We start from the raw sequence: 57,671 nt of genomic DNA, 5'->3' as shown, positions 1-57,671 counted from the left end.
CGTACCGGGCCAGCGCCTGCTCGTGGTCGGCCCGCCGGACGGCCTCGCCTGGCGCCTCGGTCAGGCTGCGGGCGAAGTAGGCGAGCAGGGCACCGACCCCGCCGATGATCCAGACCACGCCGAGCGACTTCTCCTCGGCCATCCAGCCGGTCAGCCGGTCCTTGCCCTCGGTGAGCACCTTCCAGGTGCGCAGCGCCGCGAGCAGCGAGCAGATCGCGACGGCGCCGACCAGCAGGGCGTTGAGGAAGCCGCCGTTCTCGGAGAGCCGGATGCCGTCGACGGCGAGGCGCAGCACGAAGGCGGCGGCCGCCGCGGCGAGCAGGGCGCCCACCGGCACCAGGACCCGGCGGACCCGGTAGCCGCCGTCGTGGTCGACCCAGCTGGTGCCGAACCAGCGGATCGGCTCCGGTTCGGGGGCACCGGCGGGCGTGCGGTCGCCGGCGGGCTGGGGGGCGGGGGCGGATTCCTCGGTCACACGGCCGATTATCACCCGGCGCCCCGGAACGGCGGAGGAGCCGTCCCGGCGACGGGACGGCTCCTCGTGGTGCGCGGGCCGCGCGGGTGCCGCGGCCGTGCGGCGTGCGGGTGGCACGCGGGTGGCGTCAGCCGAGCTTGCTGACGTCCCGGACGGCGCCCTTGTCGGCGGAGGTGGCCATCGCGGCGTACGCCCGCAGGGCCTGGCTGACCTGGCGGTCGCGGTTCTTCGGCTTGTAGCCGCCCCCGGCCTCCAGCTTCGCGCGGCGCTCCTGCAGCACCTCCGGGGCGACCTCCAGGGAGATCGTCCGGCCGGGGATGTCGATGGCGATGACGTCGCCGTCCTCGACCAGCGCGATCGTGCCGCCGGACGCCGCCTCCGGGGAGGCGTGGCCGATCGACAGGCCGGAGGTGCCGCCGGAGAAGCGCCCGTCGGTGACCAGCGCGCAGGCCTTGCCGAGGCCGCGGCCCTTCAGGAAGGAGGTCGGGTAGAGCATCTCCTGCATGCCCGGACCGCCCTTGGGGCCCTCGTACCGGATGACGACGACGTCGCCCTCCTTGATCCGCTTGGCGAGGATCGCCTCGACCGCGTCCTCCTGGGACTCGACGACGACGGCCGGGCCGCTGAAGGTCCAGATCGACTCGTCGACGCCGGCGGTCTTCACGATGCAGCCGTCCTCGGCGAGGTTGCCGTACAGCACGGCGAGGCCGCCCTCGACGGAGTAGGCGTGCTCGACGCTGCGGATGCAGCCCCCGGCGGCGTCGGTGTCCAGGCTCTCCCAGCGCTCGGACTGGGAGAAGGCCTCGGCGGAGCGGACGCAGCCCGGGGCGGCGTGCCACAGCTCGACGGCCTCGGCGGACGGCGAGCCGCCGCGCACGTCCCAGGTCTTGAGCCACTCGTCGAGCGAGTCGGAGTGGACGGTGTGGACGTCCTCGTTGAGGAGTCCGCCGCGGTAGAGCTCACCGAGGATGGCGGGGATGCCGCCGGCCCGGTGGACGTCCTCCATGTAGTACGAGCCGTTGGGCGCGACCTTGGAGAGGCAGGGCACCCTGCGGGAGACCGCGTCGATGGCCCGCATGTCGAAGTCCAGCTCGGCCTCCTGGGCGGCGGCGAGCAGGTGCAGGATGGTGTTGGTGGAGCCGCCCATGGCGATGTCGAGGGCCATGGCGTTCTCGAACGCGGCGCGGGTGGCGATGGCGCGCGGCAGGAGCGAGAGGTCGTCCTGCTGGTAGTGCCGGTTGGTGATGTCGACGACGGTGCGGCCGGCCGCCTCGTAGAGGGCGCGGCGGGCGGTGTGGGTGGCGAGGACGGAACCGTTGCCCGGCAGCGAGAGGCCGATCGCCTCGGTCAGGCAGTTCATCGAGTTGGCGGTGAACATGCCCGAGCAGGAGCCGCAGGTCGGGCAGGCGTTCTCCTCGATGATCGCGATGTCCTCGTCGGACACGTTCTCGTTGACCGCCTGGGAGATGGCGTCGACCAGGTCGAGCTTGCGCACCGTGCCGTCGACCAGGGTGGCCTTGCCGGCCTCCATCGGGCCGCCGGAGACGAAGACGGTCGGGATGTTCAGGCGCAGCGCGGCCATCAGCATGCCCGGGGTGATCTTGTCGCAGTTGGAGATGCAGATCAGCGCGTCGGCGCAGTGCGCGTTGACCATGTACTCGACCGAGTCGGCGATCAGGTCGCGCGAGGGCAGCGAGTAGAGCATGCCGCCGTGGCCCATCGCGATGCCGTCGTCCACCGCGATGGTGTTGAACTCGCGCGGGATGCCGCCCGCCTGCTTGATCGCCTCGGAGACGATCCGGCCGACCGGCTGCAGGTGGGTGTGGCCGGGGACGAACTCGGTGAAGGAGTTGGCGACCGCGATGATCGGCTTGCCGAAGTCCTCGCGGGCTACGCCGGCCGCCCGGAGAAGCGCCCGGGCGCCTGCCATGTTGCGACCGTGGGTGACCGTACGGGACCTCAGCTCGGGCACTGTGCTCCACTCCTTCGGAGGCTGACTCGCGGCCCCGCTCGGTAGGAGGGTGCGGGGCCACTGTGTCTGTCGAGCCTACGCCCGCCGTCCGGGCAGCGGACATCGCGTCCGCGATGCGGTCAGCGGGCGCCCGTCCGGCCGACCCCCGCGGACGCCCGCCGGCGCGGACGCCGGGCCCCGGCGCGGTCAGCCCGGGGTGACCGCCACCGTCAGGTCCAGCACGTACGGCTCGACCACCCAGCCGTCCGGGAACTCGGCCAGCAGGGCCTCGCGCTCGACGGCCAGCAGCGGCGCCCGCTGCTCGGGGGTGAGGGAGGCGAAGTAGGAGCGCGAGGTGAGGTCGGTGATCACGTGGTCGACGGTGACCCGGCGCTCCCAGCGCAGCGTGGCGGAGCCGACCCGCAGGTCGTGGGGGGCGAGGTGGCCGGCGATCTCGTTGACGGCGCCGTAACCGTGGTAGCTCTCGTTCAGCGCGGCGGAGAGCCGCTCGCCCAGCGCGCGGACCCACGCGACGCTGCTGTCCTTCACGTTCCACCAGGTGGCCAGGGCGCCGCCCGGCCGCAGCACCCGGATCGCCTCGGGGACGGACCGCTCGGGGCGCGTCCAGTGGAAGGCCTGCGCGTACGTGACGAAGTCCGCGGAGTCGTCGTGGAAGGGCAGCTCGTCACCGGTGCCCCTGACCAGCGGCAGGCCGGGGCTGCCGGCCAGGAACTGGGCGGCCATGCCGTCGCTGGGTTCGACCGCGACCACGTCCGCGCCCCGCCCGGCCAGCAGCCGGGTGGCGATGCCCGTGCCGGCCCCGACGTCCAGCACCCGGGCGCCCTTCAGGCTCCGTCCGGACAGCCGCTCCAGCTCGTCGAACAGCCCGTCCGGGTACGACGGCCGCGCGCGGTCGTACTCCGCCGCCACCCCGCCGAAGGAGGTGGCGAGCTCCCGGAATTCCTTCTTGACCGTCATGTCTCCCCCTGCACAAGGCCGTTCGTGTGCTCAGCGTACGCGCGCGGGGGTGGCCAGGTGCAAGCGGGTGAAGGCCAGCGCCTCGGCGAGATCGGCCTCCCGTTCGGCGGGCGACGCCGACCGCCGGGTGTTGACCTCCAGCACCACGTGACCGTCGAAGCCCGTCCGGGCGAGGTGTTCGAGCAGCTCGGCGCAGGGCTGCTTGCCCCGGCCCGGGATCAGGTGCTCGTCCTTGCCGGAGCCGGAGCCGTCCGCGAGGTGGATGTGCGCGAGCCGGTCGCCCATCCGCTCGACCATGGCGAGCGCGTCGATCCGGGAGGTGGCGGCGTGCGACAGGTCGATGGTGAAGTGCCGGTACTCCTCCTCGGTGACGTCCCAGCCGGGCGCGTACGCCAGCATCTCCCGGTCGCGGTACCGCCACGGGTACATGTTCTCGACGGCGAACCGGACGTCCGTCTCCCCCGCCATCCGGTCGATGCCCTCGACGAACTCGCGCGCGTACTGCCGCTGCCAGCGGAACGGCGGGTGGACGACGACCGCGCTCGCGCCGAGCTTCTCGGCCGCGGCGCGGGCCCGGACCAGCTTGGTCCACGGGTCCGTGGTCCAGACCCGCTGGGTGATCAGCAGGCACGGCGCGTGCACGGCGAGGATCGGCATGTTGTGGGCGTCGGAGAGCCGGCGCAGCGCCTCGATGTCCTGGCTGACCGGGTCGTTCCAGACCATCACCTCGACGCCGTCGTAGCCGAGCCGCGCGGCCAGCTCGAAGCCGATGGCGGTGTTGGCCGGGTAGACCGAGGCGGTGGAGAGGGCGACCTTGGTGTCCGGGATGTGCAGGGTCGGGTGCGGGGGCAGCACCAGGCGGTCGGTGGTGCGCAGCAGCGGCGGGCGGGCGGCGGCCTGCCGGGCGGCCTTGACCGACTTCACCGACTGGACGGCGGCCTTGGCGGCACCGGCGGCCCGGGCGGCGCGGGTGCTGCGGGCGGGCTCGGCGGCCTCACCGGGCAGGGCCTTGCCGGGCAGGGCCTTGCCGGGACCCGCCTTGCCGGGCAGGGCCTTGCCGGGACCGGCCTCGGTGCCCGGGGGGCGGGTGGCGGGAGCGGTGGCCTCCGTGTGCTGCGCTTCCTGCGCTTCCTGCGTGCCCCTCATGCCCTTCGCAGCCTTCGCGACCTTCGCAGCCTTCGCGGCGGACCTCGCCGCCGCCCTTCCGCCGGCCTTCTGCCTGGCGGTCGCCCTGGCCGCGGGCTCGGCACCGAGCTTGGCCGCTGCCCGTGCGGTGGTCCCGGTCGCGGACTCGGCTCCGGGCTCGGCGGCGGCTTCCGGGGTGGGCCCGCCCTCCGGCCCGGCTCCGGGCTCGCCCCCGGCCCCGGCCCTCCGCCGGACGGACCGCCCGGCCGTCTTGCCCGCGGTCTGCTTCGCGGCCTTCCGGGCCGCCTTCTCGGCGACTCCTCCGGCGGCCTCCTTGGCGGCCCGGACGCCCTTCACCGCCTTGCCCAGCTTGCGGGAGCGGGCGGGAGCAGGTGCGGGCGCGGGCGCGGGGGTGTCGGGGCTTCCGGCGGTGTCCCGGCCCGCCGGGGCGTCCGGGGCCGCCACGGTGTCCGCGGGGCGGGCGGTGTCCGGGGCGGCGGTGCCGACGGGGTCCGGGGCGGCGCCCGGTCCGTCCGGCCCCGGGCCGGACCGGCGGCGGGCGCGGCGCGGGGCGTCCGACCGCGACTGCCCGTCCTCGGGAGCGCGGCCCTCCCGCGTACCGTCCTCGCCCGCTGGTTGCGCCACGGGAGACAGCGTAAGCGGACCGCGCCCCGAACGGGGAGCCGATCGGCGGGCGCGCGGGCGGGCCGCGCGCCGGGCCGTCCGGGTGGGGGAACCGGCTGTTCGGGGCGGGAACGGCCCGTCAGGGGGTGAGGGCGGGCCGCCGACGGTCGGCGGGGCTGTCCATGGCGTCCAGGCGGCGCAGGATGATCCCCTCGCGCAGCGCCCACGGACAGACGTCCAGCTCCTCCAGTCCGAACAGGTCCATCGCGGCGTCCGCCACCAGTGCTCCGGCCAGCAGCTGCTTGGCGCGTCCCTCGGAGACCCCCGGGATCTGCGCCCGTTCGGTGGCGGTCATCGCGGAGAGCCGGGGCAGCCAGGCAGAAAGGTTGCTGCGGGTGAGCCTGCGGTCCGCGTACGGGCCGGCGTCGGCCGGGGCGGCGCCGGTCATGCGGGCGAGCTGCTTGAAGGTCTTGGAGGTGGCGACGGCGTGGTCGGGGGCCCCGAGCCGGGAGATCTCGCCGACGACGGTCGCGATCTCGGCCCGGATGTGGCGTCTGAGGTCGCGCAGCTCCTCCGGGTCGGCGACGTCGCCGGGCAGCCAACGGCCGGTCAGCCGGCCGGCGCCGAGCGGCAGCGAACAGGCCACGTCGGGCTGCTCGTCCAGGCCGCAGGCGATCTCCAGCGAGCCGCCGCCGATGTCGAGGTTGAGCAGGCGCCCGGAGGACCAGCCGAACCAGCGACGGACGGCCAGGAAGGTGAGCCGGGCCTCGTCCTGACCGGACAGCACCCGCAGTTCGACGCCGGTCTCCTCGGCGACCCGGCGCAGCACCTCCTCGCCGTTGACGGCCTCGCGGACGGCGGAGGTGGCGAACGGCAGTATGTCGACGACGCCCTTGTCCTCGGCGACCCGCAGCGAGGAGGCGACCATGCCGATCAGCTTGTCCACGCCGGGTTCGCTGATCGCGCCCTGCTCGTCGAGGAGTTCGGCGAGCCGCAGCTCGGCCTTGTGGGAGTAGGCGGGCAGCGGGGCGGCGCCCGGATGGGCGTCCACCACGAGGAAGTGGACCGTGTTGGAACCTACGTCGAGAACACCGAGTCGCATAACTCTCCACGCTACGCGATCCGGGGGCCGGGGAGACCGGCCGCGTCGGTATTCGTGCTGGTCCGGCGGGTGCCGCTCGGAATCGGTGCGGGTCAGGGGTGGTGCGGCCATCAACGGCGGTGCCGGCCGGGGGTGGTGCGGGTCACGGGCGGTGCCGGCCGGGGACGGCCGGGGCGGTCCGGGGCAGGGGCGGTCCGGGGGTCCGGGGGTCCGGGGCAGGGGCCGCTCAGCCGGTGGACGCCGCCCGGTCGCCGGAGCGGCAGTCGGCGTCGGCCCAGCCGCGGGCCCGGCCGGGGGCGTCCGTGATCAGCCCGCCGGCACCCCGCCCGGCCATCAGCCGCCAGGACTCCTCGTCGTCCAGGACCCAGACGTACACCTCGCGGCCGCTCCGGCGCTCGGCGGCGATCCGGTCGGCGGTGGCCAGCGTGCCGTCCAGGGCGATGCCGTGCAGCGGGAGGTCCGCCGGGTCCTCCGCCAGCCCGGCGCCCTGGATCAGCACCACCGGCAGTCCGGGCGCGACGGCGTGCGCCCGCCGCAGGTGCTCGGCGGAGAACGAGTACAGGTGGACCCGGGCCCCGCTTCCGGCCGCCAGCCGGGCGATCCGCTCGACGTCCTCGGCACGCTGCCACTTGATCTCCATCAGCAGCGTGACGCCGCTGCCGGAGAGCCTCCGGAGCAGTTCCTCCAGGGTGGGCACCGGCTCGGCCCGGTCGGGGCCGACGGTCACCCGCAGTCCCGCGAGCTGAGCGGCGGTCAGGTCGGCCACCGTGCCCGTGCCGTCGGTGGTCCGGTCGACCGTGTCGTCGTGCATGAGCACCGGCACGCCGTCCCGCGTGGTCCGGACGTCGGTCTCCAGCCAGTCGGCGCCCTGGCGGAGGGCCGCCTCGAAGGAGGCCATGGTGTTCTCGGGAGCGTCGAGCGGCGCGCCCCGGTGGCCGATCACCAGCGGCGCGCCGCAGCCCGTCCGGGCGACGGCCGCCGGACGGGCCCGCAGGCCGGCGGTGGGAGCGGCGGCGGGAGCGGTGGCCGCGGGTGCGGCGGCGGTGCAGCCGGAGACCGAGCCGGCGAGCAGCGCGAGGGCGGGGAGGACCGCCCGGAAGGACGTCCGGCCGGGGCGGAGGACCGTCCGGGCGGGGTGGGGCGGGGTGGTCACCACTCGGGGCTCCAACTGCTCTGTCGCTCTGCCGCGTCTCTACTGCTCGACTGCTCCGCCACCGCGGTGCCGCTGCCCCGCGGATGCCGCTCGACGACCGCTCCGACGCCGCGGACCGGCGGACCGGCGACCCGGAGGACCGGCGGAGACGGTGCTCAGCATGCCGCAACATCACCGCGCCGCCGCACGACGCCCGGCGCTCCCAGGGCGTCCGCGGCTCGCGCCGCCACGTCACGGCGGACCGCCCCGGACCCGAACGCGGCCGGCCGCCCCGTGCACCTCCCCGTGGCGGGCGGGCGCCGTCCCGGGGAGGTGCACCCGCCCCGGCCGGGTGGCGCCGGTGGCCTCTCCGCCCCGCCCTCACCACCGCGGACCCGGGCGGAGAACCGGTCCACCCGGCCACGGGCCGGTGAAATCACCGCAAATGCCCCGGGCACAGGCGGTTCGGACCTCCGGGAAGGCTCTACCCTTGCCGGGTGGCAGCAGCAGAGACGTCCAAGAAGAAGACCAAGCCCAGGGCCGGCGGTCCGACCACCGTCGACCTCGCGATGCCGACCCTCCGCTCCGAAGCCGGCTCCGACGCGGGCACCGACCCCGGTGCCCTGCCCCGTCCCGAGGTCGCGCTGGACTTCCCGCGCGCCTGGGTCGAGTTCGCCGACCCGGACGACGAGGAGCAGGTCTTCCGCTGCGACCTGACCTGGCTGACCTCGCGCTGGACGTGCATCTTCGGCAAGGGCTGCCAGGGCATCCGCGAGGGCCGCGGCGAGTCCGACGGCTGCTGCACCCTGGGCGCGCACTACTCGGACAAGGACGACGAGAAGCGCGTCGCCGGCCACGCCGCCCGGCTGACCCCGGAGATCTGGGAGAACTTCGAGCACGGCACCGACGCCAAGGGCCGGATCCGGCTCGACGGCGGCATCACCATGTTCGACGAGGACGGCGACCGGCAGACCCGTCGGATCAACGGCGCCTGCCTCTTCCTCAACAGCCCCGGGTTCCCGGGCGGCGCCGGCTGCGCGCTGCACACCCTTGCGCTCAAGGAGGGCCGCGAGCCGCTGGAGACCAAGCCGGACGTCTGCTGGCAGCTGCCGGTCCGCCGCACCTACGACTGGATCGACCGCCCGGACGACACCCGCTACCTGCAGGTCACCATCGGCGAGTACGACCGGCGCGGCTGGGGCCCGGGCGGCCACGACCTGCACTGGTGGTGCACCGGCAGCCCCGACGCGCACCAGGGGCCCGACCCGGTGTACGTCAGCTACCGGCCCGAGCTGACCGAGTTGATGGGCCCCGCGGCGTACGGGGTGCTGGCCGGGCTGTGCGAGCAGCGGATCGCCACCAAGGGCGACCGCAAGGTGGCCCCGCACCCGGCCGACCCGGCGAAGAAGGCGAAGAAGTAGCGGGCCCCGGAAGCAGCGGGCCCCGACGAGCGGACGGGCGGGCGGACGGGCGAGCGGACGTCGCCCCCGTCCGCTCGTCGGAGCCCGCTGCGGCGAGGGCCTACTTGTCGATGTCCCCGACCACGAAGAACATCGACCCCAGGATCGCCACCATGTCCGCGACCAGCGTCCCGGGCAGCAGCTCCGTCAGCGCCTGGATGTTGTTGAACGACGCCGAGCGCAGCTTCAGCCGCCACGGCGTCTTGTCGCCGCGCGAGACGAGGTAGTAGCCGTTGACGCCGAGCGGGTTCTCCGTCCAGGCGTAGGTGGTGCCCTCGGGGGCCTTGAGCACCTTGGGCAGCCGCAGGTTGACCGGGCCGGGTGCCAGCAGGGCCAGCTTGTCGAGGCAGGCGTCGGCGAGGTCCAGCGCGTTGACGGTCTGCTCCAGCAGGCACTCGAAGCGGGCCAGGCAGTCGCCCTCCTCGCGGGTGACCACGGTCAGCACCTGCCGCAGCTCCTCGGAGCCGTAGGCGAGGTAGGGCTCGTCGCGGCGCAGGTCGAGGTCGAGGCCGCTGGCCCGGGCGATCGGTCCGCTGACGCCGTACGCCTCGGCCTGGGCCTTGGTGAGCACGCCGACCCCGGCGGTGCGGGCGCGGAAGATCTCGTTGCCCAGCACCAGGTCCTCGAAGACCGGCAGCTGGGAGCGGACGACGGCGACGGCGGCCCGGACCCGGCCCAGCCAGCCGGCCGGCAGGTCCTCCTTGAGGCCGCCGACCCGGTTGAACATGTAGTGCATGCGCCCGCCGGAGGCCTCCTCCAGCACGTGCTGGAGGTCCTCGCGGCCGGTGAAGGCGTGGAAGATCGGGGTGATGCCGCCGAGTTCCAGCGGGTAGGACCCGAGGAACATCAGGTGGTTGAGGACACGGTTGAGCTCGGCGAGCAGGGTGCGGATCCAGACCGCGCGCTCGGGCACCTCCATGCCGAGCATCCGCTCGACGCCGAGCACCACGCCCAGTTCGTTGGAGAAGGCGGAGAGCCAGTCGTGCCGGTTGGCCAGCATGATGATCTGCCGGTAGTCCCGGGCCTCGAAGAGCTTCTCCGCACCGCGGTGCATGTAGCCGATGACCGGCTCGGCGGTGACGATGCGCTCGCCGTCCAGCACCAGCTTCAGGCGCAGCACGCCGTGGGTCGCGGGGTGCTGCGGGCCGATGTTGAGCACCATGTCGGTGCTGCCCGCCTCGCCCGTGAAGTTCTCGGCTCCCGCCCCGATGCCGACCGTGGTCTCCCTCATGGGGTCAGAGTCTGCCATCCCGGCAGCGGCTCCAGGCTCCGCGGTACCGGCATGCGGACGGTCTGCGAGAGCCAGCCGAACGCGCCGAGGCCGGCCGGGTCGGTCAGTTCCGCGCCCTCGCCGGCGCCGCCGAGTGCCCGCAGGTAGGCGACCGGGTCGGTGGAGGCCAGTGCCAGCGCGGGCCGGGCGCCGCTGACGCCGAGCGCCCGGAGCGCGTCGCGCTGCGTCGTCCACAGGCTGTGGAGACCGGGAGCGGCGACCGAGTCCAGCGCGACGTGCGCGGTGACGTCGCAGGATCCGTCCGGCACCGGCGGCACCTCGCGGCCGGCCCGGAAGCCGGTGCGGGTGGCGAGCGGCGGACGGCTCCCGGCGGTGTGCGCGTAGTCGACGGCGACGGCCAGCCCGCGGTCCAGTCCGGCCACGGCGTGCGCCCAGGCGGCGTCCCTCGGGCCGCCGAACTCCACGAGGTCCCCGGGGTGTTCCGCCGGCCACCAGCGGGCGGCCCAGGCGGCGTCCGCGGCGGAGACCGGGCCGCCGAGGCGCTCCCCGCCCGTGGACGTCTCCACCTCGACGTAGCGGAGCACCCCGTCCTCGTCGGTCTCGCCGGTGTCCAGCGGCACGTTGTCGAGCCACTCGTTGGCGAACAGCAGGCCGGTGACGCCGCGCGGCACCCGGTCCGTCCACACGACGTCCGCCCACGCCCGCTCCGTCCACAGGCCTGTGGACGGCGGGACGGCGGGACGGTCGGCGAGCTCCACCGCGTACGGGCGCAGCCGGTCACGGACCGCGTCCGGCCCGGTCTCGGGCAGTGCGGCCAGGACGCCCGCGAGCAGCTCGCCCCGCCCCGCCCCGACGTCGACGAAGGCCAGCTCCTCCGGACGGCCGAGGGCCGCGTCCACCTCCAGGAGCAGCCGGGCCACCGCCCGGGCGAACAGCGGCGAGGCGTGGACCGAGGTGCGGAAGTGCCCGGCGGGGCCCTCCGGCCTGCGGTAGAACCCGCCGTCCGGGTCGTACAGGGCCTTTTCCATGGCGGTCGCCCACCGCATCCAGCTCATGCGCCGGGACGCTACACACCCGGCCGGTGCCCACCCAACCGGTACGGCATCGGCACTGCACGCTCTCCGACCTAGGGAGTAGGAGGGATCGCCCTCCCGGCGGACCTGGGCACGCTCCGCGACTGCCTACGCTTGAGTCGTGCATCGACTCAACGCCTGGCTCCGCCGTCACCCCATGGTGGTCGACTCCGCCTGGGCCGCGTTGGTGCTCTTCCTCGGCATCCTGCCGGAGAACGGGAGCGGCAACGACGGCTGGCGGTTCGGCGTCCACTTCGCGATCGCCGTCGTCCTGCCACTGCTGATGGTGGTCCGCCGCCGCTGGCCCGACGCCACGGTGACCGCCGCCGCCGCGATCGGCGTGACCCAGGTGGCGCTCGGCGTCAACCCGGCGATCTCCAGCATCGCCTACCTGGTGTTCGCCTACACGGGTGCCGCGTTCGGCCGGCCCTGGACGTCCCGGCTGGCGCTGACGGCGGGACTGCTGGCCGGACCGCTGGTGTTCTGGGAGCTGGCGCCGAAGCAGACCACGGTCGACGACCTCGGCGAGGTCCACAACGAGTCCTACTCGATCCCCGCGTCGCTGTTCATCGCGGCGCTGATGACCACACCGTTCGTCCTCTGCTGGGCGTGGGGCCGGCTGACCCGGGTGCGGCGCGCCTACCTGGTCGAGCTGGAGGACCGCGCGGCCCGGCTGGAGCGCGAACGCGACGCCCAGGCCAAGGTGGCGGTGGCGGCGGAGCGCGCCCGGATCGCCCGCGAGCTGCACGACGTGGTCGCGCACAACGTCTCGGTGATGATCGTGCAGGCCGACGGCGCCGCCTACGTGCTCGACAACTCGCCGCAGCAGGCCAAGGAGGCGCTGGGGACGATCGCCTCCACCGGCCGCCAGGCCCTCGTCGAGATGCGCCGGCTGCTGGGCGTGCTGCGCACCGCCGACACCAAGGCCGAGGAGTACGTGCCGCAGCCGGGCGTCGAGGAGCTGCCGGACCTGCTGGACCAGTGCCGCACGGCCGGCCTCCAGGTGGACTTCGCCACCTCGGGGGTGCCGCGCGAGCTGCCCCGCGGCGTGGAGCTGACCGTCTACCGGATCGTCCAGGAGGCGCTCACCAACGTCCGCAAGCACGGCGGCCCCGACGTGCACGCCCGGGTCGCGGTCGACTTCGGCGAGCGCGAGCTGGCCGTGCTGGTCGAGGACGACGGCCGGGGCTCCACCGACGAGCAGCTGGCCTCCGGCGGCACGGACGGCCAGGGCCACGGCCTGATCGGCATGCGCGAGCGGGTCGGTATGGTCAGCGGCAGCCTCGATGTGGGGCCGCGCCCCGGCGGCGGTTTCCGGATCCGCGCCATCCTGCCGCTCAAGGCGGCCCACTAGCCCCGCCCGCCCCGACCCCGTCGCCCTCATCGAGGAACTAGGAGCCACCCTTGACCATCCGCGTGATGCTGGTCGACGACCAGGAGCTGCTGCGCACCGGATTCCGGATGATCCTGCAGTCGCAGGGCGACATCGAGATCGCCGCCGAGGCCGGGGACGGCGCCCAGGCGCTTGAGAAGCTCCGGCACACGCAGGTCGACGTGATCCTGATGGACGTCCGGATGCCGCGGCTGGACGGCGTGCAGGCGACCCGCCGGATCTGCCTGGCCGAGGACGGCAGCCCGCTGCCGAACGCCCCGCACGTGCTCATCCTGACCACCTTCGACCTCGACGAGTACGCCTTCGCCGCGCTCAAGGCAGGGGCCAGCGGCTTCCTGCTCAAGGACGTGCCGCCGACCGAGCTGGTGGCGGCGATCCGCGCGGTGCACGGCGGGGACGCGGTGGTCGCCCCGACCACCACCCGCCGGATGATCGACCGGTTCGCCGAGGTGCTGCCGACCCCGCAGAGCGGGCCGGGCAGGGACACCCTGGGGCCGCTCACCGAGCGCGAGCGGGAGGTGTTCCTGCTGGTCGCTCAGGGGCTCTCGAACGGGGAGATCGCGGCCCGGCTGGTCCTCTCGGAGGCCACCGTGAAGACCCACGTCGGCCGGATCCTGGCCAAGCTCGGTCTGCGGGACCGGGTGCAGGCGGTGGTCCTCGCGTACGAGGCGGGCCTGATCCGGGCCGGCGCCACGGACTGACCCGGCACTCCTCCGGCCCCCGCTCCCCCGGCTCCGCCGCCGCCCCGCCGCCCGTAGAATGGGCCGGTACGTCCGGTACCCGAGGAGGACCGGAACGGAGAGTGAGGACCAGGGCCGAGCCGTGAGCACGTCCGACAGCGCCTACCCCGACGAATCCGCCGCGTTCGCGCCCCTCGCCGACGGCTTCGGCGACCCGGCCGACCCCGGCAACCGCCCCGCCCGACTGGCCGTCGGCGTGGTCGGCACCGGCCGGGTCGGCCCCGCGCTCGGCGCCGCCCTGCAGCTCGCCGGCCACAAGGTGGTCGCCGCGTCCGGCGTCTCGGCCGCCTCCCGGCGCCGCGCCGAGGCGCTGCTGCCCGGCGTGCGGATCGTCTCCCCGCCGCAGGTGCTGGCCGCCGCCGACCTCGTCCTGCTCACCGTCCCCGACGACGCGCTGGCCGACCTGGTGGCCGGCCTCGCCTCGACCGGCTCCGTCCGCCCCGGCCAGCTGCTGGTGCACACCTCCGGCGCCCACGGCGTGGCCGTGCTGGAACCGGCCACCCGGGCGGGCGCGCTGCCGCTCGCGCTGCACCCCGCGATGACCTTCACCGGCACCTCCGTCGACCTGGCCCGGCTGGCCGGCTGCCCGTTCGGCGTGACCGCCCCCGAGGAGCTGCGCCCGGTCGCCGAGGCCCTGGTGGTGGAGATGGGCGGCGAGCCCGAGTGGGTGCCGGAGGGCGTCCGTCCGCTCTACCACACGGCCCTCGCGCACGGCGCCAACCACCTGGTCACGCTGGTCGCGCAGGCGCTCGAACTGCTGCGCTCGGCCGGCGTCGCCGAGCCCGGACGGATGCTCGGCCCGCTGCTCGGCGCCGCCCTCGACAACTCCCTGCGCTCCGGCGACGCGGCCCTGACCGGCCCGGTCGCCCGGGGCGACACCGGCACCGTACGGCGCCACCTGGCGCAGCTCAGTACGGTGTCACCGGACATCCCGGCCGCCTACCGGGCGATGGCCCGCGCCACCGCCCAGCGGGCACTCGCGCACGGGACGATCGACGAAGCGTCGGCGGCGTCGCTGCTGGACGTACTGAACGAGGAGAACCAGTAATGGCACGCGGCAAGCAGCCGGGCAAGGTCCAGCGCGCCCCCAAGGTCCACCGGGCCGTGGTCACGCACACCGTCGACGAGTTCGAGGCCGCGTTCTGGCCCGACGAGCAGCCGGTCGACAACGCGGTCGTGATGACCATGGGCGCGCTGCACGAGGGCCACGCCGCGCTCGTCCGCGCCGCCCGCCGGCAGGTCGGCCGGGACGGCCGGGTCGCCGTCACGGTCTTCGTCAACCCGCTGCAGTTCGGCGCCGGCGAGGACCTGGAGCGCTACCCGCGCACCCTGGACGAGGACGTGAAGCTGGCCGAGGCGAACGGCGCCGACGTGGTCTTCGCGCCGTCCGTCGACGAGGTCTACCCGAACGGCGAGCCGCAGGTGCGGCTGACCGCCGGTCCGATGGGCGAGCGCTACGAGGGCGCCACCCGGCCCGGCCACTTCGACGGGATGCTGACCGTCGTCGCCAAGCTGCTGCACATCACCGACCCGGACTTCGCCTTCTTCGGCGAGAAGGACGCCCAGCAGCTGGCGATCGTCCGGCGGATGGTGGCCGACCTGGACTTCGACGTCGAGGTGGTCGGCGTGCCGACCGTCCGCGAGGAGGACGGCCTGGCGCTGTCCTCCCGCAACCGCTTCCTCTCCGCCGAGGAGCGCGAGCACGCGCTCGCCCTCTCCAAGGCGCTGTTCGCCGGCCGGGACGTCGCCGCGCAGGGCCCGAAGGCCGTCCGCGAGGCGGCCTCGGCCGTGCTCGACGCCGCCGAGGGCGTCGAGCTCGACTACCTCGCCCTGCTCGACCCGCACTCCTTCACCGAGGCGCCGGACGACTTCCAGGGCGAGGCGGTGCTGGCCGTCGCCGCGAAGGTGGGCACGACCCGCCTGATCGACAACGTCCACGTCATCTGCCGCTGAGAAACGCCCCGGCCCCGCCCCTGGGCGGATCGGCGACAATCACGCAGAATCGTCCGGCAGCTGCAATCCCTCAGGCATGCACTCACAGGAGGCGTGACCACATGCTCCGCACCATGCTCAAGTCCAAGATCCACCGGGCCACCGTGACCCAGGCCGACCTGCACTACGTCGGCTCGGTCACGGTGGACGAGGACCTGCTCGACGCCGCCGACCTGCTCCCGGGCGAGCTGGTCCACATCGTCGACATCAACAACGGCGCCCGGCTGGAGACGTACACCATCGCCGGCCCGCGCGGCTCCGGCGTGATCGGCATCAACGGCGCCGCCGCCCGGCTGGTCCACCCCGGCGACCTGGTCATCCTGATCGCCTACGGGCAGATGGACACCGCCGAGGCCAAGGGCTACGTCCCCAGGGTCGTCTTCGTCGACGACCGCAACCGGGTCACCGGTCTGGGCGGCGACCCGGCCGAGGCCGGGGAGGGCACCGGGCTGGTCCGCGGTGACCGGGTGGCGGCCCCGTCGGCCGCCGGGGGAGCGTACGGTGACGGCAACAGTGCGGCCCCGACCGCGCGCTGAAGGAGCCACTGAAGCCATGTCCGCCACGCACCGCCTCGCCGCCCCCGCGCCCGGCTGGACCACCACGACCGACGTCGTGGTGGTCGGCTCCGGCGTGGCCGGGCTCACCGTCGCCCTCAACGTCCGCCAGGCCGGCCTGCGGGCCATGGTGGTCACCAAGGCGATGCTCGACGACGGCTCCACCCGCTGGGCCCAGGGCGGCATAGCCGCCGCCCTCGGCGAGGGGGACACCCCCGAACAGCACCTGGACGACACCCTGGTGGCCGGCGCCGGCCTCTGCGACGAGGACACCGTCCGCACGCTGGTCACCGAGGGCCCGGACGCCGTCCGCCGGCTGATCGCGGTCGGCGCCGCGTTCGACCGGGGCGAGGACGGCGAGATCCTGCTCACCCGCGAGGGCGGCCACCACCGGCGCCGGATCGCGCACGCCGGCGGGGACGCCACCGGCGCCGAGATATCGCGCGCCCTGGTCACCGCCGTCCGCGAGGACACCGGCATCGAGCTGATCGAGCACGCCCTCGTCCTCGACCTGCTCACCGACGCCGACGGCCACGCCGCCGGCCTCACCCTGCACGTGATGGGCGAGGGCCAGCGGGACGGCGTCGGCGCCGTCCGGGCCCGTGCGGTGGTGCTCGCCACCGGCGGCATGGGCCAGGTCTTCTCGGCCACCACCAACCCGGCGGTCTCCACCGGCGACGGCGTGGCGCTCGCGCTGCGGGCCGGCGCCGAGGTCACCGACCTGGAGTTCGTCCAGTTCCACCCGACCGTGCTCTGGCTCGGCCCGGACGCCGAGGGCCAGCAGCCGCTGGTCTCGGAGGCGGTCCGCGGCGAGGGCGCCCACCTGGTCGACGGGACCGGCACCCGCTTCATGCTCGGGCAGCACGAGCTGGCCGAGCTGGCCCCGCGCGACATCGTCGCCAAGGCCATCACCCGGCAGATGCAGCTCCACGGCACCGAGCACATGTACCTGGACGGGCGGCACTTCGGCGCCGAGATGTGGGAGCAGCGCTTCCCGACCATCCTGGCGTCCTGCCGGGCGCACGGCATCGACCCGGTCACCGAGCCGATCCCGGTCGCCCCGGCCGCGCACTACGCCTCCGGCGGCATCCGCACCGACGGCCACGGCCGGACCACCGTCCCCGGCCTGTACGCCTGCGGCGAGGTCGCCTGCACCGGTGTGCACGGCGCCAACCGGCTCGCGTCCAACTCGCTGCTGGAGGGCCTGGTCTTCGCCGAGCGGATCGCCGCCGACCTGGCCGCCCGGCACACCGCCGGCGAGCTGACCGAGCGGACGGTGGACGTGGCCGCGGCCCGCGCCGCCCGCCCGGTGCCGCTGCCCGCGCCCGAGGCGCGCGCCGAGATCCAGCGGCTGATGTCGCGCGGCGCGGGCGTGCTGCGCTCGGCCTCGTCGATGGCCGCCACCGCGGCCGGGCTGGCGCTGCTCGCCGAGCAGGCGCTCACGCACGTCGCCGAGGAGAAGCCGGCCGACCCCCGGGTGGAGACCTGGGAAGCCGCCAACCTGCTACTGGTCGCCAGCGCGCTGGTCACCGCCGCCACCCAGCGCGAGGAGACCCGCGGCTGCCACTGGCGCGAGGACTTCCCGGAGCGGGACGACGCGCACTGGCGGCGCCACCTGATCACCACCCTCACCACCTCCGGCGACCTTGTCAGCACCCCCGAGGAGCAGTAACACCATGACCGACGCGACCACCGACGCGACCCACACGCACGAGGAACTCCCGATGGCCGACGGCTGCGGCGACGGCTGCGCCTGCGGGGACGGCGAGGGCTACGAGACCGGCCTGGACCCGCAGCTCGCCGAGATGCTGGAGGAGGCCGGCCTGGACCCGGTCGAGGTCGAGGACATCGCCACCCTCGCGCTGGCCGAGGACCTGGCCGGGGGCGAGGACGTCACCTCGGTGGCCACCGTGCCGGCCGACGCCGTCGCCACCGCCGACTTCACCGCCCGTCAGGCCGGTGTGGTGGCCGGTCTCCGGATCGCCGAGGCGGTCCTCTCGCTGGTCTGCGAGGAGGAGTTCGAGGTCGAGCGGCACGTCCAGGACGGCGACCGGGTCGAGGCCGGCCAGGTGCTGCTCTCGGTCCGCTCCCGCACCCGGGACCTGCTGACCGCCGAGCGCAGCGCGCTCAACCTGCTCTGCCACCTGTCCGGCATCGCGACCGCCACCCGGGCCTGGTCGGACGCCCTGGAGGGCACCGGCGCGGTGGTCCGCGACACCCGCAAGACCACCCCGGGCCTGCGCGCGCTGGAGAAGTTCGCGGTCCGCTGCGGCGGCGGCGCCAACCACCGGATGGCGCTCTCCGACGCGGCCCTGGTCAAGGACAACCACGTGATCGCGGCAGGCGGCGTCGCCGAGGCCTTCCGGGCCGTCCGGGCCGCCTACCCCGAGCTGCCGGTCGAGGTCGAGGTCGACACCCTGGAGCAGATCCCGCCGGTCCTGGACGCCGGGGCGGACCTGATCCTGCTGGACAACTTCACCGTCCCCCAGCTGACCGAGGCCGTCGCACTGGTGGCGGGCCGGGCCAGGCTGGAGGCGTCCGGCGGGCTGACCCTGGCCACCGCGCGCGAGGTCGCCCAGACTGGTGTCGACTACCTCGCGGTGGGGGCGCTCACCCACTCCTCCCCGATCCTGGACATCGGCCTGGACCTGCGCGCCTGACCCGGCCGCCGGTCCGCCCGCCTGCCCGCCCCATGATCTGCTCGGCCCCTGATCCGCCCGTCCGCTGATCCTCGACGCAGAAAGCACCCCATGCTGCTCACCATCGACGTCGGCAACACCCAGACCACCCTCGGCCTGTTCGGCGGCGAGGAAGTGGTCGAGACCTGGCGGATCTCCACCGATCCGCGCCGTTCGGCCGACGAGCTGGCGGTGCTGCTGCACGGCCTGATGGGCTCGCACACGGCGATCGCCGACGCGTCGGTCGAGGGCCTGGCGATCTGCTCGTCCGTCCCCTCCGTGCTCCACGAGTTCCGCGAGGTGACGCGCCGTTACTACGGCGACGTCCCCGCGGTGATCGTGGAGCCGGGGGTGAAGACGGGGGTGCACGTCCTGATGGACAACCCCAAGGAGGTCGGCGCCGACCGGATCGTCAACGCGCTGGCCGCCAACCACCTCTACGGCGGCCCGTGCATCGTGGTCGACTTCGGCACCGCCACCACCTTCGACGCGGTCAACGCCCGCGGCGACTACGTCGGCGGTGCGATCGCCCCCGGCATCGAGATCTCGGTCGAGGCGCTCGGCAACCGCGGCGCCCTGCTCCGCAAGATCGAGCTGACCCGCCCGCGCAACGTGATCGGCAAGAACACCGTCGAAGGCATGCAGTCCGGCATCCTCTACGGCTTCGCCGGCCAGGTCGACGGCCTGGTCGACCGGATGGCCCGCGAGCTCTCCAAGGACCCGGACGACGTCCAGGTGATCGCCACCGGCGGCCTGGCCCCGCTGGTCCTCGGCGAGGCCGGCTCGATCGACGTCCACGAGCCCTGGCTGACCCTGATCGGCCTCCGCCTCGTCTTCGAGCGCAACCGCCCGGCCGCCTGACCCCGCCCGACCGCCCGACCCCGCCCGACCGCCCGACCCCCCGGACGCGTGACGCGGATCGCCCGCCCGCGAACGGGACATTCACCCGTAGTCCCCCCATCGCGACTCCGCATGCCCCCCGCGGCGCCCCGTGCCGGCTTCGACTGCACGGGGCCCCGTGCACCCGCCACCCCCGCCACGGGGCCGGCCGGTACCGAGGGGGAGACACGCGCACGGAACCGCTGCACCCGGCAACGCCGTTCCGGACGACCTCCGCAACTCGGCGGCCGGGATCGGCCCGGTCGAGCGGCCGGCCGGTGCCACCGGGCGGCTGCGTCCGGGAAGCGAGCGGGACGCCGGGCGCCGCCGAGAAGAACGGCAACGGCGGCGACGCCCAGCTCGCCGCGGACCTCAAGGACACCGGCCGGAGCAGTCCTCGGCCGATCCCCGACTGCTCGCCGTCTTCTCCGCCTTCTCCGCCTGGTCCGGCTGCGTGAAGGCCAAGGGCTACGACCACCCGACCCCGATCGCCGCCGCCGACGGCCCTCGGTGGCAGACCCTCGGCGCGGCCTCTGATAGGGCCGGGCCGACCGCCACCGCCACCGCCACCGCCACCTGCAAACACACAACGTGGTCGGCGCCCGGTTCACGGTCGAGTCCGCCCACGAGACGGCCCTGATCGAGCAGAACGCCGAGGCGATGCGCGCCATCAGGCAGGACATCGAGAACAGGATGAAGCCGGCCGCCCGGGCCCTCACCTCGTAGGGCCCGTCATCTCTGCCGAACGCGGCCCTCCCGATCTGCGGCCGGCTCACCGAGGCGGGGCGCCGGGTGCGCCCGCAGGTGGAGCAGCGGCCGGTGGAGCAGAACGCCCAGGTCCTGGAGGAGGCCGCCGACGCCGAGCGGCGCAGCGCCCGGGCGGCGAGCCCGGAAGTGGCCGGGGCGAAGTGGGCGACCTTCCTGACGAACGGTCAGCCGGTCTGTATATCTGGATGGTTGGCGCAGCCGACCGGAGCGAGGGTGGGGCGTGGTGGAGTTCGAAGGGTCGGACGTGACGCCGGGGACGGCGGCCGACGACGTGGTGGCCGGCGACGTGGCGACCGGCGGCCGGGGGATCCGGCGGCGGCGGCGGTTGCTGCTGGTGGTCGTGGCGGCGGCGGTGGCGCTCGCGGGGGGCGGGCTGGCGGCCTCGAAGATGATCAAGTCGCCGGCGCAGGCGGCGGCGGAGAGCGAACCGCCGCCACCGGACGTGCTGACGGCGGCCGTGGAGAAGCGGGTGCTGACCGACTCCGTGGTGATCCGGGGCCAGGTGAGCGCCGGGCAGGCGGTGGACGTGGCGCCGGCCGGGGGCGGCGGCGCCGGCGGCACGAAGCCGGTGGTGACCAAGCTGCCGGTGAAGGTCGGCGACCAGGTGCGGGCCGGCCAGTCGGTGCTGGAGGTGGCGGGGCGCCCGGTGTTCGCGCTGAAGGGCGAGCTGCCGGTGTACCGGGACCTCAAGCCGGGGTCCACCGGGCAGGACGTGAAGCAGCTCCGGCAGGCGCTGAAGGAGCTGGGGTTCGGCTCCGACGGGGACGAGGAGGGCGCGTTCGGCGCGGCCACCAAGGCGGCGGTCCAGGCGTTCTACGCGGCGCGCGGCTACGACCCGGCGCCCGCCTCCGCGGACGGCGACGCCCAGCTGGCCGCCGCCCAGGACGCGGTGACCGGCGGCGAGCGGGCGCTGGCGGACGCCAAGGACGCGCTGAAGGCGGCGCGGAAGCGGTACGACGACGCGCTGGCCGCCCAGGCCCTGGCCCGGCAGCAGGCGCAGCAACAGGCCCAGCAGCAGGCCACCGCGACCCCGTCGGCCGACCCGTCCGCCGCGGGCCCGCCCGCCGCCGCACCGTCCGCCGCGGGCCGACCGGACACCGCCGGCGCCGCGGGCAGCGGCACCGCGGTCGGCGAGACCCCGGTGGACGCGGCCCGGGCCGCCGTCGACACCGCCCAGAAGCAGGTGAACCGGGCCACCGAGGACCTGGCCAAGCTGCGCAGGAAGGTGACGGACGTGAAGGCCGCGACCGGCCCGATGGTCCCGGCCGCCGAACTCCTCTTCCTCTCCGGCTTCCCCGCCCGGGTCGACTCCGTCACCGGCCGGGTCGGCGGCGAGGCGGCCGGGAAGGTGCTGACCGTCTCGGCCGGGGCGCTGGTGGTCAAGGGCGGCCTGAGCATCTCCGACAAGGGCCTGGTCCACCCGGGCCAGGCGGTGGAGATCCTCTCCGAGCCGACCGGCACCAAGGCCGCCGCCAAGGTCGCCGCGGTGGCCGACTCCCCCGGCGCGAGCCTGCCCGCCGGTGCGCCGGCCGGCGGCGCCCCGGGTGCGGCCGGGCAGAACGCGGCCGGCGCCCCGGGCGGCGTTCCGGGCGGTTACGAGCTGGTGGTCCAGCCGGACGCCCCGCTGGATCCGCGGCTGGCCGGCCAGGACGTCCGGCTCACCGTCCAGGCCGCCTCCTCGGCCGGGCCGGTCCTGGTCGTCCCGCTGTCGGCGGTCTCCGCGACGGCGGACGGCAGGACGGTGGTGACGGTGTACGAGAACGGGCAGCGCCGCCGGGTGGAGGTGACGCCGGGCACGGTCGGCGGCGGCAGCGCGGAGGTCCGGCCGCTGACCGAGGGCTCGCTGGAGCCGGGCGCCCGGGTGATCGTCGGCGTCAAGGACGCCACCGGCCGGGCGGGCGCCAGGTGACCGCCCCCGTCATCGAGTTCCGCCGGGTCGGCCTGACCTACCCGGGCCCGCCGCCGGTGGCCGCGTTCAAGCCCTGCGACCTCGTGGTCGACCCCGGCGAGTACGTCACCGTGACCGGCCCGTCCGGCTCCGGCAAGTCGACCTTCCTCAACATCGCCGGCCTGCTGGACTCCCCGACCACCGGCCGGTACCTGCTGGACGGGATCGACACCGGCACGCTCCCGGACGGCGACCGGACCGCACTGCGCGGCCGCCGGATCGGCTTCGTCTTCCAGTCCTTCCACCTGCTGCCGCACCGCTCGGCGGCCGAGAACGTCGCCCTCGCGATGCTCTACACGCCGTCCCGGGGCCGGCGCGGCGCGGCCGAGCGGCGCGAACGGGCCCGGACGGCGCTGGTCCGGGTCGGCCTCGGCCACCGGCTGGACGCGCTGCCGACCAGGCTCTCCGGCGGTGAGCGCCAGCGCGTGGCGATCGCCCGGGCACTGGTCGGCCGGCCCTCCCTGCTGCTCTGCGACGAACCGACCGGCAATCTGGACACCGCCACCGCCGAGTCGATCCTCGCCCTGCTGGACGAACTGCACGGCCAGGGCCTGACCGTCCTGCTGATCACCCACGATCCGCAGGTGGCCGCCCGCGGCCGGCGGACGGTGGCGATCCGGGACGGCGTCCTGCGGGAGGTGGCCGCGGCATGAGGCTGCCCCGTCGCCGTCCCCGCCTGGTCGAGCCGTCCCGGCTGCCGCTGCGCGACCTGCTCGCCGAGGCGCTGGCCGGGGTGCTCCAGCGGCCGGCCCGCTCGGCGCTGACCGGTCTCGGGACCGTCCTCGGGGTGGGCGCCTTCGTGGCCGTCCTCGGGCTGACCGCCACCGCCTCGTCGCAGATCGACTCCCGGTTCAGCGTGCTGAGCGCGACCGAGGTGAGCGTCGAGGACACCGGCGGCACCAGGCCGGAGCTGGTGGGACTCTCCTTCCCGGCCGACGCCGACGCCCGGATCCAGCGGTTGAACGGGGTCGAGGCGGCCGGGGTCTACTGGCCGGTGAGCCGGGCCACCGGCACCGTCCGGGCCGCGCCGGTGGGCCGGCAGGCGGGCGGGGAGCAGGTGGCGGTGGTGGCCGCCTCGGCCGGGGTGCTCGCCGCGGCCGAGCCGCACCTGCTGCAGGGCCGCACCTTCGACAGCTGGCATGACTCCACCGGCCGGCAGGTGGCGGTGATCGGCGCGGCCCTGGCGTCCCGGCTGGGCATCACCACGCTGGACACCCAGCCGGCGGTCTTCCTGGACGACAAGCCGTTCACGGTGATCGGGATCGTGGACGACGTGAAGCGCAAGGCGGACCTGCTGCTCTCGGTCACCGTGCCGCGCGGGGCCGCCGCCCGGCTCTGGGGCGAGCCGGAGCGCGACCGGGCCAAGATGATCATCTCGACCAGGATCGGCGCCGCCCGGCAGATCGCCGAGGAGGTCCCGCTGGCGCTGGACCCGGCCCATCCCGAGTACTTCAGACCCGTCCCACCCCCGGACCCGCGCACGCTCCGCTCCGAGGTGACCTCCGACCTCGACCGGCTCTTCCTGCTGCTGGCCGGCATCTGCCTGGTGATCGGCGCGGTCGGCATCGCCAACACCACCCTGGTCGCCGTCCTGGAGCGGACCGGCGAGATCGGGCTGCGCCGGGCGCTGGGTGCCCGGGGCCGCCACATCACCGGGCAGTTCCTCTCCGAGTCGGCCTCGCTCGGACTGGTCGGCGGCCTGGTCGGCACCTCGCTGGGGGTGCTCACCGTGCTCGGGGTGGCGGTGGCCCGCGACTGGACGCCGGTGGTCGACCCGGTGACGGTGGCGGCCGCGCCCGTGATCGGCCTGCTCACCGGGCTGCTGGCCGGGGTCTACCCGGCCTGGCGGGCCGCCCGGATCCAGCCCGCGGAGGCGCTGCGCCGCTGAACGGACACCCCGTGGACCGGCCGTCGCGGCAGGCGGCCGGCCGCAGGCGGCCGGCCGCAGGCGGCCGGCCGCGGCGGACCGGGCCGTTCGCGGGGCCATCGCGAGACGGTCGCGGGCCAATCGTGGGGGATCGGCGCGACGTTACCGACAAATCGGATATTCCTCACGTAGTGTCAGCCCATGCCTACGCCACACGGATCGCGCGGCGGCATGGCCTTCAGCGCCGACGAAGTCCGCGTGCTGCGCCGCGCCCTCGCCCAAGCCCTGCACCCCGCCGTCCCCGTCCACCTCCAGGGGCCCGACCGGCCGCCGTTCACCGGCGCGGGCGCCGAGCTGTGGGCGGAGGACGTCCAGGACGCGCTGCGCCTGACCGAGGCGATCGACGAGGCCGTCCAGGAGGGCGGCCGGCTGCGCGCCTTCCTCCTCGCCGATCTCGGCCGCTACCGGGCGGCCCTGCCGGGCAGCGCCAGCGGCTACCTGGAACGGCTGGAGGAGGCGGTGACCGACGGGTACCTCCCCGGGCCGGAGGACCTCACCGCGCTCCGCGGGCTCACCCGCCAGCCGTGCGGCCAGCACGAGCGGTCCCGCCGCTCGCGGCTGGCCGGACGCTGTCACGCGCTGGCCGAGGCCGCCGTCCGCGAGCGGCTCGCCCTCACCACCGGCCAGCGCCACCTCGTCGCCGTACCGAGCCCCGCCGCACCCCCGAGCAGTCTCCCCACCCCTGTTGGAGGACGGATCCCGATGAGCAGCACCGAGCCCGCCGCCGAGCAGCCCGCCGCCCCCCGCAAGGGCCCCCAGCGGAGCCCCCAGGGCCAGCAGGCCCCCCGGCCGCACCGGATGCCCACCCCCGCCGAGCTGTTCGGCCGCCGCCCCAAGCCCCCGGCCCACCCGGACCACGCCGCCCCGCCGCCCGCTCCGGAGGACCTGGAGGACCTGGAGCTGGCCACCGGGACCGGCTGACCGACCACCGCCCGCACACCGGGGAGGCCGCCGCTGCGGCCTCCCCGCCGTCGTGTCCGGGGCCGCGACCGGGCCCGCGCCGTGCCGGTCACGGCGGCGGCCCCACCGCGGCCCGGGCCGGCCCGGCGGCGCCCTGCCCGGCAGGGCAATCCCGTGGCGTGGCGCCGGCCCGGGGCTGGCTACCCTGGTGGGGTGAGCGATCAGAGCCCAATCCCCGCGACCGACGACCTTCCGGAGCAGATGCGCGTCCGGCGCGAGAAGCTGGACCGGCTCCGGGCCGCCGGCATCGACCCGTACCCGGTCGGCTTCCCCCGCACCAGCACCATCGCCGACCTCCGCGCCAAGCACCCGGACCTCGCCCCGGACACCGCGACCGGCGAGCGGGCCGGCATCACCGGGCGGGTGATCCTCTCCCGCACCGGCGGCAAGCTCTGCTTCGCCACCCTGCGCGACGGCTCCGGCGACCTCCAGGTGATGCTCTCCCTGGACAAGCTGGGCGAGGAGCGGCTGGCCGCCTGGAAGACCGACATCGACCTCGGCGACCAGGTCGGCGTCGAGGGCGAGGTGATCACCTCCCGACGTGGCGAGCTGTCGGTGATGGTGGACCGCTGGGAGCTCACCGCCAAGTGCCTGCGCCCGCTGCCGGACAAGCACAAGGGCCTGACCGACCCGGAGGCACGGGTCCGCCAGCGGTACGTCGACCTGATCGTCAACCCCGAGGCCCGCGAGATCCTGCACCTGCGGTCCAAGGTGGTCCGCTCGATCCGCCGCACCTACGAGGAGCGCGGCTACATCGAGGTCGAGACCCCGATGCTGCAGCCGGTGCACGGCGGCGCCAACGCGCGTCCGTTCAAGACGCACATCAACGCGTACGACATCGACCTCTACATGCGGATCGCGCCCGAGCTCTACCTCAAGCGGCTGGTGGTCGGCGGCGCGGAGAAGGTCTTCGAGATCAACCGCAACTTCCGCAACGAGGGCGCGGACTCCACCCACAACCCCGAGTTCACCTCGCTGGAGTCGTACGAGGCCTACGGCGACTACGACACCCAGGCCGAGCTCATCCGGGCCACCATCGTCAACGCCGCCCGGGACGCGCTGGGCACCACGGTGATCAGGGGCCTGGACCCGCACGGCGTCGAGCACGAGATCGACCTGGCCGAGCCGTGGGAGGAGGTCGGCGTCTACCCGGGCATCTCCGCCCGGCTCGGCGTCGAGGTCACCCCGGAGACCTCCGTCGAGGAGCTCCGCAAGCTGGCCGCCGAGCACGGCATCCCCTTCGAGAAGGAGTGGGGCCACGGCCAGATCGTGCTGGAGATGGTCGAGCGCCTGCTGGAGGAGAACGCCGTCCGGCCGACCTTCATCAAGGACTACCCGACCGAGGTCTCCCCGCTGACCCGCCAGCACCGCTCGGTGCCGGGCGTGGCCGAGAAGTGGGACCTGGTGATCTTCGGCACCGAGATCGGCACCGCCTACTCCGAGCTGATCGACCCGGTCGAGCAGCGGGCCCGCCTCACCGCGCAGTCCCTGCTCGCGGCCGGCGGCGACGTCGAGGCGATGCAGGTCGACGAGGACTTCCTGCGGGCCCTCGAGTACGCGATGCCGCCGACCGGCGGCCTCGGTCTCGGCGTGGACCGCCTGATCATGCTGCTCACCGGCAAGAACATCCGGGAGACCGTGCTCTTCCCGCTGGTGAAGCCGGAGCCCAAGGCGTCCGCCGCCACCGCGGCGGAGAAGACCGAGGAGGAGTGACCTGATGGACTACGTCAGCGCTATCGTCCCGCCGCTGGTCATGGCGATCGGCTTCGGCTTCCTGGTGCGGGCCATCATCCGCAGCCAGGGCGGGGCCCAGAAGGCCAAGGAGGACGTGGTCGACTGACGCCGGCCGGCCACCGACGGACACCGCGCCGCCATTCCCGTTTCCGGGGGTGGCGGCGCGCCGGTTTGGCGGCACTTCACAAGATTTGCCCCATTCACTCCCTATCCTGGCCGCACTATGGTCCGGCAACTCGGCGAACTTGAGAACGCCATCATGACCCGGGTGTGGCAGTGGAACCGACCGGTCACGGTTCGCGAGGTTCTCCTGGATCTGCGGTCGGAACGCGAAATCGCCTACACCACGGTGATGACCGTCCTGGACAAGCTCCACAGAAAGGGCTGGCTCCGCCGCGAGCGGGCCGGCCGGGCCTATCGATATGAGCCGGTCTCGTCCCGCGAGGCGTACACCGCCGCCCTCATGAACGACGCCTGGGCCACCAGTGACAATCCCGCCGCCGCCCTGGTGCACTTCTTCGGTCTGATGTCACCGGAGCAACGCGAGGCACTCCGCGACGCGTTGCGGGTCGCCGCTCTGTTCCCGCCCGATCCGGTGGCCCCGGATTCCGCCGGTCCCGGCCCCGATACCGGGGAGACCGCACCGGGGCCGGCACGATAACGTCCCGCCCATGGAGGTCACCATCCGCCGGGCACGGACCACGGACGTGCGGGCAGTACGCAGGCTCATCGACGCCTACTCGCGCGACGGCATTCTGCTCGACAAGCCGACCGTCACCCTGTTCGAATCCGTCCAGGAGTTCTGGGTGGCGGAACGCGACGACACCGGGTCGGTGGTGGCCTGCGGCGCCCTGCACGTGATGTGGGAGGACCTCGCCGAGGTCCGCACGCTCGCGGTCGATCCGTCCTGCCGTGGACACGGGGTCGGACACCTCCTGCTGGAGAAGCTCCTGCAGACCGCCCGCTGGCTCGGCGTCCGTCGGATTTTCTGCCTGACGTTCGAGGTTCCCTTCTTCGCGAAACACGGTTTCGTCGAGATCGGCGAGGTCCAGGAAACCGATGATGGTACGACAGACCCGGCGGCGATCGCTACGGATGTCTATGAGGAACTTCTCCGCTCGTACGATGAAGGTGTCGCGGAGTTCCTCGACCTGGAGCGGGTGAAGCCCAACACACTGGGCAACTCGCGCATGCTGCTGCACCTGTGAGCCGCTCCCGGAGGGGTAGGGGTTTGTGTTTTCCGGAGAAAGGCGCTTTCCTTTCCTTAGGCAATGGGTCGTTTAGCGGAAAGGGAAGCCCGTGGCACAGAGGGTGCAGGTCATTCTTGAAGACGATCTCGACGGCGGGTCGGCGGACGAAACGGTCACGTTCGCGCTCGACGGCGTTGCCTACGAGATCGACCTGAAGAGCGCCAACGCGGACAAGCTCCGCGGTCTGCTGGCGCCGTACGTCGAGAAGGGCCGCAAGCAGAGCGGCCGGCTGGCTGCCGCCCGCCGTCCGGGTCGCGGCTCGGCCCCCCGTCCGTCCGGCAGCGTCCCGGACACCGCCAAGATCCGCGCGTGGGCCAAGGAGCAGGGCCTGGACGTCAACGACCGGGGCCGGGTCCCGAGCAACGTGCGCGAGGCCTACGAGAAGGCCAACGCGGCCTGACCCGGGCGACGCCAGGCCGCCCGGACGGGTGCGGGGTCCCGGAGGTCGCGTGAGGCGTCCATGGCACACGCGCGGGGCGCGGAGGGCATCCCTCCGCGCCCCGCGGCGCACACCCCGGCAGCGGCCGGTCCGGTGACGGGCCCGGCGGCGCGCACGGGGGCGGACGCGGGGGCGGCTGCCCGTTCGGGCAGCGCCCCGGGCACCGGCCCCGGCGTCGGCGCGGGCCCCGGCAGGGGCGCGGGCGCGGGCGGCGGAACAATCACGGCCTGTGCAACGCTGTAGGGGCGAAAGCGGTAACGCGGACACCACCGGTATGGCGTACCGGCCCCGGCGGCCGGGGCTGAACCGCCGTCACCACCGGGCGACTTCTCGCCAGGCGAACACCGCCACCGCGGAAACTGCGCGAGAACCGCCCCGATACCGGGTATGAATGCAGGTGGACGGGGTCCACGACCCCGTCCGGGGCAGTACGCGTGACCAGACGGACGCCCGCCGGCTGCGCTGCGGCGGGTGTTGTTCGCCGATGGCGTAGCGGTATCCGGTGCATCCGGCCCGCCTGTGGGAACACCGTCTCCCAACATCAGGTTGGGACTGGTGTCGGCTGGTCGCGCAGCATGTCGCTCCCCTACCAGGGAGCGAATCCGTGGGCCGCGCCGCTGAGCGGGACTAGCATGCGGAAGGACAGGGCGGGGACGGACCCCGAACTGCCCGACCGCTCTGAGGAGCGATAAACGATGTTCGAGAGGTTCACCGACCGCGCGCGGCGGGTTGTCGTCCTGGCTCAGGAAGAAGCCCGGATGCTCAACCACAACTACATCGGCACCGAGCACATCCTCCTGGGTCTGATCCACGAGGGTGAGGGTGTCGCCGCTAAGGCCCTGGAGAGCCTCGGGATTTCTCTTGAGGCCGTTCGCCAGCAGGTCGAGGAGATCATCGGCCAGGGCCAGCAGGCCCCGTCCGGTCACATTCCCTTCACCCCCCGGGCGAAGAAGGTCCTGGAGCTGTCGCTCCGGGAGGCCCTGCAGCTCGGCCACAACTACATCGGCACCGAGCACATCCTGCTCGGCCTGATCCGCGAGGGCGAGGGCGTCGCCGCCCAGGTCCTGGTGAAGCTCGGCGCCGACCTCAACCGGGTGCGCCAGCAGGTCATCCAGCTGCTCTCCGGCTACCAGACCGGCGGCAGCAAGGAGTCGGCCACGGCCGGCGGGCCCGCCGAGGGCACCCCGTCGACCTCCCTGGTCCTGGACCAGTTCGGCCGCAACCTCACCCAGGCCGCCCGCGAGGCCAAGCTCGACCCGGTCATCGGGCGCGAGAAGGAGATCGAGCGGGTCATGCAGGTGCTGTCCCGCCGCACCAAGAACAACCCCGTCCTGATCGGTGAGCCCGGCGTCGGCAAGACCGCCGTGGTCGAGGGCCTGGCCCAGGCGATCGTCAAGGGCGAGGTCCCGGAGACGCTCAAGGACAAGCAGCTCTACACGCTGGACCTCGGCGCCCTGGTCGCCGGCTCCCGCTACCGCGGTGACTTCGAGGAGCGCCTGAAGAAGGTCCTCAAGGAGATCCGCACCCGCGGCGACATCATCCTGTTCATCGACGAGCTGCACACCCTGGTCGGCGCGGGCGCCGCCGAGGGCGCCATCGACGCCGCCTCGATCCTCAAGCCGATGCTGGCGCGGGGCGAGCTGCAGACCATCGGTGCGACCACGCTCGACGAGTACCGCAAGCACCTGGAGAAGGACGCCGCGCTGGAGCGCCGCTTCCAGCCGATCCAGGTCGCCGAGCCGTCGCTGCCGCACACCATCGAGATCCTCAAGGGCCTGCGCGACCGCTACGAGGCCCACCACCGGGTCTCCATCACGGACGCCGCCCTGGTCGCCGCCGCCACCCTGGCCGACCGGTACATCTCGGACCGCTTCCTGCCGGACAAGGCCATCGACCTGATCGACGAGGCCGGCTCCCGGATGCGCATCCGCCGGATGACCGCGCCGCCGGACCTGCGCGAGTTCGACGAGAAGATCGCCGACGTGCGCCGCGAGAAGGAGAGCGCGATCGACGCGCAGGACTTCGAGAAGGCCGCGTCCCTGCGCGACGACGAGAAGCAGCTCCTGCAGGCCAAGGCCAAGCGCGAGAAGGAGTGGAAGGCCGGCGACATGGACGTCGTCGCGGAGGTCGACGAGGAGCTCATCGCCGAGGTCCTGGCCACCGCCACCGGCATCCCGGTCTTCAAGCTGACCGAGGAGGAGTCCTCCCGGCTGCTGCGCATGGAGGACGAGCTGCACAAGCGCGTCATCGGCCAGAAGGACGCCATCAAGGCGCTCTCCCAGGCCATCCGGCGCACCCGTGCGGGCCTCAAGGACCCGAAGCGCCCCGGCGGCTCGTTCATCTTCGCCGGTCCGTCCGGCGTCGGTAAGACCGAGCTGTCCAAGACGCTCGCCGAGTTCCTCTTCGGCGACGAGGACGCGCTGATCTCGCTCGACATGTCCGAGTTCTCGGAGAAGCACACCGTCTCCCGGCTCTTCGGTTCGCCCCCCGGCTACGTGGGCTACGAGGAGGGCGGCCAGCTCACCGAGAAGGTGCGCCGCAAGCCGTTCTCCGTCGTCCTCTTCGACGAGGTCGAGAAGGCCCACCCGGACATCTTCAACTCGCTGCTGCAGATCCTGGAGGACGGTCGCCTGACCGACTCCCAGGGCCGCGTGGTCGACTTCAAGAACACCGTCATCATCATGACGACCAACCTCGGCACCCGGGACATCTCGAAGGGCTTCAACCTGGGCTTCGCGGCCACGGGTGACGCCCAGACCGGGTACGACCGGATGAAGGCCAAGGTCGGCGAGGAGCTCAAGCAGCACTTCCGCCCCGAGTTCCTGAACCGCGTCGACGACATCGTCGTCTTCCACCAGCTGTCCGAGGAAGACATCATCCAGATCGTCGACCTGATGATCGACAAGGTGGACTCGCGGCTCAAGGACAAGGACATGGGCCTGGAGCTCAGCATCGAGGCCAAGAAGCTGCTGGCCAAGCGGGGCTACGACCCGCTGCTCGGTGCCCGTCCGCTGCGCCGCACCATCCAGCGCGAGATCGAGGACCACCTCTCCGAGAAGATCCTCTTCGGCGAGCTGCGGGCCGGTCACATCGTGGTCGTCGGTGTCGAGGGCGAGGGCAAGGAAGCGAAGTTCACCTTCCGCGGCGAGGAGAAGACCGCGGTCGCGGACACTCCGGCCGCCGTCGCCTCGCCGGGTCCCGACCTGACGAAGTAGCAACATTTAACAGATAACAGCAAACGGTTTGGGCCCCCGGCGTTCGCGCCGGGGGCCCAAACCGTTTTCCGCGCCCCCGCCGAAGCTGTGATCCGTCCCACGAACGCCCAGGCGGGAGGCCTGGGCGGGGGCCGGTGCGGGTGCGATCGATCATGCGGTCATCTTTAATGCCAATGCTGTTGACGGTGTGTCAGCTGATACGAAGTTGCGGAGCATAGCGCTGTGGCCATGTCACGGTCAAGGTCTATCTTTTCCGTCCACGCTTGGATCAAATGACCTCCACCTGTCTTTCATTGGTTTACCGGAAGGCCAAGAGCCGGACCGGTTTGGGGAGGACGTCACAACGTTGAAGATGACCAGGAAAGCCGCTGCGGTCGCCTCGGCCGCGGCGGTAATAGCCGCGCTCGGCGCGGGGCTTCTGCCGAGCACGGCCGTCGCCGCCGGCTCCGCCCCCGTGCCGCAGGACCCGGCCGAGGCCGTCCAGACCAGCACTGATCACAACATCCCGGGCCCGCTGACCGAGAAGGTCGAGGCCGAGCAGAAGGCTGCCACCGAGCAGCTCATCGCCGGCACCGCCAAGGTCGAGCAGCACGGTGGTGGCTCCAGCATCAAGCTGGGCAAGGACAAGTACGTCGAGCTCTCGCGCGAGCGGACGGACAAGATCTTCACCATCCTGGTCGAGTTCAGTGACCAGGTGGACAACACCACCAAGACGCCGGACGGCAAGCTGAAGTACGGCGGCACCCCCGGCCCGCAGCGCAACCAGATCGAGAAGCCGGACGCTGCGACCAACAACTCGACCGCCTGGCAGGCTGACTACAACCAGCAGCACTACCAGGACCTGTACTTCAGCAAGACCCAGGACTCGCTGAAGACGTACTACGAGAAGCAGTCCTCGGGCCGCTACTCCGTCGACGGCCAGGTCACCGACTGGGTCAAGGTGCCGTGGAACGAGGCCCGCTACGGGTCCGACTACTGCGGCCAGCACGTCTGCGCCAACGCGCAGGACCTGATCCGCGACGGCATCACCGCCTGGGTCGCCGACCAGAAGGCCAAGGGCCAGACGGACGCTCAGATCCAGGCGACCATCGCGCAGTACGACCAGTGGGACCGGTACGACTTCGACCACGACGGCAACTTCAACGAGCCCGACGGTTACATCGACCACTTCCAGATCGTGCACGCCGGTGAGGACCAGTCGGCGGGCGGCGGCAAGCAGGGCACCGACGCGCTCTGGGCCCACCGCTCGTACGTCTACGGCACCCAGGCGGGCTCGACCGGCCCGAGCAACAACAAGCTCGGCGGTACCCCGGTCGGCGGCACCGGCATCTGGATCGGCGACTACACCATGCAGCCGGAGAACGGCGGCCTCGGTGTCTTCGCCCACGAGTACGGCCACGACCTCGGTCTGCCGGACCTCTACGACACCTCCGGCAGCGGCATCGACAACTCGGTCGGCTTCTGGTCGCTGATGTCCTCCGGCTCCTGGCTGGGCGAGGGCAAGAACTCGATCGGCGACATGCCGAACGACCTCGACGCCTGGAGCAAGCTCCAGCTCGGCTGGCTGAAGGTCGAGAAGGCCAAGGCCGGCGTCGAGTCGACCCACCACATCGGCCCGGCGGAGTACAACACCAAGCTGCCGCAGGCCCTGATCGTCGACCTGCCGAAGAAGGCCGTCACCACCGAGATCAACACCCCGTTCGCGGGTGCCAACGAGTGGTGGAGCGGCAGCGCGGACGACCTCAACGTCTCGCTGACCCGTGACGTCGACCTGACCGGCAAGACCTCGGCCGCCCTGACGGCCAAGGCCTGGTACGACATCGAGCAGGACTTCGACTACGGCTACGCCGAGGTCTCCACCGACGGCGGGGCCAACTGGACGGCCCTGGACGGCACCTTCAACGGTGTCGCCATCCCGAAGAACGCCGCGGAGAAGGCCGGTCTGACCGGCACCTCGGGCAACAAGTGGGGCGACCTTTCCTTCCCGCTGGACGCCTACGCCGGCAAGGCCGTGAAGGTCCGCTTCCACTACACCACCGACGGCGGTCTGCACCTCAAGGGCCTGGCCCTGGACGAGATCGCCATCACCGCCAACGGCACCCCGGTCTTCACCGACGGCGCCGAGAACGGTGACAACGGCTGGGCCGCCAAGGGCTTCTCGCGGATCACCGGCAAGTTCACCAACGAGTACGCCCAGTACTACATCGCCGAGAACCGCCAGTACGTCTCGTACGACCGGACCCTCAAGACCGGCCCGTACAACTTCGGCTTCTCCAACACCAAGCCCGGCTGGGTGGAGCACTACCCCTACCAGCCCGGTCTGCTGATCTGGCTGTGGGACACCTCGCAGTCGGACAACAACGTCACCAACCACCCGGGTTCGGGTCTGGTCCTCCCGATCGACTCGCACCCGACGCCGCTGAAGTGGTCGGACGGCACCCTGCAGCGCCCGCGCGTCCAGGGCTACGACTCGACCTTCGGCTCGCGCCGCGTGGACGGCCTGACCCTCCACAAGGCCGGCGTCGAGACGGTCTACCCGAAGGCCAAGGGCGTCGACGAGTTCAGCGACCTGAAGTCGTACTGGTCGAAGGACAACCCGTACAGCAGCGTCATCGTCCCGAAGACCGGTACCAGCATCGAGGTCGAGAACGAGTCCTCGAACTACCTGGAGACCTGGATCCGCGTCCGCCCGGTCGACAACTGATCCACCGAGCAGTGGTGATCAGCCTCTGACCAGGCGCCGTTGAACCACCCGTCCGGCCCGTCCCCGCACCTGCGGGGGCGGGCCGGATTCTTTGGCTTACGCCCGATTTGTCCGGTTTCAAACCTGGGCCCCGGGTGGTGCTGCTCACAGCCCTCCCCGCCGGTACGAGCGGGGGTAGTAGGACGGCCGGACGGACGGCCGGGAGTGCGGGGCCATGAACCGACCATCCGATCTCATGATCGTTACTCCGTCGGTTTGAATCTCCGGCGCAACACTGACTACACGCCGTAGTACGTCACACCGTTTGGGACTCCGCTCGGTGACGGTTACACCTGAGTGGTCCCCTGCTCAGCCCGCCCGAACGGGCTCAGCGTGCTGCCCCCGTACGTCCGTGAGGTTGAGCTCCGATGCCCCATGTCCCGCCCCTGGGGCCGGCCCTTCGCCGGCTCGCCGCCGCCTCCCCGCTGCTGACCGACCGGAACCGCGTCACCGTCGCCCCGCTGCTGCGGACCGACCGGCACCGCGCCACCACCGCCGCCGCGGCCAGCGCGGTCATACTGGCCGGCGCCCTGCTGGTCGCCTCCCCGGGCAGCGCCTCGGCGCAGACGGTCACCCCCACCACCCCCGGCAGCTCGGCGTTCACCGTCCCGCAGGGCGCGGCACCCACCCCGGCCCTGGTCCAGGTGGCCGGCCCGAGCCGGTACACGCTTCCGCACGACCACGACTCGGCCCAGGAGTTCGTGGCCGTCGCGGCCAACCTACTGCCCGCCGAGCCGGCCGCACCGGCCCCGTCCGCCGACCAGGTGCCGCCGGCCGACCAGGCGCCCGCCACCGAGCCGGCCCCGCAGCCCTCGCCCGAGCCGGCCCCGGCCCCGGCCCCGGCACCCGAGCCCGCACCCGCCCCGGCACCGGAGTGGTCCGCCCCCGTCCCGGGCGCGCCGACCAGCAACCCGTACGGCATCCGCAACCCCGAGTACGCGGCCGGGTACCACACCGGGGTCGACTTCGCGGTCCCCCCGGGCACCCCGCTGCTCGCGGTCGGCAAGGCCACCGTGGTGTCGGCCGGCTGGGACGGCGCGTACGGCAAGGAGGTCGTGCTGCGGCTCGCGGACGGCCGGTACGCCCAGTACGCGCACATGTCGGCGGTCTCGGTCTCGCCGGGCGAGCGCGTCTCGGCCGGCGAGCAGATCGGCCGGTCCGGGAACACCGGCAACTCGACCGGGCCGCACCTGCACTTCGAGATCCGCTCCAGCAACCGCTACGGCGCGGTGGTCAACCCGATCGCCTACCTCGCCGGGCACGGGGTCACCGGGTTCTGAGCCCGCTCGGGCGACGCCGCGGTGCGCCGTCCGGTCGCCCCGGCGGCCCGGCGGCGCACCCGCGACCCGGCGCACCGGCGCACCGCGCCCGACGTACCCGGGCCCGGCTCCGGCACCGCCCCGACGGTCGCTCAGTCCTGCGGCGCGGGGTGGCCGATCGTCCGGCCGATCTCCAGCGCGACGTGCTGCGCGGCCGCCATCGCCTCCTCCGGGGTGGCCTCCCCCACGGCGATCACGCTGCCGGCCCCGGAGGCCCCGGGCCGCCTGTCCTGGTGGAGCAGGAAGAGCGCCGAGTTGATGGTGAACAGCGACATCGCCGCGCGCAGGCGGTCCTCGAAGCTCGCCTCCGGGCCGTGCACCAGCCGGATCAGCGCGATCATCCGCCCCCGGAACTCCTGCCCGGCCGACAGGTCGCGCAGCGCGGGCTGGTTCTCCTGGAAGAAGCGGAGCAGCGGCGCCCGCTCGGACATCCCGGCCGCGAACCGGCGGATCAGCTCGTCCCGCACCTCGGGCGACCACTGCCGCTCCCGGCCCCAGGCGATCAGCTCGTCGATCGGCGCGGCCGTGGTCGCCACGATGCCGTGGACGATGTCCTCCTTGGTCTTGAAGTGGTAGTAGAGGGCCGCCTTGGTGACGCCGAGCCGGTCGGCGATCTCCCGCAGTGAGGTGCGCTCGTAGCCGTGCTCGGAGAAGAGCTCCAGGGCGACCGCGACGATGCGCGCCCGGGTGTCGCTACGGGGGCTGTGCGTCGTGCCCATGGCCTGCCTCTGACTGCGTCGTTGTCCGGTGCTGACGACCCACGGCCGCCGCGGCACTGCCTGCGGCCGCCGCGCACGGCACCCCGCTGCGGCTCATTCTCCCTGTCCGGGGAGCTCGCCGAAAAACTGGCTTGACGACCGGCTAGTACACAACCTACCGTGCCGACGATCCGTAAACTAGCCGGGCGTCAAGTAAGTGGACGTCGAAGAGCCGGGCCGGTCGTCCGACACGCCGGGCTCCCTGCCAGTCACGCCCAGCCCCACCCAGTCCGGGAGACCGCACCCCCATGTCACACCCCAAGGCCGCCACCCCGGCACCGGAACAGAAACCGGCCGAGGACGAACAGCCCCGTTCCCCCCGCGAGATCCGCCTGGTCATGATCGGCCTCGTGGTCACCATGCTGCTAGCCATGCTCGACGGCCTGATCGTCGGCACCGCGATGCCGACCATCGTCGGCGAGCTCGGCGGCGCCGAGCACCTCTCCTGGGTCGTCACCTCGTACACCCTGGCCACCGCCGCCTCCACCCCGATCTGGGGCAAGCTCGGCGACCTGTACGGCCGCAAGGGCACCTTCCTCACCTCGATCGTGATCTTCCTGGCGGGCTCGGCGCTCTCCGGCCTGTCCCAGGACATGACCGAGCTGATCGGCTTCCGCGCCCTCCAGGGCCTCGGCGCCGGCGGCCTGATGGTCGGCGTGATGTCGATCATGGGCGCGCTCGTCCCGCCCCGCGACCGGGGCAAGTACCAGGGCATGTTCGCCGCGGTGATGGCACTCGCCACCATCGGCGGCCCGCTGGTCGGCGGCTTCATCACCGACCACCTGAACTGGCGCTGGACCTTCTACATCAACCTGCCGCTCGGCGCCGTCGCGCTCGCCGTCGTCGTCGTCACGCTGAAGCTGCCGAAGGTCCGCAGCAAGGCCCGGATCGACTACCTCGGCGCCGTGCTGCTCACCACCGGCATCACCGCACTGACCCTGATCACCACCTGGGGCGGGCAGGAGTACGCCTGGGGCTCGAAGCAGATCCTCGGCCTGACCGCGCTCGCCGCCGCCACGCTGATCGGCTTCTGCTACGCCGAGCAGCGGGTCGAGGAGCCGATGCTGCCGCTCTCGCTGTTCCGGAACCTGAACTTCACCCTGGTCTCGGTGATCGGCTTCGTGGTCGGCTTCGTGATGTTCGGCTCGACCGTCTTCCTGCCGCTCTACCAGCAGACCGTCCAGGGCGCCTCGGCCACCAACTCCGGACTGCTGCTGATGCCGATGATGTTCGGCATGCTGGTGGTCTCCCTGGTGGTCGGCCAGGCGGTCACCAAGACCGGCAAGTACCGGATCTACCCGATCATCGGCACGATCGTGATGACCGTCGGCATGGTGCTGCTCTCCACCCTCTCCACCGACACCTCGGGCTTCGCCTCCGCCTGCTGGATGGTGGTGCTCGGTGCCGGCATGGGCTTCCTGATGCAGATCACCATGCTGGTCGCGCAGAACAGCGTCGAGCTCAAGGACATGGGTGTGGCCAGCTCCACCGCCACACTGTTCCGCACCATCGGCGGCTCGTTCGGTGTCGCGCTGTTCGGCGCGCTGTTCAACAACCGGGTCACCGAGACCATGACGGAGCGGCTCGGCTCGGCGGCCGGGGCCGGCGGTGCGCAGGGCGACCCGTCGCAGCTGAGCCCGGCCGCGCTCCGGGCGCTGCCGGAGCCGGTCCAGGACGCCTACCACCACGCGGTGGCCAACGGCATGCACACCGTCTTCCTGTGGGGAGCGGGCGTCGCAGTGATCGCGGTCGCCGCCTCGCTCTTCATGCGCGAGGTCCCGCTGCGCGGCGCCGGCGGGCCGCCGGCCGGGGACGAGGCGGGTGCGGGCTCCGGGAAGGGCGCCCAGCCCAACGCCGAGGCCGTCGCGATCTGACGCTCCCCCGGTCGCCGGAGGCCCCCCGCTCGGCGGAGCGGGGGGCCTCCGGCCTGTCCGGACCGTCCGGGCCCGCCGCGTGCCGTCGGAGCTTCGGGGCCGGCGGGGACGGGTCGGCGGGGCTGTGCCGGCCGGCGGGGCTGTGCCTGCCGGCGGGCTATCGGGGCAGCCGGTAGACGCCCTGCTCGACCGGCTCGACCAGTCCGTCGGCGACCAGCCCGTCCAGGGCGCGGGCCCGCTGCACCGCGTCCGGCCAGACGGCGTCCAGCCGGGCCTGCGGCACCGTGTCGTGCGCGTCCCGCAGCACCGCGAGCAGCTTGCCGCGCACCTGCCGGTCGGTCCCCTCGTACGACTGGCCGCGCCGGGCCGGGCCCTCGTACGGCGGGCGGCCGGCCCGCTGCCAGGCGCAGGCGGTGAACAGCGGGCAGTCGCCGCACTCCGGGCTGCGGGCGGTGCAGACCAGCGCGCCCAGCTCCATCACGCCGACCGCCCAGGTCGCGGCCGTGCCGGCGGCCTCGGGCAGCAGGGCGGTCGCGGTCCGCCGCTCGGCCGCGGTGGTGGCCTGCGCCGGGTACTCCACGCCGGTCACCGCGCGGGCGAACACCCGGCGGACGTTGGTGTCCAGCACCACGTGCCGCTGGCGGAAGGCGAACGAGGCCACCGCCGCCGCCGTGTACTCGCCGACGCCGGGCAGCGAGAGCAGGGTCGCGTGGTCGTCCGGGACCTCACCGCCGTGCTCCGCGGTGATCGCCACCGCGGCCGCGTGCAGGCGCAGGGCGCGGCGCGGGTAGCCGAGCCGGCCCCAGAGCCGGACGGCCTCGCCGGGTGCCTCGGCGGCCAGGTCCGCCGGGGTCGGCCAGCGCTCCAGCCAGGTCTCCCAGACGGGCAGCACGCGCTTCACCGGGGTCTGCTGGAGCATGAACTCGCTGACCATCACCGCCCAGGGCGAGGCGTCCGGGGTCCGCCAGGGGAGGTCGCGGGCGTTGGCCTCGTACCAGTCGAGGACGGTCGTGTGCAGCACGGGCAGCGGCAGGCCGAGCTTCGGCGCTCCGGCGGCGGCCGGGTCCGCGGAGGCGGGGGCGGTCGCGGGGGTGAGGACGCGGACGGGGACGGCGGGGGTGACGGTGTTGGCAGCCATGGCCCTTCGATCCTCCCACGCCCGGGACGGCAGCCGAAGCGGATCACGGGATTCCGGATCGGGCCGCAAAACCCCCCATTCAGCCTCCCCCGAACGGCGCAAATGGCGGATCATGTGAAGGAAGGGGTGACTGTGCGGTGTTGGTGCGTCAGGGGGCACACACTGTCTCGTAGAGTTTGGGCGTGCCCTCTCTGCGTCAACCCGTAGGACCGCTGCCGGCTTCGATCTACTGGCGTCGGCGCGTCGTCGTGCTCGTCGCCGTCGTCGCGGTCGCCGCCCTCGTGCTCTGGCTGATGACCGATCAGGGCGGTGGTGACGACGGCCCGGCGGACAAGGCCGCGCAGGCCGTGCCGACCCAGTCCCAGAGCCCCGCCCAGGCGATCACGCCGGGCGCCTCACCGAGCGGCCCGGCGAACAACTCGCGCCCCGGCAGCGGCGGGAGCGGCGGCACCGCCACGGGCGGCGCGACCGGCGGCGGAGCAGTGGGCGGCGGAGGCGGCGGCGACGTCAGCCTCAGCACCGGCGGCACCAACGGCGGCACCACCCCGGCACCCGCCACCGGCGGCACGGCCGCGGGCGGCGCGGCGGGCGGCGGCGCGGCCGGAGGAGCCGGCGGCAGCGGCGGAACGACCGGCGGCGGCACCGGCGGCGGAGCAGCGGGCGGCACGGGCGGTGGCAGCGGCGGCAACGGCGGCAACGGCGGCACCCCGGTGGTGAACACGCCCGAGGTGATGGCGCTGCCGGTCTGTGCCACCTCGCAGGTGACGCTCGGCCTGGCCAGCGCCCAGAACGCCTACCAGCCCAAGGACAAGCCGCGGCTGACGCTCACCATCAACAACTCCTCGGGCACCAACTGCCGGATCGACGTCGGCCGGACGGCCTCGGCGATCACCGTCACCGCCAGCAACGGCGAGCGCATCTGGTCCTCCGGCGACTGCCCCACCGACCGGGGCGGCAACTGGGTCCAGCTCCCGGCCGGCAACGGCCTGACCGAGACCTTCACCTGGGACCGCGGCCGCAGCAAGCCGCAGTGCGCCACCGCCGACCCGGCACCCGCGCCGGCCGGCAACTACCTGGTGGTCGCCGAGCTCACCGGTCTCTCCGGCGGCCAGGCCTCGGCCCGCTCCTCCATCCGCCTGGAGAGCTGACCGGCGCCCACCCGCCCCGACGACGACACGAAGGAGCCCCGGCCGCGCGCGGCCGGGGCTCCGGTGCGACCGGACCGGTCAGACGTAGCGCTCCAGGATGGACGATTCGGCAAGCCGGGACAGGCCCTCGCGGACCGAGCGGGCCCTCGTCTCGCCGACGCCCTCGACCGTCTGCAGATCGTCGATGCTGGCGGCCAGCAGCTTCTGCAGCCCGCCGAAGTGCTCCACCAGCCGCTCTATCACCGTGTTGGGCAGCCGCGGGATCTTGGCCAGCAGCCGGTAGCCGCGCGGCGAGACCGCCGAGTCCAGCGACTCCGGGGTGCCCGAGTAGCCGAGCGCCTTGGCGACCGTCTGCAGGTCCAGCAGCTCGGCGTGGGTCAGCGCCTCCAGGTCGGCCAGCACCTCGGTGACCGTCCGGCCCTTCTTGGCGGCGCGCTCCGGGAAGTAGTCCCGGGCGACCAGCTCGCGCTCCGGCTCCACGCCCGCGATCAGCTCGTCCAGCTGGAGCGAGAGGAGGCGGCCGTCGATGCCGAGCTCCAGGACGTAGCCCGCGATCTCGGTGGCGATCAGCCGGACCATCTCCAGCCGCTGGGCGACGGCGGTGACGTCCCGGACCGTCACCAGGTCCTCGATCTCCAGCGCGGAGAGCGTGCCGGCCACCTCGTCCAGGCGCAGCTTGTAGCGCTCCAGGGTGGCGAGCGCCTGGTTGGCGCGGGAGAGGACGGTGGTCGAGTCCTCCAGCACCCGACGGGTGCCGTTGACGTACATGGCGATCAGCCGCATCGAGTGCGAGACCGCGACCACCGGGAAGCCGGTCTGCCGGTTGACCCGCTCCGCGGTGCGGTGCCTGGTCCCGGTCTCGTCGGTCGGGATGGTGGAGTCCGGCATCAGGTGCACGCCGGCCCGGACGATCTTGGTGATGTCCTTGTCCAGCACCACCGCGCCGTCGAGCTTGCACAGCTCGCGCAGCCGGGTCGCGGTGAACTCGACGTCCAGCACGAAGCCGCCGGTACAGATCGGCTCGACGGTCTTGTCGAAGCCGAGCACGATCAGGCCACCGGTGTTGGCCCGCAGCACCCGTTCCAGGCCGTCGCGCAGCGCGGTGCCGGGGGCGATCGCGGTCAGGGAGGCCCGCAGCAGGGCCTCCTCGCGGGAGGACTTGTCCGCCCGGTCGCTGGCTGCCACGTGACTCCTCCGGTCGCCCCGTACCGCGCGCCTCGCGCGGTGCGCCGGCCCTGCGGTCTGTTGCTCTGTCGCTTAGTACTGCCTTGTCACCAATGAGACAGGGGAAAGTCTAACTGCGTGCGGCAACGACAGGGCTTGGGTCAGTGCAGTTCGTCGGAGTCGAGCGGTTCCCACCCCTCCATGACCTCCTCCGGGTAGGCCGTCACCCGGGCCGCGCGGGGGGCCGGCGGCGCCGACGGAGCCTCACCCTTCGGCTTGGCGGCGGCCCGGCGGCGGCCCGGGAGGGCCCGCAGCGCCTCGCCGATGTCCGCCACCTCGACGACCTTCATGCCCGGCGGGACCTTGCCCGGGTCCGGCGGGACCAGGGCGTGGGTGAAGCCCAGGCGGTGTGCCTCGGCCAGCCGGCGCTGCACGCCCGTCACCCGCCGGACCTCGCCGGCCAGACCGACCTCGCCGATCGCCACCAGGTTGCTGGGCAGCGGGGTGTCGGAGGAGGAGCTGGCCACCGCGAGGGCGATCGCGAGGTCGGCCGAGGGCTCGGAGAGCTTCACCCCGCCCACGGTGGCGGTGTAGATGTCCTGCTTGCCGAGCTTGACCCCGCCGTGCCGCTCCACCACGGCCAGGATCATCGCGATCCGGGGCGACTCCAGCCCGGAGGTCGTCCGGCGCGGCGAGGGGATCTGCGAGTCCACCATCAGCGCCTGCACCTCGGCGACCAGCGGGCGCTTGCCCTCCAGGGTGACGGTCAGGCACGTCCCCGGAACGGGCTTGTCACGCCTGGTCAGGAAGAGGCCGGACGGGTCGGCCAGGCCCTCGATCCCCTCGTCGTGCAGCTCGAAGCAGCCGACCTCGTCGGTGGCGCCGTACCGGTTCTTGATCCCGCGGATGATCCGCAGGCGGGCGTGCCGGTCCCCCTCGAAACTCAGCACCACGTCCACCAGGTGCTCCAGCAGGCGGGGGCCGGCGATCTGCCCGTCCTTGGTGACGTGGCCGACCAGCAGGGTGGACATCCCGCGGTCCTTGGAGGCCCGGATCAGCGCGCCGGCCACCTCGCGCACCTGGGCCGGCCCGCCGGGCGCGCCGTCCAGCTCGGCGGAGGCGATGGTCTGCACCGAGTCCAGGATCAGCAGACCGGGGTTGACCGCCTCGATGTGCCCGAGGACGGCGCCGAGGTCGGACTCGGCGGCCAGGTAGAGGTGCTCGGAGAGCGCGTTGATCCGGTCGGCACGGAGCCGGACCTGGCCGGCCGACTCCTCGCCGGTGACGTAGAGCGTGCGGTGCTGCGCGGAGGCCGCCTTGGCGGCGACGTCCAGCAGCAGGGTGGACTTGCCGACACCGGGCTCGCCGGCCAGCAGCACCACGGCGCCGGGGACCAGGCCGCCGCCGAGCACCCGGTCCAGCTCGGACACGCCGGTGGAGCGGGCCGTCGCCACCTGGCCGTCCACCTGGCCGATCGGGCGGGCGGGCGCGCTGACCGGCCCGGCGGCCGTCGTCCGGATCGGCACCGCACCGTACTCCTCGACCGTGCCCCAGGCGTTGCACTCCGGGCAGCGGCCCACCCACTTGGGCAGCTGGTTGCCGCACTCGGTGCAGCGGTACGCCGGGCGCGGCTTGGCGGTGGTCTTGGTACGGGCAGCCATGCGGTCACCGTAGCGCCTGGGTACGACAACGCGGGGCGCGGTCGGCGGGGCGGGCGGGGTGGTGGGTGGGCGCGCGGTCGGCGGGGCGGCGCAGGACGGCGGGTGGCGGGTGGCGGGTGGCGGTGGCGCGGCGGAGGGCGGCGGCCGGGTTCGAACCTGGCGGGGCCGCCGGTCCACGAATGGGCGATGTTGTTACCCGAAAGAAGTACAACCGGGCGAAATGGCCCGGGCAGAACGGGCGGCCTCTCTACCGTCGGACGGGTGACAACGAGTACGGAACGGCCGCGGGACACCGTCCTCGCGGCGTACGACCGGCAGGTGGACGGCCTCTTCACCTACTGCCTCTCGGTGCTGTGCGAGCACGAGGCGGCCGGTGCCGCCCTGCGCGAGGTGCGCGAGCTGGCGGTGCGGCACGGAGCGCGGCTCGCCGAGCCCGGCCTGGTCCGCGCCTGGCTGTACTCGCTGGCGCGGTACTGCTGCCTGCGGCGGCTGGCGGACGGGCCGGCGGCACCCGGGCCGGCCGGGGGCCGGGCGGCGGCCGACGCGGCGGGCGGCCCCGCGGGCGGCGGTCCGGGCCCGCGGGGTTCGGGCCCACAGGGTCCGGGACCACAGGCTTCGGGACCACAGGGTCCGGGACCACAGGGTCCGGGACCACAGGCTTCGGGACCCCGGGGTTCGGCGGCCGAGGACGAGGAGGCGGGGCGGCGGCGCCGCGAGCTGGCCTCGCTGGCCTGGCCCGAGGCGGCCGGCACCGACCCCGAGCAGCGCGAGGCCCTGGAGCTGTCGGTGCGCCACCGGCTGAGCCCCATCGAGGTCGCGGTCGTGCTCGGCCTGCCCTTCGACACCGTCCGGGCGCTGCTCGCCTCGGCCCGGGCCGAGGTCGACCGGACCAGGGCGGCCCTGCTGGTGCTCGGCGTGGGCAGCTGCCCCGAACTGGACCGGCTCGGCGGGGCCGGGGCGGAGAGCTGGCGGGACTGGGTGCTCGGCCCGGCGCTGCGCCGGGAGCTGGTGCGGCACGTGGTGGACTGTCCGACCTGCCGGGGGACGGCGGAGCGGGTGGCGGTCGAGGCGCCGGAGGGCGCCGCCGGGCTGTCGGGGCTCCCGGTGCTCACCGCGCCCGCGCCGGCGGGCGCCCCGGCTGGGCCCGTGGCCTTCCTGCCGCGCGCGGTCCGGGCACCGGCCGGGCGGCGGGCGGGCGGCCCGGCACCGGTGACCGAGCCGGGGCTCCGGTTCGACCAGGGTGGGTTCCCGCGCCACCGCGCGCCGGACACCGGCCGGGGGCCGACGGTGCGCCGACGGGTGGTGACCACGGGGGTGCTGGCCGCCGTGCTGGCCGCTCCGGTGGTCGCGCTCTGGGCCGGGCACCGCGGCGGTGACGGAGCCGGAGCGGCGGCGGCGGTCTCCTCGGTCCGGGTCGAGGAGGACGGCCGGACGGACGCGCGCCGGCCGGGCGACCCGTCGGCGGGGCGGCCGGGCGGAGCGGCGGGGGTCGGCGGAGCGGCGGGCGAGCCGGGAACGGCCGGGGCGGCCGTCCTGGCGGCTCCGGCGGTGGCCGGGATGGAGCTGGCGGGCGCCGGCCCGCTGAGTGCAGAAACGTTGCTGCCCGGGATCCAGGGCCCACTGATTCCGGTACCGGGCCACGGCGCGACCCCGCTCGGCAGCCCGACGCTGGTCGCCGCCCCGGCTCCCGCCGTCGGCCCCGCCACGGCCGCCGGACCCGCCCCGGACCGCGGCCCCGGACCGGACGGCAGACCCGGCTCGACGGCGGCACCGGCACCGACCGGTCTGCTCACGGTCGACGCGGGCGAGTACGGCAACCGGACGGTGCTCACCCTGACCAACGCCGGCAGCACCGAGATCCGCTGGCACGCCGACGTCGACGCCGCCTGGCTCCGGCTCAGCCGCGACGCCGGGACGCTCGCGCCGGGGCAGCGCATCACGGTGATCGTCAGCGTCGACGAGAGCCTCGCGCCGAGCACCCGCTGGACCGCCCGGATCGCGCTGCCGCCCTCGCAGGCCGTCGTCACCCTGGAGGGCGGGCCGCAGCACCGCGGCGGCACCACCCCGGCGCCCGCCGAACCCGGCGGCACGGACCCGACGGCCGGGCCGGGCACGGACCCGGGCCCCGGCGGCGGGCCGTCGCCCTCCGGAACGCCCACCGCTACGGCGTCCGGTACGCCCACCGGTACGCCGTCGGGCGGGCCCGGGAGCCCGGCACCCACGGCGACCGGGCCGGCCACGGCCGCACCGACCGCCACACCGACCGCCGCACCGACCGGAACCGCCGGCGCGACGCCGACGGGCGCGGGGTCGCCGTCCGCCCCCGCCTCGTCCGCGCCGTCCGGCCCGGCGGCTCCCGCGGACACGGCGTCCGGAAGCCCCTCGCCGCGCTGAACCCGCGGGGCGGCCCGGGCTCCCGGGGTGACGGCGGCACGGGGCCCGCCGTCACGGAGGCCCGCCGTCACGGGCGGGCGATGGCGCGCGGTGGCGCCACGGCGTCAGGAGGTGAGGCCCGAGACCGCGTCACCCACGTACTTGGCGCCGAGGACGAGCAGGACCACCATCATGACCGCCGCGTTGTGGGCGGCCATCCACGCCCTCCACTCCCCCAGCACCCGGGCCGCCCGCTCCCCGCCGAACAGGTACACCCCCAGCGGCACCAGCGTGCAGAGCGAGCCGATCAGCACCATCAGCGCGGCGGCCACCGCCTTGCCCGCGCCCGAGGCGGTGCTGGTCGCGATCGAGACGCCGCCGCCGACGGCCAGCACCAGGTTCTTCGGGTTGGCCGCCACCAGCACCACGGCGAGGCCGGCCGCCTTGCCGGGGGTGAACCGGTCCACCGCCTGCATCCAGGCCGGCGGCCCGTGCACATGGCCCTCGCGCGGCCGGTCCCGCCACTGCCCGAGCGCCAGCAGCAGGAACAGCACGCCCAGCGCCAGCTTGAGCCACCAGGCCCAGGACGGCTTCTCCGAGTCGGCGGAGAGCCCCGACCCGGCCAGCACCACCACGGTGACCACCGCCGACAGCGTCACCACCCAGCCGACGGCGAACGCCGTCCCGTTGCTCCGGCCCCTGGGCGTGGCCAGCATCAGGATCACCGCGATCAGCGGCATCGGGCTGATCGCGATGCCCACGGCGGAGGCCAGCATCTGACCGACGGCGTCGCCCATCCCCGCCTCCCTCGTCCCCGCTGCCCCGGGCCCTACCGCCGGCGGATCGCCGGCACCCGGTAGGTGCCGTCCAGCGCGGCCTGCTGCGGCTGGTAGAGCCGGATCACCGGCCGGAACCCGCCCTCGGGCGTGGGCAGCCAGTTCGCCGCCTCGTCCGGGTCGGCGGGCCGGTCGTGCCGGAGGTGGAGGGTCAGCGAGCCGTCCGGGCCGTGCACCAGGCCCGGGGTGCGGTCGCCGACCGAGTAGCGGTCGGCCGGGTTGGCGACCAGGTGGTACTCGGGCAGGCCGTACATGGTGACGGACCAGAAGGCGTCGGCGGGCGGCGGCTGGTCGAACCGCAGCGTGTAGTCGTGGGCGCCGGTGAGCGGGCGGCCGTCGGCGTCGTCGTACGTCATCGCGTACAGCGACTCGTAGGCGTGGTTGCCCCAGAGGCCGGCCCGGGCGGCGGCGGCGCGGCTGAGGTAGGCGGCACGGCGGTCGGGGATGCGCCACTCGGGGTCGTCCAGGGTGCCCGGGCCGAGGAAGTCGACGTTGTAGTCGAACAGGTGCAGGGCCGCACGCCACTCCCCGGCCGGGTGGTCCTCGGGCGGGCGGGTCGCGTCCTCGACCCGTTCCCGGCCGGCGGCCAGGCCCTTGGCCAGGGCGAGCGTCCAGTCGGGGGCGGCGGCCCGGTACGGCGAGAGGCCCTGGTCGAGCAGGCCGAGCGGCGCGAACCGCTGCTGGTAGACGCGGTCGGCCCCGGCGGGCGGGAAGGCGGCCGCCCAGACCCGGAGCCGTTCGAAGAAGGCCAGCCGCTCGGGCACCTCCGGGTCCGGCTCGGGCAGCCCGGCGGAGAGGCCGCCCGGCTCCAGCGGTTCGAGCGTGAGCCCGTCCTGGAGGGCCCGGACCCGGGGGAGGTCGTCCGGGCCGGTGCAGGCGAACCTGCCGACGACGGTGGCCACCGTGGTCGGCGCGACGATCACCCGGTCCGGGTCGGTCGGCGTGCCGTGCCAGTCGGGCGGGACGACCAGCCAGGTCTGGGCCGCGGTGCCGGTGGCGCGGCGGCCGACGTAGGCGAAGTTGTCGGTCCACGCGTCGACGAACTGCAGCACGAAGTACGCCCCGGCGGTGTCCGGGACGCGCAGGACCTGCGGGCCCTCGGAAAGGTCGAGCTGGGCGACCGAGTAGACGGTGTCGTTGTTGACGGAGACGAAGTCGTCGTCCGGACCGGCCAGCCGGGTGGCGTGGCCGAAGCGGTTGTACGGGGTCGCCGGCAGGACGCCCGTGCCGCCCTGGACGAACCGCTCGACCATGGTGAGGCCGGCGACGAGCGGGTAGCCGTAGACGTAGGCGTCGGCGGCCAGGGCCTCCAACTCTGGCTGGGTCATGGGGGGTGTCTCCTCGGGGCCCGGGGCTGTGGCCCGGCAGGTCGGGGCGTCGGGGCGTCAGGGCGTCGGCGTCGGACGGTCGGGACGGGCGGGACGGGCGGGACGGCGGCGGACGGGACGGCGGCGGGCGGGCGTCACCGCGGTGTGAGCGGGGGCGGCGTCCAGCGGCCGTCGAACACGGAGTCGTCCGGGCCGTAGAGGCGGATGACCACGGTGAACGGACCGTCCGGCGCGGGCAGCCAGTTCGCGGAGTGCTGGGCGTCGGCCGGCCGCTTGTGCTGGACGTAGAGGGTGAGGCCGCCGTCCGGGTCGGTGACCAGGCCGGGGGTGCGGTCGCCGATCGAGTAGCGGTCCAGGGTGTTGTCGACCAGCAAGCGGTCCGGGAGCCCGTAGACGGTGGCGGACCAGAAGAACCGCGCGGGCGGCAGCCGTCCGGGTTCGAAGCGCAGGACGTAGTCGCGGTCGCTGGCGTCGGGCGGCCGGTTGCCCTCGCTGTCGGCGGGCCAGCCGCTGTACCAGGCCTCCTCGGCGGGCAGCCCGTACAGGCCCTTCAGCGCGCCGAGGGCCTGCTCCAGGTAGGCGGTGCCGATCTGCTCCCGGGTGCCGAACAGTCCGGTGGAGGTGGCGGTCCGCTCGGCGGCGCGGGCCAGTTCGGCCTTGCCGTCGGCGATTCCGCGCTCGATCTCGGCCCGGACCCCGATCGGCAGGGCCGCCGGTTCGAACTCGCCCCGGCCGTCGATGCCGAGGTCGGCCAGCCGGCCGCGCAGGTCCGCCTCGGCGGGTGGCGCGGGGAAGAAGCCGAGCAGGAAGTCCAGGAAGCCGAAGTACTCGATGGTGTCCAGCACTTCCTCGCGCCAAACCGGCCAGACCGGGTGCGGGGCGGGCACGGGCGCGGCCGTGCCGGCGTACTCGTGCAGCGGGCGGAGCCGGTACTGCTGCTGGATCCGCTCCACCTCCCCGACGGCCTCGGCGGACGTCCCGGCGAGGTAGGTGCGGCCGAGGATTCCGATCAGCCGGGTGGCGGTGCGGATCACGCCCTTGATCCCGGCGGGGATCTCGCCCTGCCAGCCGGGGCCGGCCACCAGGTAGTCGCCGGCCTCCTGACCGGTGGTCCGGGAGCCGATGAACCCGGCGAACACGGTGTCGAGTTCGTGCAGCGGGAGGACGTAGTAGCGGTCCACGGCGGGGACGGAGACCACCCACGGCTCGGTGCGTAGGTCGAGCCAGGCCCAGGAGTAGGGCGTGTCGTTGTTGGGCGTGACGACGTCGGTGTCGGCCGGGGTGAACGGGCGCGGGTGGTGACGGAAGACGCCGAACCCGCCGACGTACCTCGGGTCCGCGTCGTCCACCGCCTGCACGTACATGGTGCGGTAGTTCTGCAGGATCGGATAGCCGCGGACCCATGCCTCGGCGGCGGTCGCGCGGATGGTGGCCGGGTCCACGAGTGCCGGGTTGACCATGGTGCCGCTCTCCCCTGTCCGTTCTCCGGTGCCGGAGCATGGCGAACTGATTAGGACATTTCGGTACAGAGCGCATGCTATGTGGCCCCCCGGCGATCAGCATCTCGGCCGCGGGCCGTACGGAGGGTGGCGCGGGAGGCCCTACGGGGCGGGCCGTACGGGGGCCGCGGGCGACCCGGTACGCCCCGGTCTCCGCCCAGCGCGAACGGGCGTGTGCCGACCGGGGGACCCGGGACAGTCTTGCCGGTATGAAGATCCTCTTGCTCGGCGGCTCCTCCTTCCTCGGGCGGGCGTTCGCCTCCGAAGCGCTCGCACGCGGCCACGAGGTCACCACCTTCAACCGCGGCCGTTCCGGCACCGACCTGCCCGGTGTCGAGGCCGTCCGGGGCGACCGCGACTCGGTCGACGACCTGGAGCGGCTGGCCGGGGGCCGGCACTGGGACGCCGTCGTCGACACCTCCGCCCAGCAGCCCGCCCAGACCGCCCTCTCCGCCCGGCTGCTGCGCGAGCACGCCGCCCACTACACCCTGATCTCCTCCGTCCACGCCTTCGCCGACTGGCCGGCCCGGGTGATCGACGAGACCTCGGCCCTGCACCCGTGCCCGGCCGACACCCCTCCCGGCCAGGAGTTCAGCGCCGCGCTCAAGGCCGGCTGCGAGCGCGCGGTACTGGAGGGGTTCGGGCCCGAACGCACCACGGTCCTCAACAGCGGACTGCTGATCGGTCCGCACGAGATCGGCGGCCGGCTGCCCTGGTGGCTGGAACGGATGGCCCGGGGCGGGCGGGTACTGGCACCGGGAGACCCGAAGCGGACGATGCAGGTGATCGACGTCCGGGACTTCGCGGTGTTCGGCGTCGACCTGCTGACGGCCGGCACGGCGGGCCGCTACATCACCACGGCGCCGCCCGGGCGGCTGACCTACGAGGAGTTCCTGACGGGCTGCATCGGGGCGGTGGGGCCGGACGGCACCGGCGCACCCGCCGAGCTGGTGTGGGTCGGGGACGCGCCGCTGCTGGCGGAGGGGCCGGACAGCGTCCAGCCGTGGAGCGAACTCCCGCTCTGGGCCCCCGATCTGCCCGCCATGGCCGGGACCTGGCTCGCCGACACCGCCCGGGCGGAGGCCGCCGGGCTGCGCTGCCGACCGTTCACCGAGACCGCCCGGGACACCTGGGCCTGGCTGCAGGAGCGCGGCCCGGCCACCGACACCGGGGCCGACGGCCGCAAGCGCGGGCGGATCGTGCACGGGATCGAGCCGGCCAAGGAGCAACGGCTGCTGGCCACCCTGTCCTGAGCGGCTCGCGGCGCGAGCGTCCGGAGCGGACGGCGGCACGCCGCCCCGCACCGGGGTCCGGCCCGGGGCCCGCACCGGGGGTCCGACCGCGGGGGTCCGACCGCGGGCGCGACCGTGGAGGAGAGCGGGGACGGCCCTCCTCCACGGCCGCGCCCGCGGGCCTCAGCGGCTGCGGCGGGTGACCAGCTCCGCCAGGGCCAGCAACTCGTCGGCGGCCGACGGCTCGGGCACCGCGACGGCCAGCTGCGCCAACGCCGCGGCCATCCGCTCGCAGGACTCGCCCTGCGCCCACGCGCGGCCGCCGGCGCCCTCGACGGCGGCCGCGCAGCTCGCCAGCTCCTCCGCGGTCAGCGCCCGCTCCAGCCCGTACAGCTCGGCCAGCCGGGCGCCGTCGGGAGTCCCGGAGCCCAGCGCCGCCACCACCGGCAGCGACTTCTTCCGGGCGACCAGGTCCGCGCCGACCGGCTTGCCGGTGACGGACGGGTCGCCCCAGATGCCGATCAGGTCGTCGATCAGCTGGAAGGCCAGGCCGATCTCCCGGCCGAAGCCGTCCATCGCCTGGGCGGCGGCCTCCGAGCCGCCCGCGTACCGCGCCCCCATCGCGCAGGCGGCGCCGAGCAGCGCACCGGTCTTGGCCTCGGCCATCGCCAGGCATTCGGTCAGTGAGACGTCACTGCGCTGCTCGAAGGCGCAGTCGATCTGCTGGCCCTCGCAGAGCTCCACCACGCAGTCGGCCAGCCGGCGGACGGCGTCGGTCGCGGCCGGGTGGCCGTCCTCGGCGAGCAGGCGCAGTGCCAGCGAGTGCATGGCGTCGCCGGCGAGGATCGCCTCGGTGGTGCCGAACACCCGCCAGGCCGTGGGGCGGTGCCGCCTGGTCTCGTCCCGGTCGATGATGTCGTCGTGCAGCAGCGTGAAGTTGTGCACCAGCTCGACGGCGGCCGCCGCCGCGGCGGCCGAGGCGGGGACGCCGCCGAGGGCCTGGGTGGCGGCCAGCACCAGGGCCGGCCGGATGGCCTTCCCGGAGGGGGAGGCGGACGGCGAGCCGTCCGCCTCCCACCAGCCGAAGTGGTAGCCGGCCACCCGGCGCATGGTGCCGGGCAGCGAGTCGACGGCGGCGCGCAGGACCGGGTCGACCAGGCCGCGGGCGCGGGCGAGGACGTCCTCGGCCTCGTGCCCCTCCCGATGGTCGCGCTCCAGCGTGAACATTCCCATGAGTCCTCCCCCTTGGTGGTGCGACGGGCCCGCGGCGGTGCGCCGGGCCCGCGGTGTGCGCGCCGGCCCGGTGCGGCGCCGTACGGCGGGCAGGCCGCGCGGTGGCCGGTGCAGCGGTGGCCGGTGCAGCGGTGGGCGCCGCCCGGCCGGGTGCGGGTGCCCCGGCCGGGCGGCGCTGATTCCGACCGGCCCGGTCAGCCCTGGTGGTGCGAGAGGTCGACGTTCTCCAGGACGCCGACCGCGTCCGGCACCAGGATGGCGGCGGAGTAGTAGGCGCTCACGAGATAGGAAATGATGGCCTTCTCGCTGATGCCCATGAATCGGACCGAGAGGCCCGGCTCGTATTCATCGGGAATTCCGGTCTGGTGCAGACCGATGACACCCTGGTTGTCCTCGCCGGTACGCATCGCGAGGATCGAGCTGGTGTTCCCGTCGACGATCGGGATCTTGTTGCACGGGAAGACCGGCACGCCGCGCCAGCCGAACACCTGCCGGCCCTGGACCTCGACGGTGTCCGGGTAGAGGCCGCGCCGGTTGCACTCGCGGCCGAAGGCGGCGATGGCCCTCGGGTGGGCGAGGAACAGCTTGGTGCCGCGGCGGCGGCTCAGCAGCTCGTCCATGTCGTCGGGGGTGGGCGGGCCGGAGTGGGTCTGGATCCGCTGGCCGTGGTCGGCGTTGTTGAGCAGCCCGAACTCCGGGTTGTTGACCAGCTCGTGCTCCTGGCGCTCGCGCAGGGCCTCGACGGTCAGCCGGAGCTGGTGCTCGGTCTGGTTCATCGGCTGGTTGTAGAGGTCGGCGACCCGGGTGTGCACCTTGAGCACGGTCTGTGCGACGCTCAGCTCGTACTCGCGCGGCTTGAGCTCGTAGTCCACGAAGGCGCCGGGGAGCTCGTACTCGCCGTGGTGGCCGGCGGAGAGGCCGATGGCCGCCTCGCCGTGCTTGTTCTGCGGCTGCTGGAAGCCGGCCAGGTACTCCATGACCTGCAGCTGGAGCGCCTCGGAGCGGTCCGCGAGCTCCTGGAAGGCGGGCCAGGACAGCGCGAGGAGGGTGCCGGCGGTCGCCGCCCGCACCGTGTACGTCCAGGTGCCGTCCTCCTGCTGGAGCACCTCGTCGCCGAGGTGGTCGCCGTCGGCCAGGGTGCCGACCACCGCCTCCTCGCCGTATTTGCCGGTTCCGATCCGGTTGAGCTTGCCGTACGCGATGATGAACACCTCGTCGATCGGCGCACCCGCCGCGACCAGGACCTCACCGGCGGAGAACTCGCGTTGGACGAAGCGCCCGGCCAGCTCCTCCAGAACGGCGTCGTCCTCGAAACCGCGCAGCACCGGCACCTCGCGCAGCGTCGGCGGGACGATCCGCACGGTGCTGCCCGTCCGGTCGAGGCCCACCCGGCCGCGGCCGGCGGTGTGGCGGAGGCGCCGGTTCACCCGGTACGTGCCGCCCGAGACCTCGACCCACGGCAGCGTCCTGAGCAGCCAGCGCGGGCTGATGCCCTGCATCTGCGGTGCGGACTTGGTGGTCGTCGCGAGATTCCGCGCCGCCACCGTGGCCAGGCTCTGCTGCTCCCCGGCCCGCGGTGCGCCGCCCGGTGCAGGAATACCGGTGTTGGTTTCGGTCGACATTAGGGAGCCCTTCGCATACCCGTACCCGATGAGGTGTCACTTCGCATCCCTCATGGTGGGCCCATTCGGAGGGCATCCGCAATCACTCTTTCGAGTGGTCGGAATGGCCGAAAAAATAGGACGACTAGAATGTCTGATCGATATTTATTCGAGCAAATGATCCACCGCACTGCGGAACGGGATGCTCCGGTTCGCCTCCCCGGCCCGCGCACGCCGGACCCACCCCGCGTTCACGCCCGCGCAAGGGGCCGCTAAGGTGCCACTTCAAAGGGCCACGGGGCCAGTTGACGAGCGCGGCCGCACCGGATGCCCTCCCCTCGTTCACCCCTGCCCTGGGAGGCCTGATGAGCGCCCCCGTCACTGTCTGGCTCAACCGCACGTACGCCGAGAACGTGTTCTTCATCGAACAGCTGCGCGCCGCCCCGCGCCCGGTCCGGATCCACGCCACCCACCTCGACCCCGACTCGCCGGTCCTCGCCGCCGCCGACCACGCCGACCTGGAACCCGCCGACCTCACCCCGGACGCCTACGTCGCCTTCGCCCTCGACTACTGCGCCCGCCACTCCGTCGACGTCTTCGTCCCCCGCCTGCACCAGCTCGCGATATCCCTGCACCGCAAGGAGTTCGAGGCGGTCGGGACCGCCCTCGCCTGCCCGCCCGCCGCCGCGATAGCGGCCTTCGAGAGCAAGGCCGACGGCTACGCGGCGATCACCGCCGCCGGCCTCCCCACCCCTCCCTGGTGGCTGGTCCGCACCGCCGAGGAACTGGTGGCCGCCGTCGACCGGATCGAGTCGGCCGGCCTCACCGCCTGCCTCAAACCCGCCTCCGGCGCCGGCGGCGAGGGCTTCCGGCTGCTCACCCGCGAGCCGTTCGGCCTGCACCGGCTGGCCGGCTGGGACAGCCGGGTGCAGGTCGACCAGGTGGCCGCCGCACTGGCCGACGCCGCACGCGAGACCCCCGACGAGCCGGCCGACCTGCTGGTCATGCCGTACCTGGACGGCCCCGAGATATCGGTGGACTGCCTCGCCGACCTGGACGGCACCCTGCTCGCGGCCGTGGGCCGCAGCAAGCACCGGCGCCGCCGCAGCTTCACCACCGCCCCCCGGTACGTCGAACCCGCCCGCCGGCTGGTCGAGGCGACCGGGATGGCGTTCCTCTCCAACGTGCAGTTCCGCCACCTGCACGGCGAGCCCGTGGTCATCGACGTCAACACCCGGCCCTCCGGCGGCCTGCACCAACTGCGCCTGTGCGGCCTCAACCTGCCCTGGAACGCGGTGCAGCTGGCACTGGGCGAACGCCCGGACACCGAGTGGACCGTGGATCCGGCGGGCATCGAGTACACCCTGGTCTCCGGCATCCAGCCGGTGCTGCCGCGGCAGTCGCCGTTCGCCCCGCCGCCGGCCCTGGCCGGGCACCCCGAGGCCCAGTTGGTGCACTGACCTCCCGCCGGCGCCGCCCCGGACCGGGCCGCTCACCTCCTCAGAGCGGCCCGTTCCAGTCCAGCGTCGGCTCCAGCACGCCCTCCAGGGTGAGCAGCCAGCGCTTCACGTCGATCCCGACCCGGCCGCCGCCGAAGCCGCCGATCCCGTCCGCCGCCACCACCCGGTGGCAGGGCACCAGCAGCGCGACCGGATTGGCGGCCATCATCTGCCCGACCGTCCGGGCCGCCAGCCCGGGCTCCTCGACGTCGCCGAACACACCGCTGCGGGCCGCCAGTTCGCCGTACGTGATGGTCCGCCCGTAGGGCACGTCGCCGAACAGCGTCTGGAGCACCACCCGGTGCGGACCGGTGCTCAGGCTCCAGTCGATCGGCAGGCCCAGCTCCCGGCGCCGGCCCGCCAGGTACTCGCCGACCCGGCCGGTGACCGCCGCGATCTTCGACTCGTCGGTGCACCTCGGCAGTTCACCGGAGCGGCCCAGGTACCCGACCGCCGCGACCCCCTGCGGCGTCACCGCCACGTGCAGCGGGCCGCTCGGCAACGGCGTCTCCACGGTCAGCCACGACATCGACGCCGCCCCGTACCGCTCCACCACGTCCGAACCCCCGCCCCGCCCAGCCGGACCGGCCGCCGGCCACCCCGTCGCCCGGAGGACGCGCGCGGACCACCCGCCCCGCGCGCCATCGTACGGCGGGCCGGGCGTGCGGTCCGGTGCGTCCGCCGTTACAGCCGCCCCTTCAACTCCGCGGCGAGCGCCCGCGACCAGTGCGACAGCTCCGCCCGGTCGGGCGCCCGGCCCTCGCACAGGACGCCGACCTGCGCGTCGTTGATCCGGTTCGGCCCCGGGATCTCCAGCAGGTACGCGAGCTCCTCCAGCACCGTGGCGAGCCGCTTGGCGTCCGCGTGTTCCAGGACGACGGCCGCCTCGTGGTGGCCGATGGTGAGAGAACCGGGCATGGCCTACCTCCTCCGTTCGCCCCCGCACTCCCTCCACCGTACGACCGCGCGGCCCGGCCTGCCCCCCGTCCCCGCCCGGCCCGGGCGGGGGTACGCTCCGCAGCCGTCCGGCCGCGGTCCGCCGCCCCACCCCTGCTCCGTCCCCGCCCCTGCCCCGTCCCCGCTCCCGCTCCCCGGCGCCGACCTCAGCGGACGGCCGCCGCGGGCTCCGCCCCGGGCAGCGGCTCCGCGGGCGCCTCCCAGCGCCGGCAGCGCACCTCCCGCACCGCCAGCACCGCCACCCCGGCCAGCAGCTGCCACCCGGCGCCGAACAGCAGCACGGCCGACACCCCGACCCGGTCCGCCACCGGACCGGCCGCGGCCAGGCCGAGCGGCCCGAGCACGAAGGCGCCCAGCCCGCCGAACGCGGTCACCCGCGCCAGCACCTCGGCCGGCACCCAGCTCTGCATGGTCGACTCGAAGAGCGCGCCGCAGACCGCCGAGCCGGCCCCGGCCGCCAGCGCCGCCGCGACCGTCCAGCCCAACGGCGCACCGGCCGCGAGCGCCGCCGAGGGCAGCGCCCAGCCGAAGGTCGCCACCGTGGCAACCGCGAGCGGCCGGCCCGGGCGGCGCCCGAGCATCAGCAGGCCGCCGAGCACGGCGCCGACCCCGTACACGCCCATCACCAGGCCCCAGGCCCGGGCCCCGCCCAGCTCGCGCTGCGCGGTCAGCGGGCCCAGCACCAGGAACGGCGCCCAGACCAGCAGGTTGAAGAGCCCCATCTGCACGGTGGTGATCCAGAGCCACCGCCGGGAGCGGAACTCCGCCCAGCCCTCCCGGAGATCGGCGAGCACCGAGTCGTCGCCACCGCCGGCGCCCGCCCCAGCCGGCACGGCCACCCTGACCCGCGCCAGTGCCAGCGCGCCGACCCCGTACGTCAGCGCGTCGATCAGCAGCACCGCCCCCGGCCCGTACCCCGCGGTGATCACCCCGGCGAGCGCCGGGCCGGCCACCGTCGACACCGACCGGGCCAGCCCCAGCAGGGTGTTGGCGTCCGGCAGCTGCTCCTTCCGGCGCACCAGGGCGGGCACCAGCGCGCCCAGCGCCGGCATGAACACCCCCTCGCCGATCCCCCAGACGGCGACCAGTGCGGCCATCGCCCAGACCGGCGCGTGCCCGGTCGCCAGCGCCGCCGCGAACCCGCCCTGCACCGCGCAGCGCAGCACGTCCGACACCAGCATCACCCGGCGGCTGCCCAGCCGGTCGGCGACCACCCCGCCGAGCAGCATCACCAGCACGATCGGGAGGATCCGGGCAGCCATCACCCAGCCCAGCTCCGTCCCGCCGCCCCCGCCGTCGAGCACCGCGAAGGCCACCGCGACCGGCGCCATCGAGGAGCCGACCAGCGAGGTCGCGTAGCCGACGAAGAACCATCCGAAATCGCGTTCCCCCAGCACGGCCAGACGGCTGTCCAGCCGTCGACGGCGGGCCGGTTCCCGTTCCGTTTCCCCTGTCACGGGCGGCAAGTCTGCCCGTGCACGAAGGCCTCGGACAAGGGCTTCCGACGAAAAACCTGAGCCGTTTAGACTCAATTCCGAGAGGCCGTGCAACTGCCGCAGTAAACACCCCAAAAAACCTCTCCTGCCAGCTGTTTACCGCGCCGACGGGTACCATCCCCGAGTCCGGGTCCATCGCCGTTTACTGCGGAAGGAAGAAGCCGATGCCACCCCTGCCCCCGGT

Annotated in this window: 48 protein-coding genes (2 of these 48 only partly in view); 28 read left to right on the top strand and 20 right to left on the bottom strand. The window is 73.9% G+C overall.

Translation table 11 applies throughout. The annotated features are described in order from the left end of the window. From AC067J_RS04995 to AC067J_RS04970, 6 genes are all read right to left on the bottom strand, one after another. Positions 1-475, bottom strand: partial view of a hypothetical protein gene (locus AC067J_RS04995; protein WP_478296575.1) — the 5' portion only. 71 nt of this gene lie to the left of the window's left edge; the window shows 475 of its 546 coding nt (coding positions 1-475); it begins with the start codon at positions 473-475; its stop codon lies beyond the left edge, outside the window. A gap of 127 nt (positions 476-602) precedes the next feature. Next, entirely contained in the window at positions 603-2,447 is a 1,845-nt protein-coding gene (gene ilvD, locus AC067J_RS04990; protein WP_478296574.1) for a dihydroxy-acid dehydratase, read from the bottom strand. A 186-nt stretch (positions 2,448-2,633) separates the two neighbouring features. Then, on the bottom strand, positions 2,634-3,404 hold the full coding sequence (locus tag AC067J_RS04985) for a class I SAM-dependent methyltransferase (protein ID WP_478296573.1): 771 nt from the start codon (positions 3,402-3,404) through the stop codon (positions 2,634-2,636). Positions 3,405-3,434: 30 nt separating this feature from the next. Further along, a complete protein-coding gene (locus tag AC067J_RS04980; RefSeq protein ID WP_478296934.1) occupies positions 3,435-4,262 on the bottom strand; it encodes a sugar phosphate isomerase/epimerase family protein in 828 nt (275 codons plus the stop codon). A 1,030-nt stretch (positions 4,263-5,292) separates the two neighbouring features. Further along, positions 5,293-6,255, bottom strand: a complete 963-nt coding sequence (locus AC067J_RS04975) for a Ppx/GppA family phosphatase (RefSeq protein WP_478296572.1) — start codon at positions 6,253-6,255, stop codon at positions 5,293-5,295. Positions 6,256-6,481: 226 nt separating this feature from the next. Next, positions 6,482-7,408 (bottom strand): glycerophosphodiester phosphodiesterase, encoded by a 927-nt coding sequence (locus tag AC067J_RS04970; protein ID WP_478296571.1) that lies wholly within the window; start codon positions 7,406-7,408, stop codon positions 6,482-6,484. A gap of 548 nt (positions 7,409-7,956) precedes the next feature. Between AC067J_RS04970 and AC067J_RS04965 the strand changes: the two genes are divergently transcribed. Then, complete coding sequence (locus tag AC067J_RS04965) at positions 7,957-8,808, top strand: DUF3109 family protein (RefSeq protein ID WP_478296933.1); 852 nt, start codon at positions 7,957-7,959, stop codon at positions 8,806-8,808. A gap of 100 nt (positions 8,809-8,908) precedes the next feature. On the opposite strand, the gene AC067J_RS04960 is transcribed toward AC067J_RS04965, so the two are convergent. Further along, complete coding sequence (locus AC067J_RS04960) at positions 8,909-10,078, bottom strand: NADH-quinone oxidoreductase subunit D (RefSeq protein WP_478296570.1); 1,170 nt, start codon at positions 10,076-10,078, stop codon at positions 8,909-8,911. Next, positions 10,075-11,133 carry an SAM-dependent methyltransferase gene (locus AC067J_RS04955; RefSeq protein ID WP_478296569.1) on the bottom strand — a complete coding sequence of 353 codons (1,059 nt, stop codon included), beginning with the start codon at positions 11,131-11,133 and terminating at the stop codon, positions 10,075-10,077. Before AC067J_RS04955 ends, AC067J_RS04960 begins: the two co-directional genes overlap by 4 nt. Before the next feature lie 139 nt (positions 11,134-11,272). Between AC067J_RS04955 and AC067J_RS04950 the strand changes: the two genes are divergently transcribed. From AC067J_RS04950 to AC067J_RS04850, 21 genes are all read left to right on the top strand, one after another. Next, positions 11,273-12,505 (top strand): sensor histidine kinase, encoded by a 1,233-nt coding sequence (locus AC067J_RS04950; protein ID WP_478296568.1) that lies wholly within the window; start codon positions 11,273-11,275, stop codon positions 12,503-12,505. A 50-nt stretch (positions 12,506-12,555) separates the two neighbouring features. Further along, positions 12,556-13,245: a response regulator gene (locus AC067J_RS04945; protein WP_478296567.1), complete on the top strand. Its 690-nt coding sequence runs from the start codon at positions 12,556-12,558 to the stop codon at positions 13,243-13,245. Between the two features lie 121 nt (positions 13,246-13,366). Further along, on the top strand, positions 13,367-14,332 hold the full coding sequence (locus tag AC067J_RS04940) for a Rossmann-like and DUF2520 domain-containing protein (RefSeq protein ID WP_478296566.1): 966 nt from the start codon (positions 13,367-13,369) through the stop codon (positions 14,330-14,332). Continuing rightward, positions 14,332-15,237, top strand: a complete 906-nt coding sequence (gene panC, locus AC067J_RS04935; RefSeq protein ID WP_478296565.1) for a pantoate--beta-alanine ligase — start codon at positions 14,332-14,334, stop codon at positions 15,235-15,237. The genes AC067J_RS04940 and panC overlap by 1 nt, the downstream gene beginning before the upstream one ends. A gap of 101 nt (positions 15,238-15,338) precedes the next feature. Next, positions 15,339-15,812 carry an aspartate 1-decarboxylase gene (gene panD, locus AC067J_RS04930; protein ID WP_478296564.1) on the top strand — a complete coding sequence of 158 codons (474 nt, stop codon included), beginning with the start codon at positions 15,339-15,341 and terminating at the stop codon, positions 15,810-15,812. A 16-nt stretch (positions 15,813-15,828) separates the two neighbouring features. Continuing rightward, on the top strand, positions 15,829-17,502 hold the full coding sequence (locus tag AC067J_RS04925) for an L-aspartate oxidase (RefSeq protein WP_478296563.1): 1,674 nt from the start codon (positions 15,829-15,831) through the stop codon (positions 17,500-17,502). Positions 17,503-17,506: 4 nt separating this feature from the next. Continuing rightward, positions 17,507-18,490: a carboxylating nicotinate-nucleotide diphosphorylase gene (gene nadC, locus AC067J_RS04920; RefSeq protein WP_478296562.1), complete on the top strand. Its 984-nt coding sequence runs from the start codon at positions 17,507-17,509 to the stop codon at positions 18,488-18,490. A 90-nt stretch (positions 18,491-18,580) separates the two neighbouring features. After that, positions 18,581-19,369 carry a type III pantothenate kinase gene (locus AC067J_RS04915; protein ID WP_478296561.1) on the top strand — a complete coding sequence of 263 codons (789 nt, stop codon included), beginning with the start codon at positions 18,581-18,583 and terminating at the stop codon, positions 19,367-19,369. A gap of 609 nt (positions 19,370-19,978) precedes the next feature. Further along, entirely contained in the window at positions 19,979-20,113 is a 135-nt protein-coding gene (locus tag AC067J_RS04910) for a hypothetical protein (RefSeq protein ID WP_478296560.1), read from the top strand. A 265-nt stretch (positions 20,114-20,378) separates the two neighbouring features. Continuing rightward, the gene (locus tag AC067J_RS04905; RefSeq protein ID WP_478296559.1) at positions 20,379-22,064 is read left to right on the top strand and encodes a peptidoglycan-binding domain-containing protein; all 1,686 of its coding nucleotides are present in this window, start codon (positions 20,379-20,381) and stop codon (positions 22,062-22,064) included. After that, positions 22,061-22,756 (top strand): ABC transporter ATP-binding protein, encoded by a 696-nt coding sequence (locus tag AC067J_RS04900; protein WP_478296558.1) that lies wholly within the window; start codon positions 22,061-22,063, stop codon positions 22,754-22,756. The genes AC067J_RS04905 and AC067J_RS04900 overlap by 4 nt, the downstream gene beginning before the upstream one ends. Continuing rightward, positions 22,753-23,991, top strand: a complete 1,239-nt coding sequence (locus AC067J_RS04895; RefSeq protein WP_478296557.1) for an ABC transporter permease — start codon at positions 22,753-22,755, stop codon at positions 23,989-23,991. The genes AC067J_RS04900 and AC067J_RS04895 overlap by 4 nt, the downstream gene beginning before the upstream one ends. 180 nt (positions 23,992-24,171) lie before the next feature. After that, a complete protein-coding gene (locus AC067J_RS04890; protein ID WP_478296556.1) occupies positions 24,172-24,951 on the top strand; it encodes a hypothetical protein in 780 nt (259 codons plus the stop codon). Between the two features lie 153 nt (positions 24,952-25,104). Continuing rightward, a complete protein-coding gene (lysX, locus tag AC067J_RS04885; RefSeq protein WP_478296555.1) occupies positions 25,105-26,703 on the top strand; it encodes a bifunctional lysylphosphatidylglycerol synthetase/lysine--tRNA ligase LysX in 1,599 nt (532 codons plus the stop codon). 4 nt (positions 26,704-26,707) lie between these two features. Further along, positions 26,708-26,830, top strand: coding sequence for a hypothetical protein (locus AC067J_RS04880; RefSeq protein ID WP_380255896.1), 123 nt, complete (start codon positions 26,708-26,710; stop codon positions 26,828-26,830). Positions 26,831-26,947: 117 nt separating this feature from the next. Then, positions 26,948-27,385, top strand: coding sequence for a BlaI/MecI/CopY family transcriptional regulator (locus AC067J_RS04875; RefSeq protein ID WP_478296554.1), 438 nt, complete (start codon positions 26,948-26,950; stop codon positions 27,383-27,385). 10 nt (positions 27,386-27,395) lie between these two features. After that, entirely contained in the window at positions 27,396-27,932 is a 537-nt protein-coding gene (locus AC067J_RS04870; protein WP_478296553.1) for an amino-acid N-acetyltransferase, read from the top strand. A 91-nt stretch (positions 27,933-28,023) separates the two neighbouring features. Beyond that, complete coding sequence (locus AC067J_RS04865; protein ID WP_478296552.1) at positions 28,024-28,374, top strand: histone-like nucleoid-structuring protein Lsr2; 351 nt, start codon at positions 28,024-28,026, stop codon at positions 28,372-28,374. A 734-nt stretch (positions 28,375-29,108) separates the two neighbouring features. Further along, positions 29,109-31,628 (top strand): ATP-dependent Clp protease ATP-binding subunit, encoded by a 2,520-nt coding sequence (locus AC067J_RS04860; protein WP_478296551.1) that lies wholly within the window; start codon positions 29,109-29,111, stop codon positions 31,626-31,628. A 352-nt stretch (positions 31,629-31,980) separates the two neighbouring features. Beyond that, the gene (locus tag AC067J_RS04855) at positions 31,981-34,332 is read left to right on the top strand and encodes an immune inhibitor A domain-containing protein (RefSeq protein ID WP_478296550.1); all 2,352 of its coding nucleotides are present in this window, start codon (positions 31,981-31,983) and stop codon (positions 34,330-34,332) included. A 407-nt stretch (positions 34,333-34,739) separates the two neighbouring features. Beyond that, a complete protein-coding gene (locus AC067J_RS04850) occupies positions 34,740-35,651 on the top strand; it encodes a M23 family metallopeptidase (RefSeq protein ID WP_478296549.1) in 912 nt (303 codons plus the stop codon). Positions 35,652-35,782: 131 nt separating this feature from the next. On the opposite strand, the gene AC067J_RS04845 is transcribed toward AC067J_RS04850, so the two are convergent. Beyond that, positions 35,783-36,409, bottom strand: a complete 627-nt coding sequence (locus AC067J_RS04845; RefSeq protein WP_478296548.1) for a TetR/AcrR family transcriptional regulator — start codon at positions 36,407-36,409, stop codon at positions 35,783-35,785. Positions 36,410-36,696: 287 nt separating this feature from the next. Here AC067J_RS04845 and AC067J_RS04840 point away from each other — a divergent pair, with 287 nt between their 5' ends. Next, complete coding sequence (locus AC067J_RS04840; protein ID WP_478296547.1) at positions 36,697-38,322, top strand: MDR family MFS transporter; 1,626 nt, start codon at positions 36,697-36,699, stop codon at positions 38,320-38,322. A 157-nt stretch (positions 38,323-38,479) separates the two neighbouring features. On the opposite strand, the gene AC067J_RS04835 is transcribed toward AC067J_RS04840, so the two are convergent. Continuing rightward, positions 38,480-39,460 (bottom strand): HhH-GPD family protein, encoded by a 981-nt coding sequence (locus AC067J_RS04835; RefSeq protein ID WP_478296546.1) that lies wholly within the window; start codon positions 39,458-39,460, stop codon positions 38,480-38,482. Positions 39,461-39,642: 182 nt separating this feature from the next. On the opposite strand from AC067J_RS04835, the gene AC067J_RS04830 reads away from it, so the two are divergent. Further along, positions 39,643-40,608 carry a hypothetical protein gene (locus AC067J_RS04830; RefSeq protein WP_478296545.1) on the top strand — a complete coding sequence of 322 codons (966 nt, stop codon included), beginning with the start codon at positions 39,643-39,645 and terminating at the stop codon, positions 40,606-40,608. A 78-nt stretch (positions 40,609-40,686) separates the two neighbouring features. Here AC067J_RS04830 and disA read toward each other — a convergent pair whose 3' ends face one another. Beyond that, positions 40,687-41,793, bottom strand: coding sequence for a DNA integrity scanning diadenylate cyclase DisA (gene disA / locus AC067J_RS04825; RefSeq protein ID WP_051769323.1), 1,107 nt, complete (start codon positions 41,791-41,793; stop codon positions 40,687-40,689). 140 nt (positions 41,794-41,933) lie between these two features. Next, entirely contained in the window at positions 41,934-43,433 is a 1,500-nt protein-coding gene (gene radA / locus AC067J_RS04820; protein WP_478296544.1) for a DNA repair protein RadA, read from the bottom strand. A gap of 261 nt (positions 43,434-43,694) precedes the next feature. On the opposite strand from radA, the gene AC067J_RS04815 reads away from it, so the two are divergent. Then, on the top strand, positions 43,695-45,827 hold the full coding sequence (locus tag AC067J_RS04815; protein WP_478296543.1) for a BACON domain-containing protein: 2,133 nt from the start codon (positions 43,695-43,697) through the stop codon (positions 45,825-45,827). Between the two features lie 104 nt (positions 45,828-45,931). On the opposite strand, the gene AC067J_RS04810 is transcribed toward AC067J_RS04815, so the two are convergent. The 3 genes from AC067J_RS04810 to AC067J_RS04800 form a co-directional block, all read right to left on the bottom strand. After that, entirely contained in the window at positions 45,932-46,603 is a 672-nt protein-coding gene (locus AC067J_RS04810; protein ID WP_478296542.1) for a GAP family protein, read from the bottom strand. A 32-nt stretch (positions 46,604-46,635) separates the two neighbouring features. Further along, the gene (locus AC067J_RS04805) at positions 46,636-47,970 is read right to left on the bottom strand and encodes a DUF1254 domain-containing protein (RefSeq protein WP_478296541.1); all 1,335 of its coding nucleotides are present in this window, start codon (positions 47,968-47,970) and stop codon (positions 46,636-46,638) included. 134 nt (positions 47,971-48,104) lie between these two features. Further along, a complete protein-coding gene (locus tag AC067J_RS04800; protein WP_478296540.1) occupies positions 48,105-49,430 on the bottom strand; it encodes a DUF1254 domain-containing protein in 1,326 nt (441 codons plus the stop codon). Between the two features lie 248 nt (positions 49,431-49,678). On the opposite strand from AC067J_RS04800, the gene AC067J_RS04795 reads away from it, so the two are divergent. Beyond that, positions 49,679-50,722 (top strand): NAD-dependent epimerase/dehydratase family protein, encoded by a 1,044-nt coding sequence (locus tag AC067J_RS04795; RefSeq protein ID WP_478296539.1) that lies wholly within the window; start codon positions 49,679-49,681, stop codon positions 50,720-50,722. A 162-nt stretch (positions 50,723-50,884) separates the two neighbouring features. Here AC067J_RS04795 and AC067J_RS04790 read toward each other — a convergent pair whose 3' ends face one another. Next, entirely contained in the window at positions 50,885-51,934 is a 1,050-nt protein-coding gene (locus AC067J_RS04790) for a family 2 encapsulin nanocompartment cargo protein polyprenyl transferase (protein WP_478296538.1), read from the bottom strand. 194 nt (positions 51,935-52,128) lie between these two features. Next, positions 52,129-53,556, bottom strand: coding sequence for a family 2B encapsulin nanocompartment shell protein (locus tag AC067J_RS04785; RefSeq protein ID WP_478296537.1), 1,428 nt, complete (start codon positions 53,554-53,556; stop codon positions 52,129-52,131). A 344-nt stretch (positions 53,557-53,900) separates the two neighbouring features. On the opposite strand from AC067J_RS04785, the gene AC067J_RS04780 reads away from it, so the two are divergent. Further along, positions 53,901-54,995 carry an ATP-grasp domain-containing protein gene (locus AC067J_RS04780; RefSeq protein WP_478296536.1) on the top strand — a complete coding sequence of 365 codons (1,095 nt, stop codon included), beginning with the start codon at positions 53,901-53,903 and terminating at the stop codon, positions 54,993-54,995. A 40-nt stretch (positions 54,996-55,035) separates the two neighbouring features. Here the strand turns inward: AC067J_RS04780 and AC067J_RS04775 are convergent, their stop codons facing one another. From AC067J_RS04775 to AC067J_RS04765, 3 genes are all read right to left on the bottom strand, one after another. Further along, the gene (locus tag AC067J_RS04775) at positions 55,036-55,563 is read right to left on the bottom strand and encodes a methylated-DNA--[protein]-cysteine S-methyltransferase (protein ID WP_478296535.1); all 528 of its coding nucleotides are present in this window, start codon (positions 55,561-55,563) and stop codon (positions 55,036-55,038) included. Positions 55,564-55,718: 155 nt separating this feature from the next. Beyond that, positions 55,719-55,952: a hypothetical protein gene (locus tag AC067J_RS04770; RefSeq protein ID WP_327678269.1), complete on the bottom strand. Its 234-nt coding sequence runs from the start codon at positions 55,950-55,952 to the stop codon at positions 55,719-55,721. 185 nt (positions 55,953-56,137) lie between these two features. Continuing rightward, positions 56,138-57,448 (bottom strand): MFS transporter, encoded by a 1,311-nt coding sequence (locus tag AC067J_RS04765; protein WP_478296534.1) that lies wholly within the window; start codon positions 57,446-57,448, stop codon positions 56,138-56,140. 203 nt (positions 57,449-57,651) lie between these two features. On the opposite strand from AC067J_RS04765, the gene AC067J_RS04760 reads away from it, so the two are divergent. Then, positions 57,652-57,671, top strand: the 5' end (the start) of a protein-coding gene (locus tag AC067J_RS04760; protein ID WP_478296533.1) for a hypothetical protein. Its footprint extends 805 nt past the window's final position; only the first 20 of its 825 coding nucleotides appear in the window; its start codon is at positions 57,652-57,654; the stop codon falls past the right edge of the window.

This window comes from Kitasatospora sp. NPDC042419 (assembly GCF_056437345.1).
Note: the sequence above shows the minus strand (reverse complement) of the source record. Positions and strands in the feature narration are given on the sequence as shown.

Coding starts and splice junctions, on each gene's coding strand:
- AC067J_RS04985 (WP_478296573.1), bottom strand. CDS start 3,404: ATGACGGTCAAGAAGGAATTCCGGGAGCTCGCCACCTCCTTCGGCGGG.
- AC067J_RS04975 (WP_478296572.1), bottom strand. CDS start 6,255: ATGCGACTCGGTGTTCTCGACGTAGGTTCCAACACGGTCCACTTCCTC.
- AC067J_RS04965 (WP_478296933.1), top strand. CDS start 7,957: ATGCCGACCCTCCGCTCCGAAGCCGGCTCCGACGCGGGCACCGACCCC.
- AC067J_RS04960 (WP_478296570.1), bottom strand. CDS start 10,078: ATGAGGGAGACCACGGTCGGCATCGGGGCGGGAGCCGAGAACTTCACG.
- AC067J_RS04955 (WP_478296569.1), bottom strand. CDS start 11,133: ATGAGCTGGATGCGGTGGGCGACCGCCATGGAAAAGGCCCTGTACGAC.
- panC (WP_478296565.1), top strand. CDS start 14,332: ATGGCACGCGGCAAGCAGCCGGGCAAGGTCCAGCGCGCCCCCAAGGTC.
- panD (WP_478296564.1), top strand. CDS start 15,339: ATGCTCCGCACCATGCTCAAGTCCAAGATCCACCGGGCCACCGTGACC.
- AC067J_RS04925 (WP_478296563.1), top strand. CDS start 15,829: ATGTCCGCCACGCACCGCCTCGCCGCCCCCGCGCCCGGCTGGACCACC.
- nadC (WP_478296562.1), top strand. CDS start 17,507: ATGACCGACGCGACCACCGACGCGACCCACACGCACGAGGAACTCCCG.
- AC067J_RS04915 (WP_478296561.1), top strand. CDS start 18,581: ATGCTGCTCACCATCGACGTCGGCAACACCCAGACCACCCTCGGCCTG.
- AC067J_RS04895 (WP_478296557.1), top strand. CDS start 22,753: ATGAGGCTGCCCCGTCGCCGTCCCCGCCTGGTCGAGCCGTCCCGGCTG.
- AC067J_RS04890 (WP_478296556.1), top strand. CDS start 24,172: ATGCCTACGCCACACGGATCGCGCGGCGGCATGGCCTTCAGCGCCGAC.
- AC067J_RS04880 (WP_380255896.1), top strand. CDS start 26,708: ATGGACTACGTCAGCGCTATCGTCCCGCCGCTGGTCATGGCGATCGGC.
- AC067J_RS04875 (WP_478296554.1), top strand. CDS start 26,948: ATGGTCCGGCAACTCGGCGAACTTGAGAACGCCATCATGACCCGGGTG.
- AC067J_RS04870 (WP_478296553.1), top strand. CDS start 27,396: ATGGAGGTCACCATCCGCCGGGCACGGACCACGGACGTGCGGGCAGTA.
- AC067J_RS04860 (WP_478296551.1), top strand. CDS start 29,109: ATGTTCGAGAGGTTCACCGACCGCGCGCGGCGGGTTGTCGTCCTGGCT.
- AC067J_RS04855 (WP_478296550.1), top strand. CDS start 31,981: ATGACCAGGAAAGCCGCTGCGGTCGCCTCGGCCGCGGCGGTAATAGCC.
- AC067J_RS04850 (WP_478296549.1), top strand. CDS start 34,740: ATGCCCCATGTCCCGCCCCTGGGGCCGGCCCTTCGCCGGCTCGCCGCC.
- AC067J_RS04845 (WP_478296548.1), bottom strand. CDS start 36,409: ATGGGCACGACGCACAGCCCCCGTAGCGACACCCGGGCGCGCATCGTC.
- AC067J_RS04840 (WP_478296547.1), top strand. CDS start 36,697: ATGTCACACCCCAAGGCCGCCACCCCGGCACCGGAACAGAAACCGGCC.
- AC067J_RS04835 (WP_478296546.1), bottom strand. CDS start 39,460: ATGGCTGCCAACACCGTCACCCCCGCCGTCCCCGTCCGCGTCCTCACC.
- radA (WP_478296544.1), bottom strand. CDS start 43,433: ATGGCTGCCCGTACCAAGACCACCGCCAAGCCGCGCCCGGCGTACCGC.
- AC067J_RS04810 (WP_478296542.1), bottom strand. CDS start 46,603: ATGGGCGACGCCGTCGGTCAGATGCTGGCCTCCGCCGTGGGCATCGCG.
- AC067J_RS04805 (WP_478296541.1), bottom strand. CDS start 47,970: ATGACCCAGCCAGAGTTGGAGGCCCTGGCCGCCGACGCCTACGTCTAC.
- AC067J_RS04800 (WP_478296540.1), bottom strand. CDS start 49,430: ATGGTCAACCCGGCACTCGTGGACCCGGCCACCATCCGCGCGACCGCC.
- AC067J_RS04795 (WP_478296539.1), top strand. CDS start 49,679: ATGAAGATCCTCTTGCTCGGCGGCTCCTCCTTCCTCGGGCGGGCGTTC.
- AC067J_RS04790 (WP_478296538.1), bottom strand. CDS start 51,934: ATGGGAATGTTCACGCTGGAGCGCGACCATCGGGAGGGGCACGAGGCC.
- AC067J_RS04785 (WP_478296537.1), bottom strand. CDS start 53,556: ATGTCGACCGAAACCAACACCGGTATTCCTGCACCGGGCGGCGCACCG.
- AC067J_RS04780 (WP_478296536.1), top strand. CDS start 53,901: ATGAGCGCCCCCGTCACTGTCTGGCTCAACCGCACGTACGCCGAGAAC.
- AC067J_RS04775 (WP_478296535.1), bottom strand. CDS start 55,563: ATGTCGTGGCTGACCGTGGAGACGCCGTTGCCGAGCGGCCCGCTGCAC.
- AC067J_RS04770 (WP_327678269.1), bottom strand. CDS start 55,952: ATGCCCGGTTCTCTCACCATCGGCCACCACGAGGCGGCCGTCGTCCTG.